The organism is Brevundimonas diminuta (assembly GCF_039673845.1).
Classification (GTDB): domain Bacteria; phylum Pseudomonadota; class Alphaproteobacteria; order Caulobacterales; family Caulobacteraceae; genus Brevundimonas; species Brevundimonas diminuta_E.
The window spans coordinates 1-54,286 of the sequence record NZ_JBDJMK010000015.1; the positions used below are offsets into that span (position 1 = coordinate 1).

Sequence of the window (54,286 nt, forward strand, 5' to 3'; positions counted from 1 at the left end):
CGCGATCAGGCCATAGGCGACGTGGCTGGCGTCAGAGCCGCCGTACTGTTCCGGCAGGGTGGCGCCGAGGAAGCCCATCTCGCCCATCTCGGTCATGATGGCGCGGTCGAACACCTCGTCGCGGAAGGCGGGGACGATGCGCGGCAGCAGGGCCTCACGCGCATAGGACCGGGCGGCGTCCTGAACCATCCGCTCCTCGTCCGTCAGACGCCCCGTCAGGTCGAACGGATCATCCCAGCGAAAAGTTTGGGCGGAAGGGGCGGCGGGGTTCGACATGATGAGCGTTCCTGATGGACTGGAAGATGCGGGAATGCGCTTGCCAAGGCTGCGCGTTTAGATGATATAAAACTATATCATTTGATCCAGCAATGCCCTTGTGCGGCGCATCATCGGGAGAAGGCATGGGCCGGGGCTCCACCCTCGTTGAAAAGATCATAGCCCGGGCGGCGGGTGTGGCCCGGGTTGCGCCCGGCCAACTGGTGACGGCTCAGGTCGATCTGGCCTTTGCGCACGACAGTTCGGGGCCGCGTCGCTGGGCCCCGATGCTGCGCGAACTGGGCGTGGGCCTGTGGGATCCGCAGAAGGTCGCCATCGTCTCTGACCACTATGTTCCGGCGGTGGACGCTGAATCCGCCCGCATCCTGAAGCTGGCGCGAGAGTTCGCCGCCGAACATCAGGTCGGCGCCTTCTTCGACATGGTGGGCATCTGCCATCTGGTCCTGCCCGAGCATGGCCTGATCCGGCCGGGCGCCTTCGTGGCGGGGGGCGACAGTCACTCGCCGACGGCGGGGGCCTTCGGCGCCTATGCAGCAGGCTATGGCGCCACCGACATGGCCGCCATCGTCGCCACCGGCGAAACCTGGCTGGCCGTGCCCGAGACGATCCGCGTCGAGTGGTCGGGCCGGTTCGGCGCGGGCGTTGCGGCCAAGGACATCATGCTGTTCCTGTGCCGCGAACTGGGCATGGACAACGCCTTCAAGGCCATTGAATACGGCGGCGACACGGTCGAGGGCCTGTCGATGGCCGAGCGCATGGTCCTGTGCAACATGGCCGCCGAACTGGGCTGCGAAGCCGGGGTCGTGGCGCCGGACCGGACCACCTTCGACTATCTGCGCGCGGCCGGGCGTCCGGTGGAGGATGAGGCGGCGGCTCTGGCGCTGGCGTCGGACCGTGATGCTGTCTACGCCGCCGTTCACCGCTTCGATGCGGCGACGCTGCAGCCGCAGATCGCCGCGCCGCATGATCCGTCACGCACTCAGGACGTGACCGAACACGCCGGGATCAAGGTGGATCAGTGCTATATCGGCGCCTGCGTCGGAGCCAAGATCGAAGACCTGCGCATGGCCGCCGCCGTGTTGAAGGGCCGCAGGGTGTCGCCGGACACCCGCTTGCTGATCGCCCCGGCGTCTCAGAAAACCACGACGACAGCGACGCAGGACGGCACCTTGCAGACGCTGATGGAGGCGGGAGCGGTCCTGCTGCCGTCCGGCTGCGGCGCCTGCGCCGGCTATGGCGCCGGGGTGCTGGCGGATGGCGAGGTCTGCATCTCTTCGACCAACCGCAACTTCAAGGGACGCATGGGATCCAAGGAGGCGCAGGTCTATCTCGGCTCGCCCTATTCCGTGGCCGCCGCTGCTGTTGCAGGCCGCATCGCCGATCCGCGTCAGTTTCTGGGAGAGACGGCATGAGCGGTCGGGCTTTCGTCTTCGGCGACAATATCGACACCGACGTCATGGCGCCGGGCACGCTGATGAAGCTGCCGCCCGAGGAACTGGCGCAACATTGTCTAGCGGCTGTCGATCCTGACTTCGCCCGCACGGTGGCCAAGGGCGACTTCGTCGTCGGCGGCCGCAGCTTCGGCATCGGCTCGTCGCGCGAACAGGCGGCGGTGTCCTTGAGCCTGCTGGGCGTGCGCGCCGTGATCGCGCGCTCTTTCGCCCGCATCTTCTGGCGCAATGCGATCAATCTGGGGGTGCCCTGCATCACCCTTGAGCAGGCGGGCGAAATTTCCGCAGGCGACCGATTGGAGGTCGATCTGGCGGCTGGGCGTCTGACGAATCTGACGACGAGGCAGGGCTATGATTTCACGCCCCTGCCGCCGCACCTTATGGCCATGATGGATGACGGGGGGCTGATGCCGCACCTGAAGAAGAAGCTGGCGGGCGCCGCATGAGCGAGCGTCTGAACCTGCGTCGTCGGCTCAAGCAGTCGCCCGCCCTGCTGGCGCCGGGCTGCTATGACGCCCTGTCCGGCCTGCTGATCCAGCAGGCGGGATTCGAGGCGGCCTATCTGTCGGGCGCCTCGGTCGCCTATACCCAGCTGGGGCGGCCCGATATCGGTCTGGTCAGTCTGGATCATGTCGTTGACGTGGCGGCGCGCATCACCGAGCGGATCGACATTCCTCTGATCGTCGATGCCGATACCGGCTTCGGCAACGCCCTGAACATGGGCCGGACGGTGCGGCTGTTCGAGCGTGCGGGCGCCCGCGCGATCCAGATCGAGGACCAGACCTTCCCCAAGCGGTGCGGCCATCTGCGCGGCAAGGGCGTGATTTCGGCGCCGGAGATGGCGGGCAAGGTCCGCGCCGCCGTCGACGCGCGCCACGACGACGACACCCTGATCATCGCCCGCACCGACGCCATCGCGGTCGAAGGCTTTGAAGCGGCGATGGATCGCGCCGAACTGTTCCTTGAGGCCGGGGCCGACGTCCTGTTCGTCGAGGCGCCGCGTGATCTGGATCAGATGCGGGCGGTGGCTGAACGCTTCGCCGCCCGTGTTCCCCTGCTGGCCAATATGGTCGAGGGCGGAGACACGCCGCTGAGTTCGGCCGACAGCCTGTCTGACCTTGGCTATCGTCTGGTCATCGCGCCGGGCGCGATGGTGCGGGCCGTCATTCCGGCCGTCGAAGCCTTCCTGTCGGTGCTGAAGCGCGATGGCGGCACGGCGGCGCACCGGGCGCACATGACCGACCTGATGGGGGTCAACGACCGCATCGGCCTGGATGAGATGATGGCGCTGGGACAGCGATACGAAGCGCAGGAAGAGGAGAAGGCATGACCGTCGCAGACCCCAACCTCTACGACTACTGGCCCTATCGGGACCGGCCGAAGATCGTCTGGCCCGGCGGCAAGAAGCTGGCCTTCTGGGTCGCTCCGAACATCGAGTTCTATGAGTTCGATCCCGCGAAGAACCCCGGCCGCGCAGGCTGGCCCAAGCCTGCGCCCGATGTCGTCGCCTATTCCCAGCGCGACTGGGGCAACCGCGTCGGCCACTGGCGGTTGATGGAGCTTTTGGACAAATACGGCCTGCGCGGCTCGGTGTCGCTGAACGTCGCCCTGTGCGACCACCATCCCGAGATCATCGAGGCCTGCGTCGAGCGGAACTGGGAGTTCTTCTCGCACGGCATCTACAACACCCGCTATTCCTACGGCATGGATGAGGCGCAGGAGCGCGCCATCATCGAGGACGCCATACGGACTGTCGAAAAGGCCAGCGGCCAACGTATCCGCGGCTATCTGGCTCCGGCTCTGACGCACACCGAACGGACGCTGGATCTGATCGCCGAGAACGACTTCTGGTACACCTGCGACCTGTTTCAGGACGACCAGCCGCAGCCGGTGAAGACAGCGTCGGGCAAGCTGATTTCGCTGCCCTATTCGCTGGAAGTGAACGACGTCATCACCTACGGCGCACTGGGGATGAGCCCGGTGCGCTACACCGACATCCTGAAGCGGCACTTCGACCAACTGCTGGAAGAGGGCGAGCAGAGCGGCACCGTCATGTGCATTCCGCTGCACGCCTATCTGGTCAGCCAGCCGCACCGCATTGGCCCGTTCGAAGAGGCGCTGAAACACGTGATGGGCCACGCCGACGACGTGTGGTTCGCCACCGGCGCTGAGATCGCGGGCTACTATCGTGACCACTGCTGGGACCAGACGCAGGCCGACATAGCGGCCAAGGGCTGCGCGACCGGAGGAAAGGGGTTCGGCCATGGCGCTGCCTGAGGACTATCTGACCTATCCGCACCGCTCCTACGGCATGGATCAGACGCTGTATCCGTGGCGTCCGGCGACCGAGCGGCCGAAGATCGCCTGGCCGGACGGCAAAACGGCCGCCGCCATGATCGTGGTCCCGCTGGAGTTCCACCGCCTGAACCCGCAAGGCAAGCCGTTCAAGCACCCCGGCGCCATGCAGACGACCTATCCGGATCTGCGCCATTTCACGACGCGCGATTATGGCAATCGGGTCGGGGTGTTCCGCATTCTGGACGCGCTGAAGGCGAGAGGGCTGAAGGCGGTGTTTCCGATCAATGCGGTCCTGCTGGAACGCGCCCGGCCGCTGGTTGAGGCCATCCTGACCGACGGGCATGAGATCGCCGCCTATGGCTGGGAGGCGGACTGCATCCACTGGAGCGGGCTTGAGCCGGGCGTCGAAGCGGAGTGGATTGGCCGCACGTGCGACGCCTTCGACAGGGCCGGGCTGAAGCCGCGCGCCTGGATGAGCCCGGCGCGGCAGCAGTCGTTCCAGACGCTGGAGCTGATCGCCGAAGCGGGCTTCGACATCTGTCTGGACTGGGAGCAGGACACGGTTCCCGTGCCGATGCAGACCGAAAAGGGCGTGGTCTGGGCGGCGCCTCTGTCGAATGAACTGGACGACCGCACCCTGTTGACCGTGCGCCTTCAGACCGAGGACGAATGGGCCGATCAGGTGCTGGAGGCGATCCGCCTGCACAAGGCCGAGGCCGACCGTTTCGGCGGCCAGGTCGTCGGCTTCACCCTGACACCCTACGTCAGCGGCCTGCCGTTCCGGATGAAGTCTGTCCGCCGCGTGCTGGACGGTCTGGCGCAGGATGACGCCGTATGGACCACCGGCGTCTCAGAGATTGTCGAGGCGGCGTGCGGCTGACGCCGCCGTCGTCCCGGCTCCAGACTCGGCCGTCGCCCCCATCCTTCGGCCGGGAAGCGTAAAAGCGTAAAAAAGAAGGGCGGCGGATTTCGGTCCGCCGCCCTTCGGTTCTTCAGGCTGCCGTCGGCTCAGCGCGCGGCCAGCCAGTCCAGCACCTCCTGCGCCGACACCACGTCGGCGTATTTCAGCTGAAGGTCGGTCAGATTGGCGTAGTGGTAGCTCTCGTGCTTGTCCGCCACGCACTCCTCGGCGACGATGGTGCGGAAGCCGTACGACAGGCTGTCCACCGCCGTGGCGCGCACGCAGCCCGAGGTCGAGCCCCCCGTCACCAGCACCGTATCCACCTTGTGCCAGCGCAGGTAGGAGTTCAGCGGCGTCTCGAAGAAGGCCGAGGGCATCCGCTTGGTGTAGATCAGGTCCACAGCCTCATCGATCTGGCAGCGCGGATCGAGGGCGTGGCGTTCGGACCCGTATTTGATGTTCTGCAGGCTGTCGGGCGTGTCGGTGCGCGTGCCCCAGACGCCCGCGTCCCCGGCGTCGGCCTTATAGGCCACATGGCTCCAGATCACCGGCATCCCCTTGGCGCGCGCGGCGGCCGAGATGCGGTTGGTGAAGCCGATCTGGTCGGGATGGGTCACATAGGCCGTCTTCGGAAACAGGTCGGGGCGGGTGTAGGACTGCTGGAAGTCGACGTTCACGACGGCCAGTTTCTCGCCGAAGCCGAAACGGGCGCGGGCGGGATTGGCCTTGACCGCCTCGAACAACTCGCGCGCGGTCTTGTTCTCGCAGATCATGGTCGGTTCGAAGACAAGGTCGCTCACGGTCGGTCTGTCCTTAATGGTATAAAGATAGGCCAACTATAGACGGTCCTGCGGCGGGCGCCAGCCGGTCCTGAGACGGCGCAGCGGAAATCAGGCGCCGTCCTGCCAGTTTCCTTCTTCGCGGCGGCTGAGCAGGTGATAGCGGAAGCGGTCGGCGTGATAATGAGCGTGAATATACTGGACCGGTTCGCCGTCGGCCCGGCGCATGATCCGCTCGATCCTGAGCAGGGGCGATCCGATCGCCACCTGGAGCGCCGAGGCCGCAGCGGTGTCCGCTCCGACTGACGAGATCCACAGTTCAGCCTCATGCGGCGTCGCCCCGGCCCGCTCCAGCAGGTCCAGCATGGACTGTTCAGCGAAGGCGGCGTCGTCGCATCCGCTGGCCACGAACTCTGGCAACCACGACACCAGATAGGAAAACGGCGTTTCGCCCAACCGACGCAGGCGGATGATGCGCCGCACAGGGGCGCCCGGGTTGACCGCCAGCGCGTGCGCGACGTCGCTATCGGCGGCGACGGACCGGCTTTCCAGCAACTCGACCTGGGTTTCGTGCCCCATGGTCTTGAGCGAATCCATCAGGGTCGAAAAGGACCCCGTCACAACCGGCAGTTCGACCTGCGGCGCCACCACCGTGCCGCGGCCCCGATGGCGCGTGACCAGGCCCGCATCGGCCAGTTCATTCATGGCGCGCTTGATCGTTATTCGCGACGCGCCCAGCAATTCTGCAATCTGATGCTCCCCGGGCAACAGGGAACCGGGCGGAAACATGCCGCGCCGGATGCGCTCGGCCAGCAGCAGCCGAACCTGATGATACAGGGGGATCGGCAGCCTGTCGTCCAGAAGCTCGGGACGCAGATCCAGGGCGTCGTCTGTGGGCGGGGATGATGTCATGCCGTCTTGTGTGGCTTGCGGCGGCGACGGAGACAAGCCGGTGTGGCCAAGCCGCTAAGGTCTGATAATAAGCACAAGTTCGCTAATTGACGACGCAGGCCCTGACGCCAGCGTGTGGAGGATGAGCTTGGCCAGACAGGGCGCCGGGGCAGGGACCGATATCGGTCGGCGCAGCCTCAAGGCGGACGGCGGTTCCAGCAGCCTGCCGATCTACCACCAGCTGACCACCATTCTGCGTCAGCAGATCAAGGACAGCGCCTTTGCGCCCGAGCAGCCGCTGCCGTCCGAAATGCAGCTGGCGGCGGCCTATGACGTGTCGCGCGTGACGGTGCGGCGCGCGCTGGATCTGCTGGAACGCGAAGGCTGGATTCGACGCAAGCATGGCGTCGGCACCTTCGTCGCCCCGCGCGCGGATGAGGCGCAGCGAGAGGAAAGCCGGGTGTCGGGTCTGGTCGAGAACCTCATCACCCTGGGGCTTGAGACGACGGCGCGGCTGCTGGCCTATGAACCCGAGGCGCCGACGCCGGCCGCCGTGCTTCAGGCGCTGGACCTTCCCGCCGACGAGCGGGCGCTGCGGATCGAGCGCCTGCGTTTCTTCAAGGACAAGCCCCTGTCGGTGACGACGGTGTGGCTGCCGAGCTCGGTCGCCCACCTGACGCCCCGGAGCGTCATCGACGACCGGCCGATCATGCGCATTCTGGAAGGCGGGGGGATACGCGCCCAGCGCGCCGAACAGACCATCAGCGCCATTCCCGCCGACGACGCGGCGGCCAATAAGCTGAATGTGGCCATCGGGGCGCCGCTGCTGCGTCTGCGCCGGACGGTGTTCGACGGGGACGGCCGCCCGTTCGAGCACCAGGTCGGCCTCTATAATCCCGATCAGTATGAGTACCACATGCTGCTGACGCGCGATAACAGCTCAGCCCGTCCGCAGTGGCGCCACATCGGCTGAGATAAAGCGCGGCGGGACAGGCCCGCCGCAACTCCGTCGGGATCAGACGCCGAACTTGCGCAGCGGCACGTCGGCCAGAGGAATGGTCGTCGTCTTCTCTTCGGTGAAGAAGGCCATGGAGGCGGCGGCGCCGTCGCGACCCAGACCTGAATCCTTCACGCCGCCGAACGGCGCGCGCAGTTCACGCACCATCGGGGTGTTGACCCACATCAGACCTGTGCGAACCGCCTGACTGACCCGCAGCGCCTTGTCGATGTTCTGCGTCCAGCAATAGCCGACCAGGCCGAACTGGCTTTCATTGGCCATGCGGACGGCGTCCTCCATGTCGCTGAATTTCACGAAGGCGGCGAAGGGGCCGAAGATTTCCTCCTGACAGACGCGGTCGCTGTTGCTGGGCGCCAGGACGGCGGTCGGCTCGATGAAGTAGCCCGGCCGGTCCAGCGCCTTGCCCCCGGTCAGCAGGGTCGCGCCCTGACTTTTGGCGATGTCGACATAGGACAGGATGTGCTGACGGTGACGGGCCGAGGCGATGGGGCCGATCTCGGTGGCGTCGTCCAGCGGGTCGCCGACGCGGATCTTTCGCGCCCGCTCGACGAAGCGATCGACGAACTCGTCGAAGATGGAATCCTGCACCAGGATGCGCGACCCGGCCAGGCACTGTTGCCCGTTGTTCGAGAAGATGGAGATCAGGGCGCCGTCCAGGGCTCGCTCCTGATCGGCGTCGGCGAAGATGATGTTGGCCGACTTGCCGCCCAGCTCCATCGCCGCCGGTTTCAGTCGCCGACCGGCCGCCTGCATGATGTGGCGGCCCGTCTCTGTCCCGCCGGTGAAGGCGATCAGATCGACCTCGGGGTGATCCACCAGGGCGGCGCCCGTCACCGCCCCGCGCCCGTTCACCAGGTTCACCACGCCCGGCGGCGTGATGGTATTGATGATCTCGACCATGCGCGCCAGCGACAGCGGCGTCTGTTCCGACGGCTTCAGCACGCAGGTGTTGCCGAAGGCGATGGCCGAGGCGACCTTCATCGACGCCAACGCCAGCGGTGAATTCCACGGCGCGATCAGGGCGGCCACGCCGACGGGGTGGCGCGTGACGAAGGTCAGGTGATCCTTGATCTGCTGCCAGACCTGACCGGGCTGCTGGCTGATGGCCTCGGCGAAAAAGCGGAAATTGTGAGCGGCGCGGACGACCTGGCGACTGAGCACGTCGCGGCGGACGATCCCGGCGTTCAGCGTTTCTAGTGTCGCCAGTTCCATGGCGTGGGCGTCGATGGCATCTGCGATCCGATACAGCACCGCCTGGCGTGCATCGACCGACATTTCACGCCACGACGGATCATCGAAAGCCCGTCGGGCGGAGCGGACCGCACGATCGACTTCCGCGGCGTCGGCTTCCTGTAGTTCAGAGATGATCTCGCCGTTGCCGGGGTAGAAGGCGGGCAGGCGGTAGCCGCCGCGCTCGCCGATCCATGCGCCGTCGATGAAGCTTGTGACCAAGTCTGGGGCTAGGTCGAGCGGAAGTGCAGGGGCGGGCATGGCGGTCATCCTGATACTGTGGTGACTTGTGTTGTTTTCAAGCTAATACGTGATGGGGGCGGGCTGCAAGGCCGCGTCGGTCTACGCGTCCGTCCACATGTCATTGCCTAGTTGCAGCGCTTCTTGATTTCGTGGCTTGGGCCGTTTTGACCTCGACATGTGGCTTCCCTCTTGCCGGAATGGCGAACAAATGTATTAAGTCAAATACAAGTAAGGTTGAGGTCGCCAATATGCAGCAATGGGACGCCCAAGTGGTCATCGTCGGCGCCGGTCCGGTTGGATTGAGCGCGGCTATGCGGCTGGAGGCCTTCGGGATTTCGGCCGTTGTGCTTGAGGCTGAAACAGAGCTGCCTGAAGACCTGCGGGCCTCGACTTTTCATCCGCCGACGTTGGACATGTTGGCTCAGTACGGCCTCGCCGATCCGCTGATTGAGCAGGGGTTGAAGTGCGAGCAGTGGCAGGTTCGTCAGCACGAAACGGGCGAGCGAGCTGTTTTCGATCTGTCCTTGTTGCAGGGGGAGACCCAACACCCTTTTCGTCTGCAATGTGAACAGTTCCGCCTGTGCCGCATCCTGGCCGACCATCTGGTCGATGCGCGTCATGTCGAGATCCGGATGGGCGCGTCGGTTAGCGCCATCGACCAGGATGAAAGCGGCGTCTCCGTAACCTATGAGCAGAATGGTCAGACCTATGCCCTGCGCTGTCGCTACCTCATCGGAGCTGACGGCGCACGTAGCGCGGTGCGGAGCCTGCTGGGCTGGGAATTTGACGGCAAGACATACCCTGAGACGACGATCCTGGCGATCACGGGCTTCCCCTTTGAGGACCACCTGGAGGGCCTGTCAAACGTCAATTACTGTTGGACGAATGGCGGCACCTTCTCCTTGCTCAAGCTGAAGGATTTCTGGCGCTGTAGCCTTTATCCGCGCGGCGAAGAGTCCATTGAGGAAGCGCTGGCGCCCGACAGCATCGAGGCCAAGCTGCAGGGCATCGTCGCTCGTGACCAGCGCTATGACGTGCTGGAAATCCGCCCCTATCGCGTACACATGCGTATTGCGCCGGACTACCGCAGCGGACGTGTCGTTCTCGCGGGCGACGCCGCTCATATCAACAGTCCGTCGGGCGGTATGGGCATGAACGGAGGCATTCATGACGCCTTCAACCTGACCGAGAAGCTCAAGGCGGTTCTGAATGGTGCGGACGAAGCGCTGTTGGACCTCTACACTCGGCAGCGCCGTCCTATTGCGGAGCAGGAAATCCTGGCTCAGGCGGATCGTAATCGAGGGCGCATGCAGGAGCGAGATCCCGAGCGTCGACGGGTCATGATGGCGGACATGCAGGCTATGCTGGCCGACCCGGTACGTCACAAGGACTATGTGATGCGCTCATCCATGATCGATGGCCTGCGCAAAGCCGCGCATTTGACCTGACAAGAAGGCTTCTGGCCATTTAAGGGGGATGGTCGGGGCGGCGGGCCGGGGAGATGGCGTCCCGGCCCGTCTTTTGAATCAGGCCTCTATCTGCCCCTTCAAGACATCAACCTCTTCTTGAAGCACATAGAATATGCGGTCGGTCAGGGCGGCGTGGCGGGCGCGACGGGCATCAATCTGCGTTTGCGTCAGCGTATGATGGTCTACTGCGTCCGGCGCCAGAACGCCTTGATCCGCCAGCAAGCCTTCGAGCGTGGCGACACGATCGCTCAAACCGGCGACCTCGGTGACCAGAGCGGTGATGATGGCGGTCAGGCGATCGTTGGCCGTGTCTGCGAAGAAAGTCGGCCGGGGCGGTTTGGGTGTGGACATTGAAAGCTCCTCGAAGTGGAAATGAAAGAGATGTCAGGCGTGCTTCATGCGGTCGCGGACCGTAGGGAAGCGGCTCCACAGTCGGTCTCGCCATGAGGCGTCAGGCGCTAGCCAGGCGGCGATTGACGAGGGGGCTTCCAGGCCAAGCGCCGCGGTTACGGACCATGCGGTCGCCAGGTTTGACGACAGGATGGGCGTGGCTGTCTCGCGGCTGGCGACCGCAAGGGCGGCCAGGCTGGGCGCACCGGTCCCCATGGCGACTATGGCGTCGACATCGCGAGCATCGATGCACTGACGCAGACCATTCAGTAGGGACGCAGCCGTCTGACCGTAAATCGGATGGGTAGCGTTCGGCGCTAGGGGAGACTGGATGACGGCGGCGATCTGATAGCCAGCATTGCGCCAATGAACTTCGGCAGCATGGGTCAGCGGCGCTGGATAGGGGCTGAGCAGGGTGATGCGTTGTGCGCCTAATGAATCCAGAGCGTCTTTCAGGGCATCTGCGGCGCAGATGACAGGGCAGGACGTGGCCGAACGCTGAAGCGGTGCTGGACGACGCCGTGAAGGGCCAAGCAGATAGGTAGAGCCTGTGCAGGCGAAGGCGATGGCGTCCAGCGGCGCTTCCCCGAAAGGCGCCAGCCATTCCTCCAGGCGCATTTCATAATTGACCAAACGATCGTTCATCCCGGTATGGGGAGCATACATGCGCGCGGTCAGCAGATTGATATCCGACGGCAGCAGGACGGACAGCTCCGGCTCCGCAGTGGGGTTTTCCGCAGGTGTCAGCAGGGCGACGACGCCGCCTGCTCCAAGATCGGGGCGATCTTTCCGGGCGCGTTCGGCATGGGCGTAAGGCGGTGTTGGGGCCATGGTCCGATCCAGCAAGAGAGCTTCCGCTCAAGAGGTATTTGAGATAATACATCCTGACGGACTGAACGCCAGTCGAACATGGAGAGAGCGCATGATCATCGACCGTACGGCCACCCATGAGCTTCTGGCTCGGCCGCTTCATGACGAGGCGGCGCGCACCCAGTACATCGTTCAGTTGAAGAACCGCCTGCGCCGTTATGAGGACGCGAATAAAACCGCTCTCGATGCTCGTGCAGGTCCGGCCTGGGCCACGACGACTGGGCGGCGCCCTGAAACGGTCGAGGAAATCACCGCCGCCATGATCGGCGACCCCTTCTATCAGATTTGGAGCGCTTTCAGTCGCAGTGCTCAGGACGTAATGTGGAACTCGGTGGGCGAAACCATCCATCGTGAGCTTCCACGCATGAAGGATGTGGCCGCGCGTCTGGCCAACGCGCCAGCGGGCGGCAGTTGCGAAACGCGTCCTGATTTCAAGGCTCCCGCTGACGCCTATGCAGGGCATATTCACGGTCAGCCTGGCGGCTACATGCTGGGCGAGAGCTCTGCGGACGATTTTGTCGCTGGCGCTTATTATGAGAGCGGAGGCAACGCCTATTCGTTGGGCGTCGGCATCGGTACTCGAGATTCCAAATCTGCGGCCGTTATTGAATTTCTGGCGGATCGATATCCGGGTTTCAAGCCGCGTCGCATCCTTGATCTGGCCTGTGCCTCTGGGGGCGCCACCGTCGGCTATGCGGCGGCCTTTCCGGAAGCTGAGGTCTATGGCGTGGATGTCGCTCCAGGCCTATTGCGCTACGCCCATATCCGAGCCGAGGCGATGGGGTTCAAGGCGCACTTCCGCCAGATGGACGCGGGCGACATGCCGTTCGGAGACGAAAGCTTCGACCTGGTCGTGTCGCATAACATGATGCATGAGGTGTCGCGCGCTTCATTGGGCCGCATCTTTAGTGAAGCGCGCCGCGTGCTGCGTCCTGGCGGGGTGGTGGTGCATCAGGACGTGCCGATGAAAGGCGCTGACTTCAGCGCCTTCGAAAAGTTCATCTTCGCCTGGCAAACGAAGAATAACGATGAACCCTTCTGGGACGAATTCCTCACCACCCAGGCGCCTGAAGTCATGCTGGAGGCGGGTTTCGCCTCTGATGAGGTGCTGGAGACGACCGTGAGGATGCGAGACGGCCCGCGCGCCTGGTATGTGGTGCTGGGTGAGAAGCCGGATGCCGAGGGGCGCCGAGGGACAGCCTCCACCATTTGATCGAAACGCTGCTCAGATATCAGCCCCGGGTGCGCCGCCGCCCGGGGCGCTTTTCTGTCTGGGGGCTGTGGGCATGAAAAAGGCCTGCGGCGTAAACCGCAGGCCCTGTTTACATAATCGCCAGGGCGATCAGAAGTTGGCTTCGTATGTCAGGCCGATCTGGCGCCCGCGCGGCAGGGAGCCGACGAAGCCCCGCTTGCTGGTGCTGAAGTCCGAGTAGCGGATGATGCCGACCGGATCGATGTTGTCGAATATGTTACGCCCAAACAGGATCACTCGGTGCATGCCGCGCTCCCATCCCAACTGGACATTCGCGGTATCACGCCCATCGACCCAGGCCAGGTTGGCGACCTGATCATATTTCTTCGAGCGGAAGGAATAGGAGCCGTCGATGAAGAAGCGGTTCTCGCCGACGTGCCAGGCGTAGTTGCTGCCCAGCGAGTATTGAATCTTGGGCGCGTTCGGGATGGCCTTGCCGCGCACATCGCCGTCGCCTCCGCTCAGGGTGGCGAAGTCCGGGTCAGTGGCGTTGGTGTATTCAGAGTCCGCATAGGCGAATGTGCCGCGCACGGACCAGTCGGAGGTGATCTTGGTCTGGGCCTCGACCTCGACGCCCTTGACCTCGACCTCGCCCACATTGCGAATGAAGGAAACGGTTTCGGTCGAGGACAGATTTGCGACCTGAGTCATCTGCTGGTTCGACCAGTCGATATAGTAACCGGCGACATTCAGGCGGACGCGGCGGTTGAACAGGTCGCTCTTGAAGCCGAGTTCATAGTTCCAGGCGGTTTCCTCACCGTAAGAGCGATCCGCGGGGGCCAGGCGCACATCGGTGTTGAAGCCGCCCGGTTTGTTGCCGCGCGCCACCAGGCCGTAGAACATCAGGTCGTCGTTTGCCTTGTACGACAGGGTGAAGCGCGGATTGGTCGAGCGATAGGTCGCCTCATAATCGAAGTTGGAGTCGCCGCCGGTCAGATGCAGCTTCTCTTCGGCGACGCGTACTTCGGCTGTGCCCGACAGCTTTTCGGTGAAGTCGAAACCGACCAGGCCGAACGCAGCAAGGTTTTCGGTCTGGATCGTGCCGTTGTCCTGCAGGGCGCGCGAGACATAGCGATAACGTCCATCCCGACGATCGCTGTTGAAGTAATAGGCCCCTGCCATCCAGTGCAGGCGTTCTCCGCGTGGTGAAGCGATGCGGAGCTCCTGACTGAAGCCCTTGATGTTCACCCGGTCGTCAACATGCAGCGAGCCGCCCAGCAGGCGCTGGGGCAGGTAGTCCAGATCGGCCTTACGGTGCTCTTCAGAGTCGTTGTAGGCGCTGATCGAGGTCAGGGTGTAGCCGCCGCGCTCATACTCTGCGGTCAGGCTCACGCGGCCGGTCTTGCGTTCGACGCCGCCGCCGCCGATCTCGTCCAGGTTCAGGCCGATCATGTCCGGCGTGATGTTGATGGCGCCGCAGTAATACTGGGTGCGGGTATCGAGATAACAGTTGTTGGCGCTGGATCGCTGAATCGCCATCGGCTCATGGCCGTCGTCGTTGTGGGCGTATGAACCGCGCAGGATGAAGCTCAGATCCGACGTCGGCGTGTACATCAGCGCCAGGGTGCCGCCGACAGTCTTTTCCTGACCTATGGTCTTGCCGTCGCTGGGCGTGCCGGGCGCATTGTTCCGGTACTCGCCGCCATAGGTGTAGTAGTTGACCGAGGCCTGTGCTGACAGAACGTCCTTCACCAGCGGGCCGCTCAGGCCCATCAGGAAGTTGTACTCATCATGCTCGGCCGCCGTGGCGCGGATCAGGCCCTCGACCTCTTGTGACGGCTTGCGCGTGGTGTAGCTGATGGCGCCTGAGAAGGTCTGGCGGCCGTACAGGGCCGACTGCGGGCCCTTGATCACTTCAACCTGGTCGACGAAGGCCATTTCAGTCGCGAACAGGCTGTCCGGGATATAGACGCCATCGATAAAGGAAGCGGCGTTTGGCGAGCCAAAGACGTTGGCTTGGCCGCGGATGACCGGGCGTTCGAAACGGCGACCCTGATCCTTTTCGATGTTCAGGCCGGGCGCGATTGAGGACAGGTCCGTGACTTCGCGTATACCGCGGCGCTGCATCTCTTCGGCGTTCAGAGCGGTGATGGCCAGCGGCACTTCCTGCAGGCGTTCGCTGGTTTTGCGTGCAGTGACGATGACTTCATCGACCTGAACGACGTCCTGAGCGGCGGCTGTGCCTGCTAAAACGGTAAAGCCAGCCGCTATGGCGGACATAGCCAAGGCTTGGGTACGATATCCCATTGTCACTCCCCTTCACGCTCTTATGTTCGAGCATGTATCTTTATAAATACGAGTGATAGTCGTCACAACAAGGCCATTCTGTCAATCGAGCAGTTTTTCGGCGGAGAATGTATGATGCCGAAGCGGGAAATGTATTGAAGTTGATGCGTCCTGCGCCGGCCGCGCTTTGGTGGCGGTGCTTTTTAGACGAGCCATCCCTCTCTCCCCGGCCGTGGATGGGGGGCGCTGAAAGCGTTCAGTGCTGGGTCATTAAATCCAGGCTGGCGAGCGCCGCCACTCGCCTGGTTTCAGAGCTCATTGATCCAGAAGATCATGATTGTGGCGATGATGATTGCGGCGATGAAGGCGCCCCTGTCGCGCCCTGTCCTAGAGACCTGCGGTAAGGCCGACCTCAAGCGGGCGCGCGGTTTTGGAAACCTGAGGATAGTCGCCGACGACCATTTCGTTTGCGACGCCGTGGCGCCTAACCAAGTGTATGCCCGTGAGCGACTGTCGACGGCGGAGCGGTCTATTCGGTTTATGGAGCACACCGGTCTCCGCCCCTCGAAAGATCGCCGCAAGGCCTATCCGGGCGGTTCAATGCGTAAAAAATGCCCGGCAAGGATCACGCCACCAGCTGGGTTGTTGCGGCAACGGGCCGGATCAGATGCTTTTTCTGGTTACGCAGACTGGTTACGCAGACTGGCGTCGGTTTTACGGCTGGAGGCTTCGGGAACTGGTGCCGTGGCGCCTGCCGGGCGGCGGGCATTCCCGATCGGTCGGCGCATGTGCTGAGAAAGTCGGCGGCGACCCGCCTAGCCGACGCGGGCTGCACGGAAGCTCAGATCAAAGGTGTGACGGGTCGCCAGACCTCGAAAGAGGTCGAGCGATACACCAAGGCCCGGGATCAGCGTCTGCTGGCGGAATCCGCCACCGCTCCAGGCATTCATCACGACGCATTCACCGCTGGCGTTGCGAGAGCTTCGTGGCGCTCAACTCGTAGTCCTGCGGAAGAGGGATGGCGTGTATCGCGCCGACCATGTCGGCACGGCGGACGATGTTCATCCATAGCCAAAGGCGATCCACGATCGCGCGGAAGTCGGGATTGGCAGGGCGCAGGTTGCTGGGGCCGACATCTCGTCTGAGCCAAGGGTATGTTGCAGCCGTATGAAGGGTATGCCCAACCCATCATAGTCATGAAGTTGATATTGACTATTATGTTCTGACCGTTTGAGTGCGTCCGTAAGATGCTGCGGTTGATGGGCGTAGGCCTGCTGGCAGGCCGTTTGCATGAGTCGATGTTTCGTCATGTTCTGCTGGCCGAGAAATAAAGCCGAATGTCGCTTGGATGCGTCTAGGCGCAGCCTGACTTTATGCTCGAGCGTCCGGCGCTGAGGCAGCGTGTCCAGATCGTGTTTATTCGAGTCAATTGTCCATATGCTTCGCCAGCGCGGGCATACGATGAGCCCGCCGCGCATGGCGGTTCTTCGCGCGCTGGTTGAGGCCGGTGTCCCGGTTGATGCTGAGCAGTTGTTCGAAAGCGCCAACCGTTTTCATGGTGTTTCCCGCGCGACTGTTTCGCGGACGCTGAGCTTTCTGCGTTCGGTTGGCTTGGCGGAACTCATGGGGTGCGATGCAGGTCGTGCCACCTATGGGATTGTCGTCGACGCCTATCAGGCGAAGCAGACCGAACCGCTCGGCTATCTGGAAGCTCGCTTTATTGCGCCGTCGGGCGAAGGGACGCCGTCCATTGAACCTTATGCGGCTATGTTGAGTGCTCGCGGGTATATGATGAATCCGGAGAGAGTGGCGATACTTCGCGCCTTTGTTCGTGCGGATGGTCCTGTGCATGCGGAGCAGTTGCTGGCGGAGACTCGTCGCCATTTCATGGTCTCTCGGGCGACTGTATCGCGCACGCTCAAGCTGCTGCATGAAGTGGGGATCGCCAAGCTCGCGGCGCGGGACAGAAAGCGTTGCTACTATAGCCTCGCTGGGGGCGCGCTGGGCATCGTTTTGGTGGATGAGGTGAACGGATCTGTTCGGCGCATTGAGGCGACGGGAGCTTTGAACGCGCTCCATCTGGTCTTGGCTCAGGAGGGATTTGCTCTGAGTGCGGGGATTGAAGTGCGCGTAAGGCCTTTACAGAGCGCTTGAGAGCCCTGGCTGGGTTAGCCGGCGGCTTTTTCCGATAATTGAGCGTGTGCTTGGCAGTTATTTGACAGGGCGCAGATCGTAATTGTTGGCGCCGAAAGCACGTTGTGAGGTCTGCAGGGACATCTTGGCCCAAATGTGAATGGTTCGCATTGACAATCTTAGATCTGCGATCCATTCGCATTCTTAATGCGACGCTCCGCCGCATGCGGCGTTTGCGCGCGTCTGAAATCAGGATCCATAATTGTGACGACCTCGAACCTATCGGCCGCCCGACGAGCCACGAGCGTTTCCAGCCTGGCGTTCGCCATGATCGGGGGGCTGGGCGTCGCGTCGGCTCAGGCGGCCGCCGCCTCGGGCGATGTGTCTGACCAGAACCGAACGGGGCAGGGCGCAACGTCGGTGCAGGACGTCGTCGTTACCGGCTTGCGTCGTCAGGAGCCGAAACAGACGGCGCCGCTGCGCGATACGCCGCGTTCGATCACGGTCATCCCCGAAGAGATCATCCAGGCGACGGGTTCGGATACGCTGGTCGATGCGCTGCGCACGGTGCCGGGCATCACCTTCGGGGCGGGCGAGGGCGGCAATCCGCTGGGCGACCGTCCGTTCCTGCGCGGCGCGGACACGCAGTCGTCCACCTTCGTCGATGGCGCGCGGGACATCGGCGCCCAGTCGCGCGAGGTGTTCAACATCGAGAGCATCGATGTGATCAAGGGCGCTTCGGGCGCCTATACGGGCCGGGGCGGGGCCGGAGGCGGCATCTACATCAACAACAAGACGGCGCGTCTGGGCAGTTTCATCGCCGGATCGGCCGGGCTCGGAACCGATTCTTATGGTCGCGCGACCCTGGACGCCAACTATCAGCTGTCCGAGACGGCGGCGGTGCGCCTGAACGCCATGGTGCATGACGCCGATGTCGCCGGTCGGGATGCGATCTACAACTCGCGCTGGGGCGTGGCGCCGACTTTGAGCCTGGGGCTGGGATCGCCGACGCGCGCCTATCTGAGCTATTATCACCTTGAGGCCGACGATCTGCCGGACTCGGGGATTCCCTACAACAACGCCGCCATCCGGCCCGGTTCGGTCAAGCCGGGAATGACGCCCACGCCGCCCGGCGACGGCAGTCCGTTCCGCGTTGATCGCAACACCTACTACGGCCTGGCCAACCGGGATTTCCGCAAGGAGAACGTCGACACCGGCACGATCCGGATCGAGCATGACCTCAGCCCGATCCTGCATCTGCGCAATACGACGCGGTATGGTGAAACCGGAATGGAATATGTCTGGACCCAGCCGGACGATTCCCATGGCAACGCGGCCTATGGCTATGTCTGGCGGCGCACGAACTCGCGGATTTCGGAGGCGACCAGCCTCATCAACCAGACCGATCTGTATGGAACGCTTCAGACCGGCGCCCTGCACCACAGCTTCGCCGTTGGGCTTGAGCTCTCGCGAGAGGAAAGCGAGACGGATTCCTACACCGTGACCAGCAATGGGGCGACGGTTGCATCCTATGAGTTCTGCGCCCTGCCGAACGCGGTGGACACCTACAACTGCACCAGCCTGAACAATCCCAACCCTCATGATCCCTGGGTCGGGACGATCACGCGCAACAACAATCCGGCAAACGCCAAGACGACGTCCAAGGCGCTCTATCTGTTCGACACCATTACGCTGAACCCTCAGTGGCAGATCAATCTGGGCCTGCGGTATGAACTGTATGACGCTGAAAACGTCACATCGCGCAATGCGACGACGCAGTTGCGCTCGACCTTCAAGCGCAGCGACGACCTGTTCAACTATCAGCTGGGCGTCGTCTACAAGCCGGTTGCGAACGCCTCGATCTACGCCAGCTACGCCACGTCCTATATTCCCGTGGGGGCGGCCATGGGCCAGGGCTCGGAATCCAACGGCCTGAGCAATCTTGATAACGCCGCCTTCGTGCCTGAAAAGAACGTGGCCTATGAGGTCGGCGGCAAGATGGACCTGATGGACGGCGCCCTGTCGCTGTCGGGCGCCCTGTTCCGCATGGAAACCGATAACGCCCGTATCATCCTGGCGGACGGAAAAGCCTATCAGGTCGGCGAGAAGGTCATCCAGGGCCTGGAACTGGGCGCGACCGGACAGGTCACGCCGCAGTGGTCGATCTTTGCAGGCTATACCTATATGGACTCTGAACTGGTCAAGGCGGGCGGCGCCGGCGCCAACTTCGGTCTGAATGACGGAATCCGCTTCCCCAATACGCCTGAGCACAGCGCTTCGGTGACGACGAACTATCAGGTGACGTCCAAGCTGAATCTGGGTCTTGGCGTCTATTACATGGGCAAGGTCTATGGGAACGCCTCAACCCTGACCGCGAACAGCGTCAAATGGGTTCCCGATTACACGCGCGTCGACGCCAATGCGACCTATGTGATCAATGATGCGCTGAACCTGCGCCTGAACGTGCAGAACCTGACGGATGAGTACTATTTCAGCCAGGCCTATCCGACGCACTTTGCGACGGTGGCGCCGGGCCGTTCGGCGACGCTGACGCTGAACTTCCGCTACTAGGGGCCATCCGGCTTCATGAGACGCCCCTCCGTTTGCAGCGGAGGGGCGTCTTTCGTTCAGAGACGACGATTATGAACCAGCCCGCTGCGCGCGACATAGATCATGCCCTGACCCTTCCGAATGATCAGGCCCTGTCGCAGTTTCAGGCCTGGGCGATGGCCGGGGTTCCTGAAGCGCAGCTTGTGCTGGGCCAGATGCTGCTGGATGGACGCGGCGCCGCAGCGGATGCACAGGCGGGCTTCAGATGGTTTCTGAAGGCGGCGCGCGCCGGTCATCCGATGGCGATGAACATGGTCGGCCGCTGCTATGAAAACGGCTGGGGCGTGAGCGCCGATCCTGCGATCGCGACGACATGGTTTCGCGGTGCGGCGGACAAGGGGCTGGACTGGGGAATGTACAACTATGCGACATCCCTCGCGCTGGGGCGTGGCGTCGCCGAGGATCGCCAGGCGGCGCTGGGCTGGCTGAGGCGTGCGACCGCGCTGGGGCACGCCAAGTCGATGAATCTTCTGGGCGGTTTTTATGAGGACGGCTGGGGCGTCGAGGCCGACCTCGCGCAGGCGCGCGCCCTATATCAGCAGGCAGCCGAGGGCGGCGATTTCCGGGGGTGGTTCAACCTGGGGCGCTTTCAGCGCGCTGAGGGAGATGCACAAGGCGCTGAAGTCAGCTTCCGCCGTGCGCGTCAGGACGCCACGCCAGCGTTTCGCGCGTCGATGGATGACTATCTGAGCGGTGTCGGGGCGGGGCTGCGCGACGGAACCTGACGTATACATTGCGGTCAGATTACAAAACGACCGGGGCCGTTGCCGGACCACTGAGGGCTGCTAGGAATTCAGGCGTCCGCGTTTGGGGGCGGACGATTCAGCCTTCTTGGCCTTTGTCATGCCTGCGTTCCTTCCTGTTCTGCAACTCGCTGATGAGCGCCGTCTGGCAGGCGTCATGATCAATGGCGCGTCTTGTGTGCGCATCTTGTCCGTCGCGTCCGTCGTCGGGGTTTTGATGCGGCGCTTTCCGACGTGATTTCCTCTGCCGAGGTTGTGGCCCTCATTGAAGGCGCAGGTCATGTCGTCGGTCCCGAGCATGAGGTCGTCCTGAAGGTCCTGCGCGAGGCCGATCGCCCGCTGGATGCGCAGGCGGTCTGGCTCAGGAGCAACGGCGGCGCGCGGCGTTTCGCCCGTTCGACCATTGCGCGCACCCTGCGGCTGCTGGAGGACATCGGCGCGGTCACGGCGCACAGGCGTGGTGCCCGGGACGTGTTCAGCCTTGCCGCCGAAGCGCCGCCTGCTGCGCCGCCGTCGCGCCGTCGTCTTGCTTCACAGGATGAGCGCGAAGCCTTCGCCGCGCTTGAGGCCTTCGCCGCCCGGCAGGGCAGGGTGGTGAACGAGACGCGCGCCGCCGTCTTCGACGTGCTGGCCGCCGCCGGTCAGGCCATGGACACGGACGCCGTCTGGAACGCCGTGTCGGAAAGAGGCGTCGGCGCCTCCTATTCGACCGTGACGCGCAGTCTGCGGCTGCTGGAGGAGCTCGGCGCCGTCGAGGTCAGCGCGCGACAGGGATCGCGTCGCCTGTTCCGGTTGCGCACCGTGCCGCGCGTCGTCTCCCTGGTCATGCCGCATGAGGCGCAGGTCTGCGAGGTTCCCGCCGACGCCCTGCTGGCGACCATCGAGCGTTTTCTGGCGGACAGGAATCTCGAACTGGCGGCGGGCATCTGTTTCAACGTTCGGCCCGCGGGCGGCGTCTGAAGAGGCGCGTCTGCGGGCGCGACGGACAGCCTGTGACAAATGTCGTTTTGATACTGAGAGTCTTTCTTATTAGCAGGCTCCACCTCGACGGCGTTATGCGATCCATTCTCAAGATCAATGCGGCGCGGTCTTTCAGGAACCGGAGCCTTCCCTTGTCCAGCCTTCTTCCGCCCATGTCCGCCGCCCTGTTGCTGGCGGTTCCGGGCGCCGCCCTCGCCCAGTCGCAGACGCCCTCATCGACGGCCGTGACGGAGGTGGACGAGGTCGAGGTGATTGGCCGCCGCGCCGGCGAACCCACCGGCCCGCAGTTCACGGCGCCGCTGCTGGATACGCCCAAGAGCGTCACCGTCATCAGCCGCGAACTGATCGAACAGCGCGGCGCCGCCTCGCTGGCCGATGTGCTGCGCACGACGCCGGGCATTTCGCTGGGCTTGGGCGAGGGCGGCACCCCGGTCGGCGACCGGCCGTTCATTCGCGGCTATGAGGCCAGCACCGATATCTTCATCGACGGCGTGCGCGATCTGGGCCGCTTCGCGCATGAAGCCTTCAACATCGAGCAGGTCGAAATCATCAAGGGACCGGGCTCGGCCTACAGCGGGCGCGGATCGACCGGCGGCAGCATCAACATGGTCAGCAAGCGTCCGCGCCCCGACAACTTCCTGTCAGGCTCGATCGGCGCGGGCACGGATCAGTACATGCGCGGCACGCTCGACATGAACCGGATGATTACGGACAGGTTCGCCGTGCGGCTGAACCTGATGAGCCACCATGCGGACACGCCTGGCCGCGATCACGTCAACGCCGAGCGTTATGGACTGGCGCCGTCGCTGGCCTATCGCCTGTCGGACAGCACCAGCATCCATCTGGGCTATTACATGCTGCGCGCCGACGATGTGCCGGATCTGGGCCACCCGTTCGCCATCGACGGCAGCGGCCAGCCGGTGAAGGTGCGCCGTGATAACTTCTATGGCGTGGTCGGCCGCGACGCCCGGCGCAACAACGCCGACATCGGCACCCTGACGCTGGAGCATGAGTTCCCCAACGGCTTCCAGCTGACCAATGTCTCCCGGCTGGCGGAATCCACCAGCCAGTACATCATGAGCCGTCCCACCATCCATGTGGCGTCGGGCATGGTGAACCGCGACGTGCGGACCGGCAATCGCCGCAGCGAGACCTGGGCCAACCAGACGGCGCTGCGCGGCGCCTTCAACGTTGCGGGCGTGCGCAACCAGTTCGTCGCGGGGCTGGACTTTGCGCAGGAGAAGCTGCTGACCGGCGACGTTCCGGCCAGCGCCCTGTTCGCCGTGGGGCGCACCGACCTGACCAAGCCGAACGCCAGCGATCCCGCCTATCGCGGCCCGACCCTGGCCGACTTCAGCGACGACTATGACGCCCTGAGCAACCGAACGCGGACCCAGGCGGCCTATGTGTTCAACACGATGGATCTGACCGACAAATGGTCGCTGAATCTGGGCCTGCGCTACGACGACTATGACGTGACCGATGGCTCGGTCTCCAACCGCTCCAAATTCTGGAACTATCAGGCGGGCCTCGTCTACAAGCCGCGCGAGAACGGCAGCATCTATCTGTCCTACGGCACCTCATCGAACCCGTCGGGCGAAACGGCAGGCCAGTCGGGCGGGGCGGACGGTTCGGCGGGCGGCGGCCTGGGCGGTTCGCGCCCGAACCTCGACCCGGAAGAGAACCGCAGCTTTGAACTGGGCACCAAGTGGGAGGTGCTGAACAACCGCCTGTCGCTGACCGCCGCCGTGTTCGAGGCGGAAAAGACGAACCAGCGCGCCACCGACCCCACGACCGGCGAAGTGGCCCTGATCGGCACAACCGCACGCGCGGTCTGGAACTGGGCTTCTCGGGCAATGTGACCGAGGCGTGGGCGATCTACGGCGGCTACACCTATCTCGATCCCAAGATGCTGGACGACGGGGCGGGCTCCAACGACGGCAAGCGGTTGAAGTTCATCGCCCAGAACAGCTTCAGCATCTGGAGCACTTATGAGATCCGCCGGTTCACCGTCGGGGGCGGGGCCACCTATATGTCGGATCGCTGGATGGATGACGCCAACTCTCTGGGCGTGCCTTCCTACTGGCGTTACGACCTGATGGGCAGCTATGCGATCGACGACAACGTCAACGTCCGGGTGAACATCCAGAACCTGACCGACGAGACCATCTATGAAGGCTCGCACGTCGGCCTGTTCGCCAATGTCGGGCCGGGGCGCTCCGGCTTTGTGACGCTGAACTTCAACTTCTGATCCCGTGACGCCCCCGGCCTTGCATCAAGGCCGGGGGTTTTCCTTTGAGCGGGCGGCACAGTCGTGCGAATGGATCGCAAGCTGGCGATGCCCAGCCATTTCCTTCCCTGCAGGAGAAGACAGCCATGCTGGCGCACATCCCCAATGTCCTGAGCCGGGAGCAGGTCCAGCAGTTCCGCGCCCTGATGGACGCCGCCGACTGGACGGACGGCAACCAGACCTCGGGCGCCCAGTCCGCCCTGGCCAAGAACAACACCCAACTGCCCGAAGGCTCGCCGCTGGCCAAGCAGTTGGGCGCCATCATTCTGGACGCCCTGGGCGCTTCGCCCGCCTTCGTCTCGGCGGCCCTGCCGCTCAAGGTCTTTCCGCCCCTGTTCAACCGCTATGAGGGCGAGCAGTCGTTCGGCCTGCATATCGACAACTCGATCCGCATCCTGCGCGGGACCGATTTCCGGATCCGCAGCGACCTGTCGTCCACCCTCTTCCTGTCCGATCCGGATGAGTATGACGGCGGCGAACTGGTCATTCAGGACACCTATGGCGAGCAGCGGATCAAACTGCCTGCCGGGGACCTGATCCTCTATCCGGCCTCCAGCGAGCATCTGGTCACGCCGGTCACGCGCGGCGCGCGGGTGGCCTCCTTCTTCTGGACGCAGAGCATGGTGCGCGACGATGGCGAGCGCGCGACCCTCTACAGCCTGGACACGGCCATTCAGGGGCTGGTTCCCGTGCTGGGCAACGACGACCCCAAGGTCATCAAGCTGACCGGCGTTTATCACAACCTGCTGCGGCGCTGGGCCGAGTGCTGAGTACGGGTATGGAGGCGGCGGCCGCAATGCTTGTTTGATAATCATTATCACTTGCGTTAGGAGGTCTGCACTCGCTGTTTCCGGACCCTCGCCATGCCGTCGCCCCTCCCGCTGTCCGAAGATGAGATCGGAGAGACGGACCGACGGCTGAAGGGTCTTGTGCGTCGCCGAGTCGGCCACCGCGAGGATTCAGAGGATATCGCCCAGGACAGCTGGCTGCGGCTGGCGTCTTCGGTGCGGGGCGAGGGGGCGCCGATCGTAAACGGTCCGGCCTATCTGTTTCGCATCGCCCGCAATCTGATCGTCGACCACCGACGGCGCGAGGCGGCCCGGCCGCCGGTCGATGGCGACGACGCCCTGTTGATGGCGGCCGATCCCAGGCCCGATCCCGAGCGCGCTTTGATCACCCGCAGCGAACTGGCGCGGATGGACCGCATCATCGCCGCCATGCCCGCCCGGCCGCGTGAAGTCTTTCGCCTGTCGCGGATCGAGGGGCTGTCCTTCGCCGAGATCGGCCGCCGGATGGGGCTGTCGCGCCAGACAGTGCATGAGCATATGGGCCGCGCCCTGCTGGCCATTCAGTTGGCGGCGGATACGGATTTCGACGCAGAGACCTGACAAAGGACGCGGTCTTTCGTCCCCCTTTGCAAGGGGGCGCCTGCACCGGCGCGCGAACCGCACGAGACGGATGTGAACCCAAGGCGAAGTCAGGCCCAGGCCGATCCGGCGACGGAGGCGGCGATCACATGGTTCGTGCGCCTGCACGACGACCCGGCCGACACCAGCCTGCGCGCCGATTTCGAGGCGTGGCGCGCGGCGGACCCGGCCCATGGCCGCGCCTATGACCGGCTGCAGCGCCTGTGGGGCGCCGCGGCGCATCTGCCCGCCCTGGCGACGGGCGGGGCGGCGAAAGGGCTGGGGCCGCTTCCGGATCGCCGGACCTTGCTGCGCGGGGCGGCCGGGCTGGGCGGAACGGCGGCCGTGGCCCTGATCGGCGGGCGTCTGGCCCTTGGGCCTCATCCTTTCGCGACCTATGCGACGCGGCCGGGCGAGACGCTGCGCGTGACGCTGGCGGACGGCTCGCGCGTCGAGCTTTCGACCCGGACAGCCGTGGACGTGGACTTCAGCGCCAGACGGCGGCGCCTGCGGCTGCTGGGCGGCGAGGCGTGGTTTCAGCCGTCGTCGGCGGACCTTCGTCCTTTCGTCGTGGAGGCGGCGGGCGGCCGGATCGAGGCCCCTGAGGGCGCCTTTGCAGCCGTGGTCGAGCCCGGCGTCGCCCGCGTCGGCGCGACGGCCGGGGCGGTGCGCGTCGCGCTGGGGCAGGCGAGCGCGGGACTGCAGGCCGGACAGGGTCTGTCCTACGGTCGGGCCGGGCTGTCGCCGGTTCGCGGACTGTCGCAGGACAGTCTGGCGTGGCGCGACGGGCGTCTGGTCTTCATTGATGCGCCGCTGCGGCATGTGGCGGCCGTGCTGGACCGCTGGACCGGCGGGCGCACCGTGATCCTGGATGAGGCGCTGGCGGCGCGGCGCGTGACCCTGATCACCCGCACGACCGAGGCCGCGCAGGGGCTGGAGCGTCTGGCGCAGGCGACGCCCATGCGCATCCGGCGCGGCGGCGATCTGTTCGCCGTTCTGACGCCAAATTGAAAATAAATCTCATTCTTACCTGACGAGGGGGCGATCCTGTCGTCTTTCTCACCGAGGGCGGGCGCCGACAGCCTGCCGGTTTATCCCGTGTGAGGGGCGTATGAAGACGAGATTGGGCGGCGGCCGGGCCTTGATGATGGCCGCCTTGATGGGCTCTACCGCACTGGCCGCCATGGCCGCCTCCGCCGATCCGGCGCGGGCGCAGGCGCAGGAAGCGGCCTTCGATATCGGGCCCCAGCCGTTGGGCGCCGCGCTGGCGGCCTACAGCCGGGCGACCGGGGTGAATGTGGTCTATGGCGGAACCATGCCGGGCGCCCGTTCGCCGGGCGCGGTCGGGCGGATGTCGTCGTCCGAGGGCCTGTCGCGCATACTGGCGGGCAGCGGCCTGACCTATCGCTTCACCGGCGCGCAGACCGTGCAGCTGGAGCCTGCGCCCCAACGTGCGGCGGGCGAGGGCGTGATCCAGCTGGGCGCCGTGCGGGTTGAGGGCGACAGTGGAAACGGCGGCGTGGTCGCTGGAAACGGGCGCGCAGCGGGCTGGGACGGCTCGGGCGGATCGGTCTATGTGACGCCGGGTTCGGTCAGCGTCATCACGCGGGACAAGCTGGAAGCCTATCCGGCGCAGGCCCCCGCCGACATGCTGCGCGGTGCGACGGGCATCATCTCGGGCGAGGCGCGCAGCAGCGGCGGCCTGGACGTCAACATCCGGGGGATGCAGGGGCAGGGCCGGGTGCCGGTGACGGTCGACGGCGCGATCAACGGAACGACCGTCTATCGCGGCTATCAGGGCACCAGCAACCGCAGCTTCATCGACCCTGATTTCATCAGCCACGTCGCCATCGAGAAGGGCCCGTCGATGGGCAACGCCATCGCAGGCGGGATCGGTGGCTCGGCGTCGACGACATCGTGCCTGCGGACGATGTCATGGCCGTGCGGGTGATGGCGTCGCTGAGCGGCAACAACACGACGCCGGGGTCGAACATGACCCGCAATATTCTGGAGCCGCTCAGCTTCTACGGCGACCCGCTGGCTGCGACGCGGCGGCGTGACCGGCCCGGCTTCTTCACGCCGGGCGGCGGCTCGACCAGTCTGGTGTTCGGGCGCCGGGGTGAGCGGATCGACCTGGTGGCGGGCTATTCCTATCGCAACACGGGCAACTATTTCGCGGGCGCGGGCGGCAAATATGCGCCCAAGCCGACGGGCGCGCCGTCGCCCTTCTGCGCCGCGGGCTCGAACGAGGCGGTGCTGCAGCAGCTGTGCGATCGCGCCGTCGCCTTCTATGGCGAGCACGGCCACACGCCGTTCGTCGCCGGCGAACAGGTCTACAACACCTCGAACGAGAGTGAATCGGTCTTGCTGAAGGCGGTGATCCGCCCGGCCGACGACCATCTGCTTGAGCTGGGCTATGGCGGCTATTGGAGCACCTTCGGAGAGAACTATCCCGGCACCCTGGTCAGCCCCACGGGCGCGGTGTTCCAGAACAGCGCCTTTTCAGAAACCTCTCTGGATCGCGTCACGGGCCGCTATCGCTGGAATCCCGCGAACGACCTCATTGATCTGAAGATCAACGGCTGGCTTTCCAAACTCGAGGAGAGCGCGCCGTCCTTCTATAACTCCGACCCGTCGCGTCGCTATGTAGACAGCTGGGGCGCAGACGCGGGCAACGCCTCAAGGCTGTCGACGCCCGCTGGCCTGTTCTCGGCCGATTACGGCGCCTCCTTCCTTCATGAAAAGGCCGGGCCGGTCGGCGACTGGTCGGCCGTCGTCTCCAACCCGCCGGGGCGTGAGGGTTCGCGCAGCGAATACAGCCTGTTCGCCGATACGGCGCTGGAGCCGACCGGCTGGCTGCGCCTGACCGCGGGCGCGCGCTACCAGAACTACACCCTGACGGACCGGCAGACGCGCCTGAACCAGACCGTTCAGCAGCGGCTTGAGCGCAGCGAGGACGCCTTCAACTGGTCGCTGGGCGCGACGGTGACGCCGATGGACGGGATGCAACTGTTCGCCACCTACAAGAAGGCGTCGCGCCTGCCGTCGCTGCTGGAGGCGACCACCAACTTCTTCATGGTGGCCAATCCGGACCTTCACAAGGAAACCGCCAGCAACTGGGAGGTCGGCGCCAACTACATCCGCTACGGCCTGCTGGCGGACGAGGACGAACTGGGCCTGAAGCTGGTCTGGTTCGACAATGAGATCGACGGCTACATCTCGCGCCGCTACCTGCTGCAGGAAGCCGCCATGCAGATGTACAATATCGACCGGGCGCAGTTCAGCGGTCTGGAAGGCAACATCAGCTATCGCAACGGCGGTTTGAGCGTGGACGCCGGGGCCACCTATTACGACAGCATCCGCTTCTGCCGTCCGGGCGAGAACTGCATCGCCAGTTCGCTGGCCTCGGATTACGCCACCAACTATATCCCGCCGACGTGGTCGGCCAATCTCTCGATCAGCCAGAAGTTCCTGAACGATCGCGCCACCCTGGGCGCCCGCCTGACCTATATGGGCGAGCGCGCCATCGAGGCTGAAAAGCCCTCGACCGGCTTCCTGCCCCTGATCAGCGCCGTCGAATGGCATCCCTATACGCTGGTGGATCTGACCGGCAGCGTGAAGGTGAACGACAGCCTGTCGCTGAACTGGAGCGTCGATAACCTGACCGACCGCTATTATACTGAGCCGATGAGCCTGGGCTTCATCCCGGCGCCGGGGCGGACCTTCCGCATCGGTCTGAGCCAGACGCTGGGCTCAGGCGGCGGGCTCTGGCTGGGCGACTGGTTCAGCGGCGCGCACGAGGCGGGCGCCGTCGACTGGACCGGCCCCTATGTCGGCATGGATTTCGGCTATGGCTCAGGCAACACCCAGGGCGATGTGACCGACAGCGCCGGAAAGGCGGCCGACGTCGAAAACGGCAGCCGCATCGATGAGAGCCTGCGCAACTTCGTCGGCGGCGCGCGCGCGGGCTATAATTATCAGTTCGCCAACAACATCGTCATCGGCGTCGGAAGCGATGTCACGACCGGCGATCTGGCGGCCTGGTCGGGCGTGCTCGTGTCGTCCACCTCGGGCGAAAGCAACAGCATCAAATCGCTGCGTGCGGCCAATATCCTGGAGTCGGACACGCGCTACAAATGGGACCGGCTCGTCACCCTGCAGGGCAAGCTGGGCTATGCGCTGGGACGGACCCTGGTGTACGGCACGGCAGGCGTCGGCTGGATGCGCGAAACGCAGTCGCGCAGCCAATACCGCTCCACCCCGCCGACAAGCCGGGCCGATTTCGGCATCAGCCCCTATGCGCCGGGCAATATCCCGCTCGAACACTATTTCACCGAGCAGGCTCGCCATATCCGCACCGGCGCCGTTCTGGGCGCGGGCGTCGAGCGCGCCATCGACGAGCGCTGGTCGCTGCGCGCCGAATACAACTACGCCCACTTCGGCCATGAGACGTTCGAGCATGAAGACGCCCGCGCGGGCGTGGGGCTGGCCTATAACTTCTCGGGCTTCGTGCGCGACCCGGTCACCGGCGAACGGGTGCGCGTCACCTCGTCGGGGCCGGGCACCGTCAACATCGTCGAAGGCCGCAAGGTCCGCTCGGACGCCGACCTGCACATGGTCCGCATCGGCCTCAGCTATCGTTTCTGAACCGCGGCGGAGCACAGGAGAGAAAGAACGGACCAGGTTTCCGATCTGCCGCGCGCCAAGCGGCTGAAAACCATGACACATGCCGTCCATGATCGACTGGACCAGTCGATCATGGAGGCTTCATCCTTCGATAGTCTGGAAGGCTATGCGCGTTTCGTGGGCGTGCAGTGGGTCTTCCACCGCGATATCGACGCGCTTTACGGGGATGCCGCGCTGGAGGCCCTGTTTCCGGGGCTGTCGGACGATCACGGCTAACCTGCCGGAAGGTCCCGCTGCGTTCTGAAGGGCCTTCACGGGCGCTCTGGACGCCATCGCGCTGACGCCCGAGGAAGACACGCGCGTCATTAAGGGCGCCGACGCAGCCTTTGCTCGGGCGCGGGCCAGTTGGCTCGCGTGAGCGATTGGCATTTGATCTCCTGCTCTACACCGCTCAATGGTCAGGCGACGTGCGCAACATGGGGCAGCAACACGTCCAGGGCTCCGCGATTCTAGTCTGGCAGGAGAAGACCAAGGCCTTTCTCGAATTGCCGATTCATCTACGTCTCAAGTCGTCGCTCGACACCGTTCCAGCGGGGCAAATGTTGTTCCTGATCACGCAGTCGCATGTTGGCTTTACGGCGGGGGTATTCGGCAACTGATTCCGGCGTGCGTGCAGACAGGTGGCATTTCTGATCGGTCGGCGCATGGGCTGAGAAAATCGGCAGCGACGCGGCTGGCCGATGCGGGCTGCACCGAGGTGCAGATCAAGGCTGTGACCGGCCACCAGACTTCAAAAGAGGTGGAGCGCTATACGAAGGCGCGGGATCAGCGGCTTCTGGCGCAGGACGCCTTCGCCACGATCGGCGGCACGCAACGCGAACAAACTTTGGCTAACCCAACAGGCAAGTTAGCCAAATCGAACGGTAACTAACTGAAAATAAGAGAAATTACGATGGTGGTGGCGGACAGAGAGGGATTCGAACCCTCGATAGAGTTGCCCCTATACACGCGTTCCAGGCGTGCGCCTTCAACCACTCGGCCACCTGTCCATTCCACCTGAGCCCGGATGCGTCCGGGGCGGAGCCGTCGGGAGCGGACCGACGGGAGGGGCTGATTAGAGCATGACGCCCCCATGGGCAAGCGCCCTTGAAGCCTCCATATAGGCGAAGACGCTGTTTTCGCGGAGTTCGCGCCATGTTGTTGAAGAAGAATGATGAACTGCCCACGTCCGAGACGGCTCTGCCGGGGCGGGCCGAGGCGCTGGCGACCGATGAGACGCACTTTGTGCTGGGCCATGCGCTGAAGGGGCCGCATCCCGCGGGGATGCAGACGGCCGTGTTCGGCATGGGCTGTTTCTGGGGCGTGGAGCGGGTGTTCTGGCAGTTGCCGGGCGTCTGGGTGACGTCGGCGGGCTATGCGGGCGGGATCACGCCCAATCCGACCTATGAGGAGGTCTGCTCGGGCCGCACCGGCCATACTGAGGTGGTGCAGGTGGTGTTTGATCCGACGGTGATCGCTTACGACGACCTGCTGAAGGCCTTCTGGGAGAACCACGACCCGACGCAGGGCATGCGTCAGGGCAACGATCAGGGCACGCAGTATCGCTCGGCCGTCTATACGCAGAATGATGAGCAGCAGGCGCAGGCGCTGGCGTCGCGCGACGCCTATCAGGCGGCGCTGAGCGCGGCGGGGCGCGGGGCCATTACGACCGAGATCGAACCGGCGGGGCCCTATTATTTCGCCGAGGATTACCATCAGGGCTATCTGGCCAAGAATCCGGCGGGCTATTGCGGCATCGGCGGGACGGGCGTGGTCTGCCCGATCGGTCTGGGCGTCGGGGCATGAGCGGGGGCGCCTGATGGATCGTGCGGGCGTAGGCAAGGTCTGCCTGGCTCTGCCGGGAACGACGATGGATCATCCGTTCGGGCCGTTTCATGACGCCTATAAGATCGGGGGCAAGATGTTCGCCCTGATCGGGGCCGAGGGCGGGCTGTCGTTCAAGGTATCCGACATCGCCTATGCGGTGCTGACCGAAGAGGGGCGGGCGGCGCCGGCGCCCTATCTGGCGCGGGCGAAGTGGGTGCATCTGGCCGATCCGGGCGACTGGCCGGATGAGGAACTGGCGGACCATCTGAAGTCGGCCCACGCCCTGATCGCCGCCAGGCTGACGAAGAAGGCGCGGGCCGAACTGGGGCTTGTCATCCCCATCTGAGGGGGAGGGGGATCGACGGCGAAGCCGACGAGACGCAAGAGGTGGAGGGGTTCTGCTGTTGCAAAACCCCTCCACCACTTCGTGGTCCCCCTCCCCACAAAGTGGGGAGGAGAGGGAGGCGCTATTTCGCCTTCTGTTCGGCGATCCAGCGATCCATGCGGGCGTCCAGCAGGGCCAGCGGCAGGGCGCCGTCGACCAGCAGGGCGTCGTGGAAGGTCCGCACGTCGAAGCGGTCGCCCAGTTCGCGCTCGGCCTTCTGGCGGATTTCGCGCAGGCGAATCTCGCCGATCTTATAGGCCGTGGCCTGACCGGGGTCGCCGATGTAGCGCTGTAGTTCGGTCTCGATGTTGTGCGGCGACAGGGCGGAGTTGTCGCGGAAGCAGGCGCGGGCCTGTTCCTCGCTCCAGCCCAGCCAGTGCAGGCCGGTGTCGGCCACCAGACGACAGGCGCGCCACATCTCGTAACTCAGGCGGCCGAACCGCTCATAGGGCGTGCGGTAGATGCCCATTTCCTCGCCCAGAAACTCTGAATACAGGCCCCAGCCTTCGCTGAAGGCGGTGACCGAGGCGTCGCGGCGGTAATAGGGCTGGTCGGCGGCTTCCTGTTGCAGGGCGATCTGCAGGTGGTGGCCCGGCACCGCCTCATGCACCGTCAGGGCGGGCAGTTCATACAGGGGCCGCTGGTCCAGCTTGCCCGTGTTGACGATATAGCCCCCGGCCACGCCCGTCGCCATCGAGCCTGAGTTGTAGCGGCCGGTGGTGTAGGTTTCCTCCATCTCGATCGGCACCGGGCGCACGCCATAGGTCAGGCGCGGCAGGGTGGCGAACAGCGACGGCAGGCGATCGTCCGAGCGTTTGGCGATTTCGGACGCCTTCTCCAGCAGTTCCTCGCGCGTCTTGGCGTAGAATTGCGGGTCGGTGCGCAGGAAGGTCAGGAAGCCGGCGAAGTCGCCGGTCCAGCCGGCGGCGCGCATTTCCGTCTCCATGCGGGCGCGGATGCGGGCGACTTCTTCAACGCCGATCTGATGCACCTGATCGGGCGTCAGGTCGGTGGTGGTGTGGCTGCGGACCAGGAAGGCGTACAGGTCGCGGCCGCCGGGGCGGTGGACCAGGCCCGGCTCCTGCGGGGCTTTCGGCGCGTATTCGTCGCGCAGCAGGTCGCGCCAGGCGGTGCGGCGGGCGGTGATCGGCCCCTCGACGATGGCGCGGGCGCGGGCGCGGAACTGTTCCTGCTGGGCGGCGGGGATGGTGGCGGGCAGGGCGTTGAACGGACGCAGCAGGACATCGCCCGCCTCGCCGGGTTTCAGGTCGCGCTCGGCCTGGGCCAGGGCGCTGTCGACGACCGAACGGGCCTGGATCAGGCCGGTCTCAAGCCCGCGCCGGGTGTTGGCGATCCCGGCGTCGTAATAGGCGGGCGCGGCCTCAAGACGCTTCAGCCAGGCCTCGGCGTCGGCGGCCGTGGCGATGCGGGTGGCGGGCGCCACATAGGCCAGCATCTGGCCGGGGCCGCCTTCGGAATCAAAGGCCAGACGCGACGGGTCCAGCTCGATCCGCTCCAGCTCGCGGCCGATCAGATAGCCGACGAAGGCGTGGTTCAGGCGGTGGCCTTCATCCAGCGCGGCCGGGTCGATGGCGTCCAGCCGGGCCTTCAGGGCGTTCAGCGGCGCACGACGGGCCAGTTCGCCTGCGCGGCTGGCGTCGGGCAGGCGCGACAGGGCGGCGCGGTCGCCGTCCATGCCCGAGCCGATGGGGTCCGCCTGACGCAGATAGGCTTCATAGTCGACCAGCAGGGCGTCCAGCGCGGCGGCGGACGGCGACTGGGCCTGAACGACGGCGGCCTGCGCGGGCGGCGCGCCTGCGGCCGCAAGGCCCGACAAGCCGAGACCGGCGGCGAAAAGAAGATGACGCATGGCAGAAGCCCTCCCGAATACAGCGGGGGAGGGGAGCGGACGGGGCCGCTGCGGTCAAGCCTTCAACGGCACAGGTCGAGGAAACGCGCGGCGCGTTTTTCCGAGCCGGGCTGGGCGGCCATGGTCAGGCGCTGGTCGCCCTGCAGCACCGCCAGCCAACCGAGGCTGCGGAAGCGTTGGAACACCGGGTCGGCGCTGGGCGCGGTGGCGACCAGATAGGCGCCGTCGTGCATGTCGGCCTCTTCGACGCGGGCCGGATAGGTTTCGACGGTGCCGCCCGATTCCACGGTGATGGCGCGGGCGGGCGTCCGGTCGGCGATCAGGGACAGGGCGACCTTGCCCGACCCCTTGGTGCACATGAGGCTGAGAGGCACGTCGTCCGACTCGGCCATGCCGTAGGACAGGCGCGGCTCGTCCGGGTCATCGTTCAGGAACCAGTCGTAGCCGGCGACGGGGCGCGGCGATGCGGCGCCGCTCGCCGTCAGGGCGGCGTGCGGGGCGTTTGTCGGGGCGCAGGCGCTGAGGGCGACCATGCAGGCGACGGCCGCAGCAGAGGCCGCCAGCGCGGCGGGCCGGGGAAAGGGGCGCATGGGGGTTCTCATCCGGTGCACAGTTCGGCGAAACGGCGCAGCTTGGGCAGATTCGCCCGATCAATCTCGACCGACGGCGTCTGGTCGCCGATGGCCAGCGTCAGCCGTCCCGTGGCCAGAAAGGCGGCGAAGACCGGGTGGTCGGCGCGCAGGGCCGTCTCCAGCCGCCCGCGCCTCGCGCGCGTCTCCACCTCGGCCGAGGCGGCGCCGGAACGGACGGCGGCGAAGCCGTCGGCGCCCGGCGATTCATGCAGGGTCAGGCGGGCGATGCTGGACCCCGGCGTGCACTCCAGCGTGGTGCGCAGGCGCGGCGTGTCGGGAATCTCATTGGCCAGCACCAGAGGGCCGTCGCCGCTGTAGAGGGTCCAGGTCCAGCCTTCGGACGGGCGCCGGGGCGCGGCCGGACCGGGTGTAGACTGTGCGCCCTGCGGTCGTTCGACCGGAGCCTGCGCCCCGTCCTGAGGCGCCGCCTGAACGACCAGGGCGAACATCGCGGCCTGGGCCAGGCCAAGCATTGAGGTCATGTTTCAGCCCCCGCTGATGAAGACGGTCGGACTGTGATCAGGCCCGCCCCGAAGCGCAATAGCCAAGAAAGCCCTGAATCAGCCGCTGCTCGTCGCGGGTGGCGGTCAGGCGGCGCTCGCCCGCCTCGGTCAGGACCGGCATCCGGCCGTCGCGGGCCAGACCGGTCAGGGCGGCGTCGTCCAGCGACAGACGGGCCTCAAAGGCTTCGCCGCCCGACAGGGGATCGACGGGATCGGGGGCCAGCGACGCCTGTTGCAGGGTCGCGCTGCGCGGCTGGATATCGCCATAGACGACAGCGGCGCCTTCGCCCGGCATGCAGGTCAGCATCAGGGCCAGATGGTCCGAATCCGGCGCGCCATAGGCAAGCTTGGCCAGCGGGCCTTCGCGCAGAACGTGCCAGCCCGCAGCCTGCGCCTCGGCCGGTTGCGGGGCGCGCGTCATGGCCTGACCCGCGACGGCGGCCAGGGCCAGGACGGCCAGAACAGGAAAGGCGGCGTTCCGCATGAAAGACAACTCGCGTTCGACGGATCAAACGCGGGTCGCCTGTTAACGGTTCACGGCTCAGCTGGACGGCGCGCGATTCCGTGATGCGGCGATACCGGAATCACACGGTTTGTTGAACGCGGGTCAGAAGGGGCTGAAGCGCTCGACCAGCGATTGACCGGCGGGGGCGGCCTGCATCCGGCTGATGTCGCCGCGCCCGCCATAGCTGATGCGCGCCTCGGCGATCTGGCTGTGGCGGATGGTGTTGGCGCTGGAGATGTCTTCGGGCCGCACGATGCCCGCCACGGTCAGCTCGCGCACCTCGCGGTTGGTGCGCACTTCCTGCCGCCCCTGGATGACCATGTTGCCGTTGGGCATGACGGCGGTGACGACGGCGGCGACGGTGACGTTCACCCGCTCCGAGCGGTTCACGCTGCCCGAGCCGTTAGCGTTCACGGCCCCTTCCATGCCGACCATCTTGGACGGGTCGAAGCCGCCGGGGAAGGCGCGGCCCAGGCTGTTCTCCAGCCCGAAGAAGTTGTTCACCCCGGTCGAGGCGCTGTTGGTGCGGTTGCGCTGGGTGGTGTTCTGGGTCTGGGCGCGGTCGTTGATGTCGATGGAGACGGTCAGGATGTCGCCGACGCGGCGCGCCCGCTGGTCGCCGAAGAAGCTGCGCGCGCCGGTGCGCCACAGGCTGTTGGCGCTGGCTGCGGTCGGTTCGGGCAGATAGGCCTGCTCGATCGGGGTCAGGGCGGCCGGATAGCCGATGGGCGCCAGCTGCGGCCCTTTCACCGCCTCGATGGCGGTGGAGCAGGCGGTCAGGCCGAAGGCGGTCAGCGAGAGGGCGGCGACGAGGGGCAGGGTGCGCATGATGGTTTCCTCGCTCAACGGGCGGCGAACTGTTGCGGGTTCTGGCGGGCGATGCGGGCGGCGGGACCGGCGACGGCCCGGCCGGGGGCTACGGCCACGGCGTCGATGGTGCGGTTGGACTGGACGTTCAGGATCGGCACGGCCTCGCCCGCCGAGGCGTTGCGGGTCGCCTTGCCGGTGACGGTCAGCTCGACCCCGTCGTTGATATAGGCGACCTCGACCATGTCGTTGCGGGCGATGACCTGAGGCGAGGCCAGGTCGCGCTGGGCCACCGGCGATCCGGCGCGCAGGGCGCGCTTGGCCTGAAGTCCGATGACGGCCTCGGCGTCCTGGGGGGCGCCTGCGGGGGCCAGATGCGACTGGACCCGCGACCAGATGACGTCCTCGGGCTGGACCACTTCGCCGGCGGCCAGACTGCGGGCGTAGGTCAGGACCTCAACGCCCGCGGCTGCGCTGGCGCCGACGCTGGCGGCGGCGGGGCGGGCCGAGGCCTCGGCCGGAAGGGCGGCGCCGCCCTCGCGCACGACGATGCGACGCAGGCCCGCCGGATTGCTCCACTCCAGCCCGGCGCGGCGCGCGGCCAGCTGAACCTGAGACGCCTCCAGCACGGCGGTCGCCCCGACGCGGCGGCCGACCACGACGTTGGCCGCAGCCCCCGCGTCATCGAACAGTTCGCCCAGGGTGATGCGGCCGTCATCGTCGACCGGATCGGGCAGCAGATTGACCGGCCCCGCGACCGCAGGGGCGGCGAAGGCGGCGACGGCGGCGGCGAGGATCAGTGCGCGCTTCATGGCTTAAGGCCTTTCCCTAGCTCTTCAACTGGGTCGAGACGGACAGCATTTCGTCGGCGGTGGTGATGACCTTGGAGTTCATCTCATAGGCGCGCTGGGCCACGATCAGGGCGGTGATCTCGCTGACCGCGTCCACGTTCGACGCCTCCGTATAGTGTTGCAGCAGGGTGCCGTAGCCGACCTCGCCCGGCGCCCCGACCGTGGCCGGACCCGAGGCCGCCGTCTCCAGCAGCAGATTGTCGCCGATGGCTTCCAGCCCTGCCTCATTGAAGAAGGTGGCCAGTTCCAGCTGGCCCACGACCTGCGGTTCGGGCTGCCCCTCGGTCTTCACCTGAACCTGACCGGACTTGGAGATGGTGACGTCGACCATGTCCTGCGGAATGGCGATGGCGGGTTCGACCGCATAGCCGTCGTCCGTCACCAGCTGGCCTTCGCCGTTGACGGTGAAGTTGCCCGCGCGGGTATAGGCCAACTCGCCCGAGGGCAGGGTGATCTGGAAGTAGCCTTTGCCCTGAATGGCCAGGTCGTAGATGTTGCCGGTGCGGTTGGGGCTGCCCTGGTCGGTGATGCGATAGACGCTGCCCGCCTTGACGCCCGAGCCGATCTGGATGCCGGTCGGCACGACGGTGCCCTGCGTCGAGGACTGTGCGCCCATGCGTTCGACGTTCTGGTACAGCAGGTCCTGGAACTCGGCCCGCTGACGCTTGAAGCCGACCGTGTTCATGTTGGCGATGTTGTTGGAGATGACCTCCACGTTCAACTGCTGGGCGGCCATGCCGGTGGCGGCGGTGCGAAGCGCGCGCATGTCTCAGCTCTCCCTTACGAAACCCGGCCCAGCCGCTCGACGGAGCGGCGTGACAGGTCGTTGGCGTTTTCGATCATCTTGGTGACGCGCTCATAGGCGCGGCTGATCTCGATGAGGTTGGTGATTTCCACGAGGGTGTTGACGTTCGACCCTTCCAGCATCCCCTGACGGATCTGGGCGTCGGTCGCGTCCAGCGGCTGGGCGTTGGAGGCGTTGCGGTAAAGGCCGTCGCCGGACTTCTGCAGCGCCGACAGGGCGTCGAAGCGCACCACGGTCAGGCGGCCGACCGGCTGGCCTTCCTGGCTGATGGTGCCGTCGTGGGCGACGCTGGCAGGGCCGCGCTGCGGGTCCAGAACGATCTCGGCGCCGTCGGCCAGCACCGGCAGGCCCTGCTTGGTCGTCAGGCGGCCTTCGGGATCGGTGACGAAGGCGCCGTCGCGGGTATAGGCGGGGCCGCCCGGCGTCTGCACGGTGAAGAAGGCGCCTTCGCCCTCGATGGCGAAATCCAGGTCGCGGCCGGTCTGCTTCAGCGAGCCTTGTCCGAAATCGCGGCCCACGCCCTTGTCCAGCACGAAGCTGGCCGAGGGACGGATGTTGTCGTTGCGGGCGCGCTGGCCGACCTCGGTCCCGACCATCAGCTGCTCGACCTTGAAGCCGGTGGTGTCGGCGTTGGCGACGTTATTGGCCACGATGTCCAGCTCGCGGCGAAGCGTCATCTGGCGCGACAGTCCGATATAGGCGGCGTTTTCCACGGGCAGGCTCCTTTCGCCGTCTTGCGTCGCAACGGCCGTGCCAACAGGGTTAACGCCCGTGGAATGGGGGTTTGAACGGTTTTCGACGGTTCGGCGCCCGGCAGGATTTGCCGATCGTAAACGCCTCATTAACCAAAACTGGCCCACACCCGGCAGGGTAAGGATCGGGGCGGCCTGCGGATGCTGAAACTCAAGCTGGGCAAGAAGAAGAGCGAAGCGCCCACGGGCGACGACGCGAACCTGCCCGCCGCGAGCGAGGCTGCTCCCGGCGCCGAGGGCGAAGGCGACGCCGCCGAGGCTCCGGCCAAAAAGAAGATCCCTCTGCTGTTCATCATCATCCCGGCGGCGCTGGTCGTGCTGGGCGGGGGCGGGGCGACCGCCTTCCTGATGATGAAGCCCAAGCCCGCCGAGGCGTCGGGCGGCCACGCGGCCCCGGCCAAGGACGAGAAGAAGGCCAAGAAGGAAGGCGGCGGTCACGGCGGCGGCAAGGAGGGCGAGGCGGCCCCCGGCGCGGGCAAGATCGCGGCCGGTCCGGACGGCGTGACCTTCTACACCCTGCCCGACATGATCGTGAACATTCAGTCGGCGGACGGGCGCCCGACCTATCTGAAGCTGCGCCTGACGCTGGAGATGAAGGACGCTTCGGTGGCCTCGCACCTTGAGGCCGAGGCGCCGCGGATGCAGGACATGTTCCAGAGCTTCCTGCGCGAACTGCGGCCCGAGGATCTGGCCGGTTCGGCCGGGTCGTATCAGCTGCGCGCCGAAATCCTGCGCCGGGTCAATCTGATCGCGGCGCCGGGCAAGGTGGACGCCGTGCTGATCGAAGAAATGCTGGTGCAGTAGTCATGACTGACGCGCTGGCGCCCGAGAACGAACTGGACCCCTTCGGCGGCGACGCCGATCTGGGGGCTGATCTGGGCGCGGCCCTGTCCGAACGGGTGCTGAATCAGGACGAGATCGACAGCCTGCTGGGCTTCGACATGGGCGGCGGCGCCGATGATGAGCGCAGCGGCATCCGCGCCATCATCAACTCGGCCCTGGTGTCCTATGAGCGTCTGCCGATGCTCGAGATCGTCTTCGACCGCCTTGTGCGGCTGATGACGACGTCCTTGCGCAACTTCACCTCCGACAACGTCGAGGTCAGCCTCGACACCATCAGCTCGATCCGTTTCGGCGACTATCTGAACTCCATCCCCCTGCCGGCCATTCTGGCGGTGTTCCGGGCCGAGGAGCTGGACAACTACGGCCTGCTGACGGTTGATTCCAACCTGATCTATTCGATCGTCGACGTGCTGCTGGGCGGACGTCGCGGCACGGCGGCCCTGCGGATCGAGGGGCGGCCCTACACCACCATCGAGCGGGTGCTGGTGCAGCGCATGGTCGAGGTCATCCTGAACGATGCGCGTCAGGCGTTCGAGCCGCTGACCCCCGTCCACTTCAATCTGGACCGGCTGGAGACGAACCCGCGCTTCGCCGCCATCGCGCGCCCGGCCAATGCCGCCATTCTGGTCAAGCTGCGCATCGACATGGAAGATCGCGGCGGTCGGGTCGAACTGCTGCTGCCCTATTCGACGCTGGAGCCGATCCGCAAGATGCTGCTGCAGCAGTTCATGGGCGAGAAGTTCGGCCGCGACAACATCTGGGAAGGCCACCTGGCCACCGAACTCTGGACCACGGAAACCGAGGTGCGCTGCGTGCTGGACGAGCAGCAGATGCCCCTGTCCAGGGTGCTGGACCTGAAGGTCGGCGACACCCTGATGCTGAACGTCACGCCTGAATCCGACGTCTCGGTGCGGGCGGGCTCCATCGCCCTGACGACCGGCAAGATGGGCCGCAAGGGCCAGCACATCGCCGTCCGCGTCGAAGGCCCCATCAGCACCGACGCCGCCGCCCGCCTCGCCAGGGAGAACAGCTGACATGACCGGCATCATCCTCGACTCCATCCTCATGCTGCTGCTGGTCGCGGCCATCGGCTACGGCATCAAGCTGGAGCGCAAGCTGAAGACGCTGCGTGAGGGCCAGCTGGCCTTCGCCGCCGCCGTGACCGAGCTGAACAGCGCCGCCGGACGCGCCGAACAGGCGCTGGCCACCCTGCGCGCCTCGGGGCAGGAGACGGACCTGCTGCACGACCGCATCATCAAGGCCCGTGCGGTGAAACAGGAGCTGGAGGTGCTGATCGCCCGCGCTCCCGCCCGCCCGGCCGACAGCCGCATCGAAACGCGCGAAGACGAGCGCCGCGCCGCCGCCCGCGCCCCGGTCGAGACGGACATGGCGGTCGAGCCTGAACCCGTCCGCACCTCTTCGGTCGCCCCCCTGCTGGACGATGAAGCCCGCGCGCGTCGCATGGCTTCGCTGATGGAGCGCATCGAAGGCGCCCGCGCGGTCATGAAGGCGCCGTCGCCCAAGCCTGCGCCCGCGCCGGAACGCGCTTCGCCGGTGATGCAGGCTCTGGCCGCTAACCATGCTGCGCAACAGAGCCTAAACCGCGCCCGCCGTAGTCTGGACGACGACCTGTTCGCTGCTTGATGTTTTTAAGCGCCCCTATGCCTGACGCGCGGCGTCAGGCGACTTGAGGGGGCGAAGTGTTTTCCTGCCCGGCGCCTGGCGCCAAACCGTTCGCTGAGTTTGACCGATGAGCAAGCTGCCCCGCCTTCTGCCCCTGATCGCCATCGCCATCGGCGGCGTCGTGGCCGTGCGCGCTGCGGGCGTGGCGCCGGACCTTTTTCAGGGCGCGACCGCATGGGCGCAGGAAGCCGCCGTCAAGGAAGGCGAGGGGGCCAAGCCTGAGCCCAGACCCGCCGCCGTCTGCGCCCTGACGCCGGAACAACTGGCCCAGCAGGCGGGCATTTCTCCGGCTGAACTGCGCATCATCCAGTCCCTGTCCAAGCGCCGCGACGCGCTGGACGCCCGCGACGCCGACTTCGCCACCACCCTGCCGCTGATGGTCGCCGCCGAGCAGAAGCTGGACGCCAAGCTGCAGGCGCTGGAGGCGCTGAAGGGCGAAATCGGCGCCCTGGTCGGTCAGGTCGACGAGAAGGAAAAGGCCGAGGCCGATCGTCTGGTCGCCGTCTATTCCGCCATGCGGCCCAAGGAGGCGGCGGCCGTTTTCGCCACTCTGGACGACAGCGTGCGCCTGCCGGTCGCCTCGGCCATGCGCCCCCGCACGCTGGCCGCCATCATGGCCCAGATGCAGCCCGCCGCCGCCCGCGAACTGACCGAAAAACTGGCCAAACGCTTCCAGGCCCAGCAATACGCCGCCCGCGCCGCCGCCGTGGCCTCGCCTTCGGCCGAGGCGGCGCCCGCGCCGACGCCCGCCGCCCAACCGGCCGCCGCTCCTGCGCCCGCCCCGGCCCGCGCCGCCCAGGCGACGGCTCCGCGCCGCGCCCCGACCCCCGCCGCGCGCCCTGCGGCCCAGCCCGCCGCCAAGGCGCCGACGGCGACTGCTGAAAGCGGCCCGCGCCCCTATGCGGCGGCGACGACGGGCGCTGCGGCTGCGCCGCGCCAGTCGGTGCAATAGGCGACGGTTGTCGCATCGGCCTTGCGCGGCTATTCAGCCCGCTTCGATTTTTCGCGAGACCTTCTTATGTCCGACGCCCTGCCTGACCGCCTTTCGGTCGATCCCGACAGCCCCTTCCACGACGCCGAACTGCTGGCGCGCGGCGTGGGCATCCGCTTCAAGGGCGAGGAAAAGACCAACGTCGAGGAATATTGCGTCTCGGAAGGCTGGGTCCGTCTGGCCGTCGGCAACCGCGTCGACCGTCGCGGCAAGGCCCTGACCGTCAAGCTGCAAGGCCTGGTCGAGCCCTTCATCAAGGGCGAGTGATTTCCGCCTGGCGGCGAAGCTGAGGCTTTCGGTCGCAGTCTTCGCCCGCTAGGGTCCGCGCCTGTCATTGAGTCTGGGAGGCGCTCTTGTCGTTCAATATCCGTCTGATGGCCGCCAGCGCTGTGGCGCTCGGCCTTGTCGCTACGCCGGTCATGGCGCAGGACGCCCGCACCATCCGTGCCGCCGAACAGGTGCGCGATCAGGCGCTTAAGGGCAATATCGCCCTCGACTACGTCACCCAGATCACCACCCGCTTCGGCCCGCGTCCGGCGGGTTCGCGCGCCGAGCAGGAGGCCGCCGCCTGGGCCGCGGACTATATGCGCGCCCACGGGTTCCAGAACGTCCGCATCGAGCAGTTCCCCCTGATCGGCTGGGAGCGGGGCGAGGAAAGCGCCGAGATTCTGGGCGCCCGTCCGCAGAAGCTGGTCGTGGCGGCGCTGGGCCACTCCATCCCCACGCCCGCTCAGGGCATTGAGGCCGAAATCGTCTTCTTCGACGGTCTGGACGCCCTGCTGGCCGCGCCCGCCGGGTCGCTGAACGGCAAGATCGCCCTGGTCGACGGCGGCCAGATGGTGCGGATGCAGGACGGCTCGGGTTATGGCCCGCTGTCGCGTCTGCGCGGCATGGGGCCGGTCGAGGCCGCCAAGCGCGGCGCCGTGGCCTTCGTCATGCGCTCGGCCGGGTCGGACGAACACCGGATGCCGCACACCGGCACCACCCGCTATGTCGAGGGCAAGGTGCCGCTGCCCGCCTTTGCGCTCAGCGCGCCGGACGCCGATCAGGTGGCCCGTCTGGTCGGCATGGGCGAGACGGTGCGCCTGCGCCTGAAGTCCACCGCCCACACCTATGAGACGACCAGCCAGAACGTCATCGGCGATGTCGTCGGCGCCTCGCGCCCGAACGAGATCATCGTGCTGGGCTCGCACATGGACAGCTGGGATCTGGGCACCGGCGCCATCGACGACGCGGCGGGCGGCGCCATCACCCTGGCGGCGGCCAAGCTGATCGCCGAACAGGGCCGCCCGGCCCGCACCGTGCGCGTGGTCCTTTATGGCTCTGAAGAGGTCGCACAGCCGACCGACCACGGCAACGGCGGCGGCGCCTATGTGCGCGGCGTCGGCGCGGCGGTCGAACAGCATATCATCGCCGGCGAGAGCGACTTCGGCGCCGACCGCATCTATGCGCTGGGCCTGCCGCCCGGATCGCAGGGGACGGACTTCGCCCGCATCGCCGAGCGCGTCCTGCGTCCGCTGGGCGTCCTGCCGGGCGAGCCGGAACTGTATGGCGGCGTCGACATCGGCCCGCTGGCCAAGGTCGGGGTGCCTGTGTTCGGCCTGCGTCAGGACGGCACGCGCTATTTCGACCTGCACCACACCGCTGACGATACGCTGGACAAGATCGACCCGGCTCAGATGACCCAGAATGTCGCCGCCTGGGCGGCTCTGGTGCGCCTGATCGCCGATTCAGATGTAGACTTCCGGGCCGCCCGTGCGGCACAGGAGGCGAAGCGCTGAGGTGCGCGCTGCGAGCGTGGCGGAACTGGTAGACGCAAGCGACTTAAAATCGCTCGACTTCGGTCGTGCGGGTTCGATTCCCGCCGCTCGCACCATCATCGGCCGGTTCTGATCCGGTCATCCCCCGAGGGCTGTCGGCCCTTGAGGCGGCTTCAGCGCCTGCGTTTCCGAACGCAGGCGTTTTGTCGTTTCGGGCCATGCGTCGTCGGGCGTTGAGGGCGGTTCGCGCATGGCGCGATATGTGATGACGATGAATGCAGTTTTTAGCGCCTGCCCATTTCTTTGTCTGAAATGAGAAAGCCTTGCCTATGCAGTATAGGTCAGTTTCAGACGGTCTTCAGTTCATTTTGTTTTTGTGTCAGTTCGTCGTTGGCAGTCTTCGGTTGAATCTCTGAAGGTTGGCGAGATTCGGCCTGATTTCTGTCAAGTCTGTCGCGGTGCACAAAAACTTTATCTCAGCCTTGCCGTTGATGTATTAGGCTGCGTCTTCGTGGCTTGAGGGGTTGAGCCGCTGGCGCGTTCGACGCGCCGTTCATTGCGCCGGGCGTTTCTGTCGGGCGCGTACGCAACCGTGACATCCCGTCTGCCTGCGCCCTGCGGCGCGGCGGCGTCTTTGCGGCTGCGCGGATGGCGGGCCGGGGGCTCGCCTGATGGCAAGAAGAGACAGGAGCGCAGGCGCGCGTGGACGACGTACAACTTCAACAATTGGGCGGGCCGCTGACGATCGGCCTGCTGGTGCTGTTTTTCGGCCTGACCATGCTGATCTCGCTGCGGATCAGTCGACGCAAGGAAAACGCCGACGCCTATATGACCGCCGGGAACGGCATCGGTCTGGGCGTCTCGGCCGCCTCGATGACGGCGACCTGGATCTGGGCGGCGTCGATGTATGCGTCCGCCACCTCGGGCTATGTCTACGGCATATCGGGGCCGATCCACTATGGGCTGTGGGGGGCGCTGATGATCCTGTTCATCTACCCCTACGGCCGCCGCATCCGCGCCGTGGCGCCGCGCGCCCATACGCTGGCCGAGGTCATGTACGCCCGGCACGGCCGCTCCAGCCAGCTGATGCTGGCGGGCTCCAATGTTCTGGGCAGCGTCATCAGCCTGACGTCCAACTTCATCGCCGGGGGCGCCCTGATCTCCATGCTGTCGCCGTTCAGCTTCAGCCAGGGCATCGTCGTCATCGCGGGCGGGGTGCTGCTGTATACGCTGTGGTCGGGGTTCCGGGCCTCGGTGCTGACCGACTTCATCCAGGTGTGCGCCATGCTGGGCGCCGTGGTGGTGGTCATTCCGGCCATCTTCTTCGCCATGGGCGGACCCAGCGTCTTTGTCGAGGGCGCGTCCAATCTGACGCCGCAGCAGACCAGCTTCTTCTCGTCCGACGCCTTTCTGAATCAGGGAGCGCCCTATATCGCCGCCGTCCTGGCCTACGCCATCGGCAACCAGACCATCGCCCAGCGCCTGTTCGCCGTGCGTGAGGATCTGATCAAGCCGACCTTCATCACCGCCACGGTCGGCTATGGCGCCACCATCATCGGCATCGGCATGCTGGGCGTCGTGGCCCTGTACGCCGGGATCAATCCGATGGAGGGCGACCTCAACAACCTGATCCCGCAACTGGCCGGAACCTATTTCGGGCCGGTGCTGCTGAGCGTCTTCTTCATCATGATCATCGGCTCGCTGGCCTCGACGGCGGATTCCGACCTGTCGGCCCTGTCGTCGATCATGATGGCCGACATCTATGGCCGGGCGCGCGGCAAGAAGGCCGATCCGCGTCTGATGCTGACTGTCGGCCGCGCGACCATGGTCATCGCCACCGGCGCGGCCCTCTATTTCGCCGGGGCGCGGATGAACATCCTGGACCTGCTGGTGCTGGTCGGCGCCATCTGGGGTGCGCTGGTCTTCCCCGTCATCGCCAGCTTCTATTGGGAGAAGGTGACCAACAAGGCCTTCACCGTCTCGGTGCTGGCGGCGCTGGTCTTCTTCTTCCCGGTGCGGTTCGGCTGGATCCCGATGGACGGGGCGGTCGGCTATGTCTTCGACGTCATCGCCGTGGTCGGGGTGGGCGTGGTCGCCGGCCTGATGACCTTCGGCTTCTTCGGCGCGCGCGTGGCGCGGATCGTCGGCGTGATCGCGGCCCTGGCCGTCGCGCCCTTCGGCATCGGCTTCCTGCATGACTACGCCGTGCTCAGCGGTTCACTGATCGCCTATGCCGTCAGCACCGTGGTCTGCACCGCCATGTCCATGTCCAATCAGGACGGCTTCGACTTCTCGCGCATCGCCCGCATGACCGGCGACTTCGATGTGGAGGAGGACGCCGCGCCCGCGCCTGCGCGAACCGCCGCGCCGGCCGACCAACCCCTTCCGCAATCCCGATAACCAAGGAGAGATCGCCATGACCGCGTTCTGGCTGACCGCCTATGTCCTGATGTGGCCCGTCATCGTGGCCGCAGTGCTGGCCTTCATCGCCCGCGCCTTCTTCCGCGAGTGGCTGGACGCGCACCGGCGCGGCGAGCCGATGATCTGAGGACGCACCATATTTTTCATGGTCAAGCTGTCTTGGCCGCGTCACACGCCCGGCGTAGGTGTTTGACGACCTTCTGCTTTGATTGGTGTTCGTGATGATCCGCAGCCGTCTTCTCGCCTCCGCCCTCGGCCTTACGCTGGGCCTCGTCGCGATCGCCAGCGGCGCACAGGCGAGCGAGGCGGCGGCGCCCGTCGCGGCCCCCGCAACGCCGCAGGCCGACAGGGCGGCGCCGGCCCTGATCGTCACCATCGTGGTGGATCAGCTCAGCGCCAATCTGTTCAACCAGTACCGCAGCCAGTTCACCGGCGGGATGAAGACCCTGGCCGATCAGGGCATGGTGTCGATCAACGGTTATCAGACCCACGGCGTGACCGTGACCTGCGCGGGCCACTCGACCGTCCTGACCGGCGCCCACCCGGCCCGCAGCGGCATCCCCGCCAACGACTGGATCGACACCACGACCGGCAAGACCACCTATTGTCTGGCCGCCCCGCAGAACACGCTGGCGCACGGCAAGAACACCGACAACGGCCCGGTCGGCCCCGGCAATCTGGCCGTGTCGACGCTGGGCGACTGGCTGAAGTCGGTCAGCCCCGACAGCCGCGTCTATGGCGTGTCGGGCAAGGATCGCGGCGCCATCAACCTGGCCGGACACAAGGCGGACGGCGCCTATTGGCTGACCGACGGTTTCGGCTTCACCACCTATGTCGAGCCGGGCCAGTCGGCGCAGGCGCGTCTGGCGCCCGTGGCGGCGGCGAATGCGCGCCTGATCGACCGCTTCAGCCGCGGCATGCCCAGCTGGACCTATACGAACGGGGGCTGCCGCCGTCTGGAAGGCCGTTGGACCATCGGCGGCCAGACCTTCGATTCAAAGCTGCCGCCTGTGGGCGATCGCTTCGACAACTCGCCGGTGCTGGATGAGCTGACGCTGGAGGGCGCGGTCGAATTGCTGGAGACGCAGCAGCTGGGCCGTCGCGGCGTCACCGACATGCTGGGCGTCAGCCTGTCGGGCACCGACCGCATCGGCCACGCCTTCGGCACCCAGGGGCCCGAGATGTGCGAACAGATGCTGCGTCTGGACGCGGCGCTGGGCGCCTTCCTGGACCGGCTGTCGACCATTCCGGGCGGCGTGATCGTGGCGCTGACGGCCGACCATGGCGGCTCCGACTTCCCCGAGCGTTCGGCGCTTGAGGGTTATCCCGCCGCCGGTCGCGTGGACGCCGCCCTGCAACCGCGCGTCAACGCCGCGCTGAAGGCCCGCTTTGGTCTGGACGCCGATCCGGTGGTGTCCTCGGCGGGGGGCTTCGTCATCGTCGACAAGGACCGCAAGTCGCTGGCCGAGCCGCTGCGTTCGCAGGTTCTGGCCGCCGCGATCGAACTGCTGAACGCCGAGCCGCAGGTGGCGCTGGCGGTGTCGCGCGACGAACTTCTGGCCGAACCTCTGCCCGCCTCGGACCACCCGGAGGAGCTGACGGTGCGCGAGCGCCTGCGCCTGTCCGCGGTCGGCGGCCGCGCGCCGGACATCATGCGCGCCTGGCAGCCGGGCCTGACGGGGCAGGGCCGCATCGGCGGCGCCATCTCCAGCCACGGTTCGCCCTGGGATTACGACCGCCGCGTGCCGATCATCTTCTGGTGGCCGGGCGCGCAAGGCCAAGAGCGCTTCCTGCCGATGCGCACCATCGACATCGCCCCCACGCTGGCCAATCTGATCGGCGTCCAGCCGGACGGCCCCATCGACGGCCGCTGCATGGACCTGCCCCAGTTCGCCAAGGGGCGTTGCGAGACGCGTTAAGCTTAGCGTTTGATGGGAGCGATTCCGTCTGGCCCGACGCGCACAGTCGCGGGCTGGTGAGGCTGGATGCTCCCGTCTTCAACCGAGCGGGTCAGCAGGTCGAGAAAACGCTCCGGCTGGTTTAACGGCAGGCGAGTCAGGTCACGGGCGCTGTAAAGCCACCACTGGCTGTTAAGCAGTCTTTGGATGATTTCTGGGCTGTGACGCCAACCGATGACGGTCGCGGGATTGCCACCTACGATGGCGTAAGGCGGCACATCCTTGGTCACGACGCTGCTGGCGGCGACGATGCAACCTGCGCCCAGGGTTACGCCCATGCTCAGCGTGACATCACGGCCGATCCAGACATCGTGTCCGATGATAGGGTAGGACTTCACGCCGATTGGCGAGAATTCGAAGGCTCTCAATGCGCCATCGTCCACGTGCCCGCGAACGATATCGTTATGGGGCCGAAAGGCGATGATGGAGGTTGTCACCCAGTCGATCGGATGGGTGGAATCCAGAACGGTCAAGCCTGTCGATATTGAACAGTAGCGCCCCACCCGCATGGCTTCATGCAGTGCGGAATAGGAATAGCTGTGCATTCCCATGGCGCACAGCCCTGACGAGGCGTCCCCGCCGATGGAGGGCGTATAGGGGCCTTTATAGAAGACGCAGGGCCCCTCAATCTCGAACGTGTTGGAAACGCGGATGTCGGAGCCGGCGCGCGCCCAACCATAGGTCTCTGACGGGGGCGGCGTATTCTGGCACAGCATCACCCCTGCGTTGTAGAGATGGTTCAGGCCTTCTGGGGTTACGCGCATGGAACTCTTTACTCAGTCTGTGTCTGCGCATTCTTACAAGCCTGGAAAGGCTTCGCCATCTGCACATCCTGCTATTTTGAACGGAAGCAACGTATTTCAACCGCATAAACTCGTGTTTCGACGCGGTGCGACGGCCTTACGCCTTCTGCGTTTCCTTGGCACAAGGTCCTGAGAAACGCCTCTGAGGGGAGGCGTCAGGCCGTCAGAGCCGCAAGAGGAAACCCGTTCATGCAAAGAGCCCGCCGCGCGCGCATTGTCGCGACACTCGGACCCGCCAGCCGCGCGCCGGGCACGGTCAAGGCGCTGGCGCAGGCCGGGGTGGATGTCTTTCGCCTGAACTTCAGCCATGGCTCGCACGACGACCACGCCGCCGCCCTGAAGGCCGTACGCGGGGCCGAGATGGCGCTGAAGCGGCCGCTGGGCGTGCTGGCCGATCTGCAGGGGCCCAAGCTGCGGCTGGGCCGCTTCGCCGATGTCGAGATCGAGGTGAAGCCGGGTCACCGGATGCGCTTCGACCTGAACCCGGCGCTGGGCGACGCGACGCGGGTGCAGATGCCGCATCCGGAAATCTTCAAGGCCCTGCGCCCGGGAATGCTGCTGCTGTTGGATGACGGTCGGGTGCGGCTGCGCGTGGGCGAGCGCACCGACGAATGGTGCGACGTCACTGTCGAGAGCGGCTCGAAACTGTCGGACCGCAAGGGGGTGGCGGTGCCCGAAGCCGTCATTCCGGTGTCGGCCCTGACGCCCAAGGACCGCGAGGATCTGGCCTTTGCCCTTCGCCTCGGCGTCGACTGGGTGGCCCTCAGCTTCGTGCAGAAGGCCGAGGACATGGCCGAGCTGAAGCGCATCGTGAACGGTCAGGCCGCCTGTCTGGCCAAGATCGAAAAGCCGCAGGCTCTGAACGACCTTGAGAGCATCCTCGATTACTGCGACGGCGTCATGGTCGCGCGCGGCGATCTGGGGGTCGAGATGGACCCGGAGGAAGTGCCGGTCGCCCAGAAGAAGATCCTGCGCGCCGCCCGCCAGCGCGGCGTGCCCGCCATCGTCGCCACCCAGATGCTGGAATCCATGACCAGCGCCCCGGCCCCGACCCGCGCCGAGGCGTCCGACGTGGCCAACGCCGTCTATGAGGGCGCCGACGCCCTGATGCTGTCGGCCGAGACGGCGGCGGGCGCCTATCCGCTGGAAGCCGTCACCATCATGAACCGCATCATGGAGCGGGTGGAGCGCGACCCCCTGTGGCCCGGTCTGATGGACGCCGAACACGCGGGCATGGACATCGACGACGTGGATGCTCTGGTCGCGGCGGCGCGCAAGGCGGCCGAGGCGTCCTCGACCGCCTGTATGGTGGTGTTCACGACGCTGGGCGGCACGGCGCGGCGCATGTCGCGCGAGCGGCCGTTGCAGCCGGTTCTGGCCCTGACGCCAAAGCCCGAGACGGCGCGGCGTCTGGCTCTGGTCTGGGGGCTGGAGCCGCGTCTGGGCGACCAGCCGACCTCGCTGGAAAGTCTGACCGATGATGCGGTCGAGGCGGCCATGCTCTATGGTCTGGCCGAGCCGGGCCAGCGCGTGCTGATCCTGGCCGGAACGCCCTTCGGCGCGCCGGGCGCGGCGAATCTGTTGCGTCTGGCCCATGCTCCGGCCCATGCTGAGGGCCGCAACAAAACCGGGGCGAAGCGCGCCCGCAGGACCTGACAGGACCGAATGATCAAATACATCGGCTCAAAGCGTGCGCTTCTGGGCCATGTCATGGGCGCGGTGCAGGCGACGCGGCCGCAGGGCGGGACGGTCTGCGACCTGTTCTCGGGCACCGCGCGCGTGGGCCATGCGCTGAAGCGCGCGGGCTATCGCGTCTGGTCCAATGATCACAACGCCTATGCCCATGCGCTGGCGGCGGCCTACGTCCAGGCCGACCGCGAGGTCTGGGCGGACAAGGCCGAGGCGGTGCTGGCCGAACTGCGCGCCCTGACGCCCGCGCCGGGCTGGTTCACCCGCACCTATTGCGAGGAAGCCCGCTTCTTCCACCCCGACAACGGCGCCCGCATCGACGCCATGCGCGAACGCATCGAGGTCATGGGGCTGGAGCCTGAACTGAAGGCTGTCGTTCTGGTCGCCCTGATGGAGGCGGCCGACAGGGTGGACTCCACGGCGGGCCTGCAGATGGCCTTCATGAAGCAGTGGGCGCCGCGGGCGCTGAAGCCGCTGGAGCTGCGTTTGCCGGACCTGCTGCCCGGCGTGGCGGCGGGGCCGTGCCTCGCCACGCGCGGCGACGCCGTCGAGATCGCGGCCGAGGTTGAGGCCGACCTCGTCTATCTGGACCCGCCCTATAATCAGCACTCCTACCTCGGCAACTATCACTGCTGGGAAAGTCTGGTGCTGTGGGACAAGCCGGAGACCTATGGCGTGGCGCGCAAGCGGGTGGATGTGAAGACCCGCAAGTCCGCCTTCAACAGCCGCCCCGGCATCGGCCCGGCCCTGCAGACCGTCATCGAGCGGCTGAAGGCCCCGAACCTGATCGTCAGCTTCAATGACGAAGGCTATCTGAGCCGCGAAGACCTGACGGCCATGCTGGCGGCGCGCGGCCATGTGCAGGTGGTCGAGATCCCGCACCCCCGCTACGTCGGCGCCCGCATCGGCATCCACAATCTGAAGGGGCAGAAGGTCGGTTCGGTCGGACGGCTCAGGAACGTGGAATATCTTTTCGTGGTTACGGAACAGCCCGTCGAACTGCCGGTCGCCGCCTGACGGGAACGAAAATCATGCGTTCGCCGTTTCATCGGTATGCGTACGCTTTCCAGTGTCCCTGATCCCGCCGCCCGTTTCGGAGCCCGTGATCACGCTTCCCCCGCAGAAGCGTTGCGTCCCGCCCGCCCGGCGGCGCGCGACGACCGCAACCCCTCCCGACTGGGGCGCGGAAAGGGTCTGGACGGCTGGACCATCCTGCTGATCGCCGCCATCGTCGCCGGCCTTGTCGGCATGCTGGTCGGGGGCGTGCTCTCGGTCTGAACCTGAAGGTCAGGCGGCGTCCAGCAGCGCCTTGATCGGCGCCCAGCTGCGCCGATGCGCAGGGCAGGGTCCCAGCGTCTGCAACGCCTTCTGATGAACCGGCGCATTATAGCCCTTGTGGCCCGCAAAGCCGTAGCCCGGATAGACAGAGTCCATCTCGATCATCACCCGGTCCCGCGCTGTCTTGGCCAGGATCGACGCCGCCGCGATCGACAGCGACCGGCTGTCGCCCTTGACCACGGGCGTCACGGCGCAGGGCAGCTTGAAGCGATAATTGCCGTCCACCAGCGCATGCACCGGCGGATGGCCCAGCGCCTCGACCGCCCGGCGCATGGCCAGACCGGTGGCGTGCAGGATGTTCAGTTCGTCGATCTCCTCGACCGAGGCGAAGCCGACGCCCCAGGCCAAAGCCCGCGCCTTGATGATCGGCTCCAGCGCCGCGCGGCGCTTTTCCGTCAACGCTTTGGAGTCGTCGATGCCCGGCGGCAGATCATCCGCATTCAGGATCACCGCCCCCGCCGACACCGGCCCCGCCCAAGGCCCGCGCCCGGCCTCATCCACGCCGCAGATCAGACCGCCCCAGGTCGCGCCCGCCTCAAGCTCCAGCATCAGGGTGGGGAAGGGGCGGTCGGGTTGGGCGGAGGTTTTTAGCGCAGGCATCGCGCGTCAGTGCCACGAACCGAGGCATGGGGGAAGGCGACCGTCTGGTTCAGTTGTGGTGCGAGAACCGGCCGTGTCGAATGTCAGCTAAGGGGGGAAGGCGGACATTGCGTTCGCACCCAACCGGGTGCAGGAATCGAGCATGCAAGTTCAACCCGAAGAATACGAGGCATTGAGGGGCTGGCTCTCGCATATGGTGCGATTGATGGTGCCTGACGTGGTGCCGGGTTCCGACATCGATCCGATTGTCGTGCTCGACCGCTTTGCAGAAACCTCCCCCGCGAAAGCGCGAGAGGGCCTGTCTATGGCGATAGGCGACATTGTGGAGATGACCAGCAACTGGCCCCTCGATAAAATCCTAGAAGTTGATCGCCAACTTTCGGAAGCTGAACTACCTTCGCTTTCCGCTGTTTGTGCGAAGTTCAGCAAGGCCGTTGCAAAGATTGTCCGCAAGGGCGTCATCGCAAACGACGCTGAGTTCTATCTGGTGCGCAACGCGGCTGAAATGACCGGTGATCATCAGCAGGTTCTCTTGAACTTGGTTGCGGCCTACGAAGGCAAGGCGGTCGGCTAACGTCCGCAATGGGTGGATAGAGGACTCTATTCGCTTTCTCGTCTGATGAGCTCAGCGTTCAAGGTCGGGCTTCCATCCGCTCCGTTCGGGATAATCTCCCCGGTTACGAAGACGCGACCGCTGACGAACCCGTCGATCTGATAGGCGGGGTTCGCAGGTAGCTCGCTGATGATACGGTGATACTCCTCTTCCACCGCATCAGTGGCGTTACGGTATCCAATCTCCCCGGCGCAGCCCGTCTGCTTCAGCTTTGCTCCGCACTCTATGCAGATGCTGCCGTTGTAAGCATCCAGCGTCGCGACACCTTCGACCCGGTCGCCGACCTGCAAGGTCCGACATTGCCCCTCCGCCAGTGTAATCGTGCGAGGCCCGCAACCCGCCAGCATGAACGCGGCAAACAGGATCGTTGCTCTAATCATTCGGACGACGGTCGCACTGGCGGCCAGTGTCTGCAACGGGTCGTGAAGCGAAGTTCGCTTAAAGGGGGGAAGCTGTAGCCTCCGTGTTGTTATGGAAGCTAGTCTAAGTCGTTACGTTGGAGGATGGCCGACGCTGATCGATCTAAGT

The 54,286-nt window shown here is 65.8% G+C and carries 56 protein-coding genes and 2 tRNA genes; 39 read left to right on the plus strand and 19 right to left on the minus strand.

Annotated features, from left to right (window positions below; all coding sequences use genetic code 11):
• Window positions 1–276 (minus strand): acyl-CoA dehydrogenase family protein (locus ABE454_RS15360; protein ID WP_346532980.1); only part of this gene is annotated, 276 nt, incomplete at its 3' end.
• Window positions 277–401: 125 nt separating this feature from the next.
• Here ABE454_RS15360 and ABE454_RS15365 point away from each other — a divergent pair.
• From ABE454_RS15365 to ABE454_RS15385, 5 genes are read left to right on the plus strand one after another with little or no spacing between them, the layout of a single operon-like run.
• Entirely contained in the window at window positions 402–1,688 is a 1,287-nt protein-coding gene (locus ABE454_RS15365; RefSeq protein WP_346532981.1) for an aconitase/3-isopropylmalate dehydratase large subunit family protein, read from the plus strand.
• Window positions 1,685–2,173 (plus strand): 3-isopropylmalate dehydratase, encoded by a 489-nt coding sequence (locus ABE454_RS15370; protein WP_346532982.1) that lies wholly within the window; start codon window positions 1,685–1,687, stop codon window positions 2,171–2,173. Before ABE454_RS15365 ends, ABE454_RS15370 begins: the two co-directional genes overlap by 4 nt.
• On the plus strand, window positions 2,170–3,057 hold the full coding sequence (locus ABE454_RS15375; RefSeq protein WP_346532983.1) for an isocitrate lyase/PEP mutase family protein: 888 nt from the start codon (window positions 2,170–2,172) through the stop codon (window positions 3,055–3,057). Before ABE454_RS15370 ends, ABE454_RS15375 begins: the two co-directional genes overlap by 4 nt.
• A complete protein-coding gene (locus ABE454_RS15380; protein ID WP_346532984.1) occupies window positions 3,054–4,004 on the plus strand; it encodes a polysaccharide deacetylase family protein in 951 nt (316 codons plus the stop codon). Before ABE454_RS15375 ends, ABE454_RS15380 begins: the two co-directional genes overlap by 4 nt.
• Window positions 3,991–4,905, plus strand: a complete 915-nt coding sequence (locus ABE454_RS15385; RefSeq protein WP_346532985.1) for a polysaccharide deacetylase family protein — start codon at window positions 3,991–3,993, stop codon at window positions 4,903–4,905. The genes ABE454_RS15380 and ABE454_RS15385 overlap by 14 nt, the downstream gene beginning before the upstream one ends.
• Window positions 4,906–5,033: 128 nt before the next feature.
• On the opposite strand, the gene ABE454_RS15390 is transcribed toward ABE454_RS15385, so the two are convergent.
• The gene (locus tag ABE454_RS15390) at window positions 5,034–5,726 is read right to left on the minus strand and encodes an isochorismatase family protein (protein ID WP_253111486.1); all 693 of its coding nucleotides are present in this window, start codon (window positions 5,724–5,726) and stop codon (window positions 5,034–5,036) included.
• Window positions 5,727–5,816: 90 nt separating this feature from the next.
• Window positions 5,817–6,617: a GntR family transcriptional regulator gene (locus ABE454_RS15395; protein WP_346532986.1), complete on the minus strand. Its 801-nt coding sequence runs from the start codon at window positions 6,615–6,617 to the stop codon at window positions 5,817–5,819.
• 127 nt (window positions 6,618–6,744) lie between these two features.
• Between ABE454_RS15395 and ABE454_RS15400 the strand changes: the two genes are divergently transcribed.
• On the plus strand, window positions 6,745–7,569 hold the full coding sequence (locus ABE454_RS15400) for a GntR family transcriptional regulator (protein ID WP_051040129.1): 825 nt from the start codon (window positions 6,745–6,747) through the stop codon (window positions 7,567–7,569).
• Window positions 7,570–7,611: 42 nt separating this feature from the next.
• On the opposite strand, the gene ABE454_RS15405 is transcribed toward ABE454_RS15400, so the two are convergent.
• Window positions 7,612–9,066, minus strand: coding sequence for an aldehyde dehydrogenase (locus ABE454_RS15405; RefSeq protein WP_346532987.1), 1,455 nt, complete (start codon window positions 9,064–9,066; stop codon window positions 7,612–7,614).
• 269 nt (window positions 9,067–9,335) lie between these two features.
• On the opposite strand from ABE454_RS15405, the gene ABE454_RS15410 reads away from it, so the two are divergent.
• On the plus strand, window positions 9,336–10,535 hold the full coding sequence (locus ABE454_RS15410) for an FAD-dependent oxidoreductase (RefSeq protein ID WP_346532988.1): 1,200 nt from the start codon (window positions 9,336–9,338) through the stop codon (window positions 10,533–10,535).
• 78 nt (window positions 10,536–10,613) lie between these two features.
• Here ABE454_RS15410 and ABE454_RS15415 read toward each other — a convergent pair whose 3' ends face one another.
• Complete coding sequence (locus tag ABE454_RS15415) at window positions 10,614–10,907, minus strand: hypothetical protein (RefSeq protein WP_346532989.1); 294 nt, start codon at window positions 10,905–10,907, stop codon at window positions 10,614–10,616.
• A gap of 33 nt (window positions 10,908–10,940) precedes the next feature.
• On the minus strand, window positions 10,941–11,777 hold the full coding sequence (locus tag ABE454_RS15420; RefSeq protein ID WP_346532990.1) for a maleate cis-trans isomerase family protein: 837 nt from the start codon (window positions 11,775–11,777) through the stop codon (window positions 10,941–10,943).
• A gap of 91 nt (window positions 11,778–11,868) precedes the next feature.
• Between ABE454_RS15420 and ABE454_RS15425 the strand changes: the two genes are divergently transcribed.
• Window positions 11,869–13,029 carry a class I SAM-dependent methyltransferase gene (locus ABE454_RS15425; RefSeq protein ID WP_346532991.1) on the plus strand — a complete coding sequence of 387 codons (1,161 nt, stop codon included), beginning with the start codon at window positions 11,869–11,871 and terminating at the stop codon, window positions 13,027–13,029.
• A gap of 129 nt (window positions 13,030–13,158) precedes the next feature.
• On the opposite strand, the gene ABE454_RS15430 is transcribed toward ABE454_RS15425, so the two are convergent.
• Entirely contained in the window at window positions 13,159–15,315 is a 2,157-nt protein-coding gene (locus ABE454_RS15430; protein WP_346532992.1) for a TonB-dependent receptor, read from the minus strand.
• A 297-nt stretch (window positions 15,316–15,612) separates the two neighbouring features.
• On the opposite strand from ABE454_RS15430, the gene ABE454_RS15435 reads away from it, so the two are divergent.
• The 15 genes from ABE454_RS15435 (at window position 15,613) to ABE454_RS15505 (ending at window position 31,014) form a co-directional block, all read left to right on the plus strand.
• The gene (locus ABE454_RS15435; RefSeq protein ID WP_346532993.1) at window positions 15,613–16,089 is read left to right on the plus strand and encodes a hypothetical protein; all 477 of its coding nucleotides are present in this window, start codon (window positions 15,613–15,615) and stop codon (window positions 16,087–16,089) included.
• A 681-nt stretch (window positions 16,090–16,770) separates the two neighbouring features.
• The gene (locus ABE454_RS15440; protein ID WP_346532994.1) at window positions 16,771–17,448 is read left to right on the plus strand and encodes a transcriptional repressor; all 678 of its coding nucleotides are present in this window, start codon (window positions 16,771–16,773) and stop codon (window positions 17,446–17,448) included.
• A 306-nt stretch (window positions 17,449–17,754) separates the two neighbouring features.
• Window positions 17,755–19,998 (plus strand): TonB-dependent receptor, encoded by a 2,244-nt coding sequence (locus ABE454_RS15445; RefSeq protein WP_346532995.1) that lies wholly within the window; start codon window positions 17,755–17,757, stop codon window positions 19,996–19,998.
• Between the two features lie 71 nt (window positions 19,999–20,069).
• Window positions 20,070–20,762 (plus strand): tetratricopeptide repeat protein, encoded by a 693-nt coding sequence (locus ABE454_RS15450; protein WP_346532996.1) that lies wholly within the window; start codon window positions 20,070–20,072, stop codon window positions 20,760–20,762.
• A gap of 252 nt (window positions 20,763–21,014) precedes the next feature.
• Window positions 21,015–21,740, plus strand: a complete 726-nt coding sequence (locus ABE454_RS15455) for a transcriptional repressor (protein WP_346532997.1) — start codon at window positions 21,015–21,017, stop codon at window positions 21,738–21,740.
• 152 nt (window positions 21,741–21,892) lie between these two features.
• Window positions 21,893–23,623: a TonB-dependent receptor gene (locus ABE454_RS15460; RefSeq protein WP_346532998.1), complete on the plus strand. Its 1,731-nt coding sequence runs from the start codon at window positions 21,893–21,895 to the stop codon at window positions 23,621–23,623.
• Window positions 23,620–24,012: a TonB-dependent receptor domain-containing protein gene (locus ABE454_RS15465; RefSeq protein WP_346532999.1), complete on the plus strand. Its 393-nt coding sequence runs from the start codon at window positions 23,620–23,622 to the stop codon at window positions 24,010–24,012. Before ABE454_RS15460 ends, ABE454_RS15465 begins: the two co-directional genes overlap by 4 nt.
• Window positions 24,013–24,137: 125 nt before the next feature.
• Window positions 24,138–24,821 (plus strand): Fe2+-dependent dioxygenase, encoded by a 684-nt coding sequence (locus ABE454_RS15470; protein WP_346533000.1) that lies wholly within the window; start codon window positions 24,138–24,140, stop codon window positions 24,819–24,821.
• A gap of 93 nt (window positions 24,822–24,914) precedes the next feature.
• Complete coding sequence (locus tag ABE454_RS15475) at window positions 24,915–25,439, plus strand: RNA polymerase sigma factor (RefSeq protein WP_346533001.1); 525 nt, start codon at window positions 24,915–24,917, stop codon at window positions 25,437–25,439.
• 72 nt (window positions 25,440–25,511) lie between these two features.
• Entirely contained in the window at window positions 25,512–26,468 is a 957-nt protein-coding gene (locus ABE454_RS15480) for a FecR family protein (RefSeq protein ID WP_346533002.1), read from the plus strand.
• A 100-nt stretch (window positions 26,469–26,568) separates the two neighbouring features.
• Window positions 26,569–27,408: an STN domain-containing protein gene (locus tag ABE454_RS15485; protein ID WP_346533003.1), complete on the plus strand. Its 840-nt coding sequence runs from the start codon at window positions 26,569–26,571 to the stop codon at window positions 27,406–27,408.
• Window positions 27,375–30,104 (plus strand): TonB-dependent receptor domain-containing protein, encoded by a 2,730-nt coding sequence (locus ABE454_RS15490; RefSeq protein WP_346533004.1) that lies wholly within the window; start codon window positions 27,375–27,377, stop codon window positions 30,102–30,104. The genes ABE454_RS15485 and ABE454_RS15490 overlap by 34 nt, the downstream gene beginning before the upstream one ends.
• 72 nt (window positions 30,105–30,176) lie before the next feature.
• Complete coding sequence (locus ABE454_RS15495) at window positions 30,177–30,359, plus strand: hypothetical protein (RefSeq protein WP_346533005.1); 183 nt, start codon at window positions 30,177–30,179, stop codon at window positions 30,357–30,359.
• 146 nt (window positions 30,360–30,505) lie between these two features.
• Entirely contained in the window at window positions 30,506–30,742 is a 237-nt protein-coding gene (locus ABE454_RS15500) for a hypothetical protein (RefSeq protein ID WP_346533006.1), read from the plus strand.
• A gap of 11 nt (window positions 30,743–30,753) precedes the next feature.
• Window positions 30,754–31,014: a tyrosine-type recombinase/integrase gene (locus ABE454_RS15505; RefSeq protein ID WP_346533007.1), complete on the plus strand. Its 261-nt coding sequence runs from the start codon at window positions 30,754–30,756 to the stop codon at window positions 31,012–31,014.
• Between the two features lie 28 nt (window positions 31,015–31,042).
• On the opposite strand, the gene ABE454_RS15510 is transcribed toward ABE454_RS15505, so the two are convergent.
• Window positions 31,043–31,132: transfer RNA gene (locus ABE454_RS15510), tRNA-Ser, on the minus strand.
• Window positions 31,133–31,277: 145 nt separating this feature from the next.
• On the opposite strand from ABE454_RS15510, the gene msrA reads away from it, so the two are divergent.
• Entirely contained in the window at window positions 31,278–31,928 is a 651-nt protein-coding gene (gene msrA, locus ABE454_RS15515; RefSeq protein ID WP_346533008.1) for a peptide-methionine (S)-S-oxide reductase MsrA, read from the plus strand.
• 13 nt (window positions 31,929–31,941) lie between these two features.
• A complete protein-coding gene (locus ABE454_RS15520; protein ID WP_346533009.1) occupies window positions 31,942–32,295 on the plus strand; it encodes an MmcQ/YjbR family DNA-binding protein in 354 nt (117 codons plus the stop codon).
• Between the two features lie 121 nt (window positions 32,296–32,416).
• On the opposite strand, the gene ABE454_RS15525 is transcribed toward ABE454_RS15520, so the two are convergent.
• From ABE454_RS15525 to flgF, 8 genes are all read right to left on the minus strand, one after another.
• Window positions 32,417–34,204, minus strand: coding sequence for a DUF885 domain-containing protein (locus ABE454_RS15525; protein ID WP_346533010.1), 1,788 nt, complete (start codon window positions 34,202–34,204; stop codon window positions 32,417–32,419).
• A gap of 62 nt (window positions 34,205–34,266) precedes the next feature.
• A complete protein-coding gene (locus ABE454_RS15530; RefSeq protein WP_346533011.1) occupies window positions 34,267–34,794 on the minus strand; it encodes a hypothetical protein in 528 nt (175 codons plus the stop codon).
• An 8-nt stretch (window positions 34,795–34,802) separates the two neighbouring features.
• Window positions 34,803–35,318, minus strand: coding sequence for a hypothetical protein (locus tag ABE454_RS15535; protein WP_346533012.1), 516 nt, complete (start codon window positions 35,316–35,318; stop codon window positions 34,803–34,805).
• Between the two features lie 37 nt (window positions 35,319–35,355).
• Window positions 35,356–35,823: a hypothetical protein gene (locus tag ABE454_RS15540; protein WP_346533013.1), complete on the minus strand. Its 468-nt coding sequence runs from the start codon at window positions 35,821–35,823 to the stop codon at window positions 35,356–35,358.
• 123 nt (window positions 35,824–35,946) lie between these two features.
• Window positions 35,947–36,672, minus strand: coding sequence for a flagellar basal body L-ring protein FlgH (gene flgH / locus ABE454_RS15545; RefSeq protein WP_346533014.1), 726 nt, complete (start codon window positions 36,670–36,672; stop codon window positions 35,947–35,949).
• A gap of 14 nt (window positions 36,673–36,686) precedes the next feature.
• Window positions 36,687–37,463: a flagellar basal body P-ring formation chaperone FlgA gene (flgA, locus tag ABE454_RS15550; RefSeq protein ID WP_346533015.1), complete on the minus strand. Its 777-nt coding sequence runs from the start codon at window positions 37,461–37,463 to the stop codon at window positions 36,687–36,689.
• 16 nt (window positions 37,464–37,479) lie between these two features.
• Window positions 37,480–38,268 (minus strand): flagellar basal-body rod protein FlgG, encoded by a 789-nt coding sequence (flgG, locus tag ABE454_RS15555; protein WP_346533016.1) that lies wholly within the window; start codon window positions 38,266–38,268, stop codon window positions 37,480–37,482.
• A 14-nt stretch (window positions 38,269–38,282) separates the two neighbouring features.
• The gene (gene flgF, locus ABE454_RS15560; protein WP_346533017.1) at window positions 38,283–39,020 is read right to left on the minus strand and encodes a flagellar basal-body rod protein FlgF; all 738 of its coding nucleotides are present in this window, start codon (window positions 39,018–39,020) and stop codon (window positions 38,283–38,285) included.
• Window positions 39,021–39,200: 180 nt separating this feature from the next.
• Here flgF and ABE454_RS15565 point away from each other — a divergent pair, with 180 nt between their 5' ends.
• From ABE454_RS15565 to ABE454_RS15610, 10 genes are all read left to right on the plus strand, one after another.
• The gene (locus ABE454_RS15565) at window positions 39,201–39,863 is read left to right on the plus strand and encodes a flagellar basal body-associated FliL family protein (protein WP_346533018.1); all 663 of its coding nucleotides are present in this window, start codon (window positions 39,201–39,203) and stop codon (window positions 39,861–39,863) included.
• 2 nt (window positions 39,864–39,865) lie between these two features.
• Window positions 39,866–40,936: a flagellar motor switch protein FliM gene (gene fliM / locus ABE454_RS15570; protein ID WP_346533019.1), complete on the plus strand. Its 1,071-nt coding sequence runs from the start codon at window positions 39,866–39,868 to the stop codon at window positions 40,934–40,936.
• Between the two features lies 1 nt (window position 40,937).
• The gene (locus ABE454_RS15575) at window positions 40,938–41,546 is read left to right on the plus strand and encodes a DUF6468 domain-containing protein (protein WP_346533020.1); all 609 of its coding nucleotides are present in this window, start codon (window positions 40,938–40,940) and stop codon (window positions 41,544–41,546) included.
• Between the two features lie 106 nt (window positions 41,547–41,652).
• Window positions 41,653–42,537: a MotE family protein gene (locus ABE454_RS15580; protein ID WP_346533021.1), complete on the plus strand. Its 885-nt coding sequence runs from the start codon at window positions 41,653–41,655 to the stop codon at window positions 42,535–42,537.
• Window positions 42,538–42,603: 66 nt separating this feature from the next.
• Window positions 42,604–42,843 carry a DUF3297 family protein gene (locus ABE454_RS15585; RefSeq protein ID WP_346533022.1) on the plus strand — a complete coding sequence of 80 codons (240 nt, stop codon included), beginning with the start codon at window positions 42,604–42,606 and terminating at the stop codon, window positions 42,841–42,843.
• 86 nt (window positions 42,844–42,929) lie between these two features.
• Entirely contained in the window at window positions 42,930–44,357 is a 1,428-nt protein-coding gene (locus tag ABE454_RS15590) for a M20/M25/M40 family metallo-hydrolase (protein ID WP_346533023.1), read from the plus strand.
• Window positions 44,358–44,367: 10 nt separating this feature from the next.
• Window positions 44,368–44,452: transfer RNA gene (locus ABE454_RS15595), tRNA-Leu, on the plus strand.
• A gap of 586 nt (window positions 44,453–45,038) precedes the next feature.
• Window positions 45,039–46,736, plus strand: coding sequence for a sodium:solute symporter family protein (locus tag ABE454_RS15600; RefSeq protein WP_346533024.1), 1,698 nt, complete (start codon window positions 45,039–45,041; stop codon window positions 46,734–46,736).
• 16 nt (window positions 46,737–46,752) lie between these two features.
• Window positions 46,753–46,884, plus strand: coding sequence for a putative transporter small subunit (locus ABE454_RS15605; protein WP_346533025.1), 132 nt, complete (start codon window positions 46,753–46,755; stop codon window positions 46,882–46,884).
• Window positions 46,885–46,978: 94 nt separating this feature from the next.
• Complete coding sequence (locus ABE454_RS15610) at window positions 46,979–48,676, plus strand: alkaline phosphatase family protein (RefSeq protein WP_346533026.1); 1,698 nt, start codon at window positions 46,979–46,981, stop codon at window positions 48,674–48,676.
• 2 nt (window positions 48,677–48,678) lie between these two features.
• Here the strand turns inward: ABE454_RS15610 and ABE454_RS15615 are convergent, their stop codons facing one another.
• Window positions 48,679–49,479 carry a CatB-related O-acetyltransferase gene (locus tag ABE454_RS15615; RefSeq protein ID WP_346533027.1) on the minus strand — a complete coding sequence of 267 codons (801 nt, stop codon included), beginning with the start codon at window positions 49,477–49,479 and terminating at the stop codon, window positions 48,679–48,681.
• Between the two features lie 228 nt (window positions 49,480–49,707).
• Between ABE454_RS15615 and pyk the strand changes: the two genes are divergently transcribed.
• From pyk to ABE454_RS15630, 3 genes are all read left to right on the plus strand, one after another.
• Entirely contained in the window at window positions 49,708–51,174 is a 1,467-nt protein-coding gene (pyk, locus tag ABE454_RS15620; protein ID WP_346533028.1) for a pyruvate kinase, read from the plus strand.
• A 9-nt stretch (window positions 51,175–51,183) separates the two neighbouring features.
• Window positions 51,184–52,224, plus strand: coding sequence for a DNA adenine methylase (locus tag ABE454_RS15625; RefSeq protein WP_346533029.1), 1,041 nt, complete (start codon window positions 51,184–51,186; stop codon window positions 52,222–52,224).
• A 111-nt stretch (window positions 52,225–52,335) separates the two neighbouring features.
• On the plus strand, window positions 52,336–52,485 hold the full coding sequence (locus tag ABE454_RS15630) for a hypothetical protein (RefSeq protein WP_346533030.1): 150 nt from the start codon (window positions 52,336–52,338) through the stop codon (window positions 52,483–52,485).
• A 9-nt stretch (window positions 52,486–52,494) separates the two neighbouring features.
• Here ABE454_RS15630 and ABE454_RS15635 read toward each other — a convergent pair whose 3' ends face one another.
• A complete protein-coding gene (locus tag ABE454_RS15635; protein ID WP_430826546.1) occupies window positions 52,495–53,145 on the minus strand; it encodes a ribonuclease HII in 651 nt (216 codons plus the stop codon).
• 142 nt (window positions 53,146–53,287) lie between these two features.
• Between ABE454_RS15635 and ABE454_RS15640 the strand changes: the two genes are divergently transcribed.
• Window positions 53,288–53,719 (plus strand): hypothetical protein, encoded by a 432-nt coding sequence (locus tag ABE454_RS15640; protein ID WP_346533031.1) that lies wholly within the window; start codon window positions 53,288–53,290, stop codon window positions 53,717–53,719.
• 26 nt (window positions 53,720–53,745) lie between these two features.
• Here ABE454_RS15640 and ABE454_RS15645 read toward each other — a convergent pair whose 3' ends face one another.
• The gene (locus tag ABE454_RS15645; protein WP_346533032.1) at window positions 53,746–54,174 is read right to left on the minus strand and encodes a hypothetical protein; all 429 of its coding nucleotides are present in this window, start codon (window positions 54,172–54,174) and stop codon (window positions 53,746–53,748) included.
• Window positions 54,175–54,286 lie beyond the last annotated feature (112 nt).

Excerpts from the sequence above, each read along its gene's own strand:
- ABE454_RS15365 (WP_346532981.1), top strand. The coding sequence starts at position 402 with ATGGGCCGGGGCTCCACCCTCGTTGAAAAGATCATAGCCCGGGCGGCG.
- ABE454_RS15370 (WP_346532982.1), top strand. The coding sequence starts at position 1,685 with ATGAGCGGTCGGGCTTTCGTCTTCGGCGACAATATCGACACCGACGTC.
- ABE454_RS15375 (WP_346532983.1), top strand. The coding sequence starts at position 2,170 with ATGAGCGAGCGTCTGAACCTGCGTCGTCGGCTCAAGCAGTCGCCCGCC.
- ABE454_RS15380 (WP_346532984.1), top strand. The coding sequence starts at position 3,054 with ATGACCGTCGCAGACCCCAACCTCTACGACTACTGGCCCTATCGGGAC.
- ABE454_RS15385 (WP_346532985.1), top strand. The coding sequence starts at position 3,991 with ATGGCGCTGCCTGAGGACTATCTGACCTATCCGCACCGCTCCTACGGC.
- ABE454_RS15395 (WP_346532986.1), bottom strand. The coding sequence starts at position 6,617 with ATGACATCATCCCCGCCCACAGACGACGCCCTGGATCTGCGTCCCGAG.
- ABE454_RS15410 (WP_346532988.1), top strand. The coding sequence starts at position 9,336 with ATGCAGCAATGGGACGCCCAAGTGGTCATCGTCGGCGCCGGTCCGGTT.
- ABE454_RS15415 (WP_346532989.1), bottom strand. The coding sequence starts at position 10,907 with ATGTCCACACCCAAACCGCCCCGGCCGACTTTCTTCGCAGACACGGCC.
- ABE454_RS15420 (WP_346532990.1), bottom strand. The coding sequence starts at position 11,777 with ATGGCCCCAACACCGCCTTACGCCCATGCCGAACGCGCCCGGAAAGAT.
- ABE454_RS15425 (WP_346532991.1), top strand. The coding sequence starts at position 11,869 with ATGATCATCGACCGTACGGCCACCCATGAGCTTCTGGCTCGGCCGCTT.
- ABE454_RS15430 (WP_346532992.1), bottom strand. The coding sequence starts at position 15,315 with ATGGGATATCGTACCCAAGCCTTGGCTATGTCCGCCATAGCGGCTGGC.
- ABE454_RS15440 (WP_346532994.1), top strand. The coding sequence starts at position 16,771 with ATGGCGGTTCTTCGCGCGCTGGTTGAGGCCGGTGTCCCGGTTGATGCT.
- ABE454_RS15445 (WP_346532995.1), top strand. The coding sequence starts at position 17,755 with ATGATCGGGGGGCTGGGCGTCGCGTCGGCTCAGGCGGCCGCCGCCTCG.
- ABE454_RS15450 (WP_346532996.1), top strand. The coding sequence starts at position 20,070 with ATGAACCAGCCCGCTGCGCGCGACATAGATCATGCCCTGACCCTTCCG.
- ABE454_RS15470 (WP_346533000.1), top strand. The coding sequence starts at position 24,138 with ATGCTGGCGCACATCCCCAATGTCCTGAGCCGGGAGCAGGTCCAGCAG.
- ABE454_RS15475 (WP_346533001.1), top strand. The coding sequence starts at position 24,915 with ATGCCGTCGCCCCTCCCGCTGTCCGAAGATGAGATCGGAGAGACGGAC.
- ABE454_RS15485 (WP_346533003.1), top strand. The coding sequence starts at position 26,569 with ATGAAGACGAGATTGGGCGGCGGCCGGGCCTTGATGATGGCCGCCTTG.
- ABE454_RS15495 (WP_346533005.1), top strand. The coding sequence starts at position 30,177 with ATGACACATGCCGTCCATGATCGACTGGACCAGTCGATCATGGAGGCT.
- msrA (WP_346533008.1), top strand. The coding sequence starts at position 31,278 with ATGTTGTTGAAGAAGAATGATGAACTGCCCACGTCCGAGACGGCTCTG.
- ABE454_RS15520 (WP_346533009.1), top strand. The coding sequence starts at position 31,942 with ATGGATCGTGCGGGCGTAGGCAAGGTCTGCCTGGCTCTGCCGGGAACG.
- ABE454_RS15525 (WP_346533010.1), bottom strand. The coding sequence starts at position 34,204 with ATGCGTCATCTTCTTTTCGCCGCCGGTCTCGGCTTGTCGGGCCTTGCG.
- ABE454_RS15530 (WP_346533011.1), bottom strand. The coding sequence starts at position 34,794 with ATGCGCCCCTTTCCCCGGCCCGCCGCGCTGGCGGCCTCTGCTGCGGCC.
- ABE454_RS15535 (WP_346533012.1), bottom strand. The coding sequence starts at position 35,318 with ATGACCTCAATGCTTGGCCTGGCCCAGGCCGCGATGTTCGCCCTGGTC.
- ABE454_RS15540 (WP_346533013.1), bottom strand. The coding sequence starts at position 35,823 with ATGCGGAACGCCGCCTTTCCTGTTCTGGCCGTCCTGGCCCTGGCCGCC.
- flgH (WP_346533014.1), bottom strand. The coding sequence starts at position 36,672 with ATGCGCACCCTGCCCCTCGTCGCCGCCCTCTCGCTGACCGCCTTCGGC.
- flgA (WP_346533015.1), bottom strand. The coding sequence starts at position 37,463 with ATGAAGCGCGCACTGATCCTCGCCGCCGCCGTCGCCGCCTTCGCCGCC.
- flgG (WP_346533016.1), bottom strand. The coding sequence starts at position 38,268 with ATGCGCGCGCTTCGCACCGCCGCCACCGGCATGGCCGCCCAGCAGTTG.
- ABE454_RS15565 (WP_346533018.1), top strand. The coding sequence starts at position 39,201 with ATGCTGAAACTCAAGCTGGGCAAGAAGAAGAGCGAAGCGCCCACGGGC.
- fliM (WP_346533019.1), top strand. The coding sequence starts at position 39,866 with ATGACTGACGCGCTGGCGCCCGAGAACGAACTGGACCCCTTCGGCGGC.
- ABE454_RS15575 (WP_346533020.1), top strand. The coding sequence starts at position 40,938 with ATGACCGGCATCATCCTCGACTCCATCCTCATGCTGCTGCTGGTCGCG.
- ABE454_RS15580 (WP_346533021.1), top strand. The coding sequence starts at position 41,653 with ATGAGCAAGCTGCCCCGCCTTCTGCCCCTGATCGCCATCGCCATCGGC.
- ABE454_RS15585 (WP_346533022.1), top strand. The coding sequence starts at position 42,604 with ATGTCCGACGCCCTGCCTGACCGCCTTTCGGTCGATCCCGACAGCCCC.
- ABE454_RS15605 (WP_346533025.1), top strand. The coding sequence starts at position 46,753 with ATGACCGCGTTCTGGCTGACCGCCTATGTCCTGATGTGGCCCGTCATC.
- ABE454_RS15610 (WP_346533026.1), top strand. The coding sequence starts at position 46,979 with ATGATCCGCAGCCGTCTTCTCGCCTCCGCCCTCGGCCTTACGCTGGGC.
- ABE454_RS15615 (WP_346533027.1), bottom strand. The coding sequence starts at position 49,479 with ATGCGCGTAACCCCAGAAGGCCTGAACCATCTCTACAACGCAGGGGTG.
- pyk (WP_346533028.1), top strand. The coding sequence starts at position 49,708 with ATGCAAAGAGCCCGCCGCGCGCGCATTGTCGCGACACTCGGACCCGCC.
- ABE454_RS15625 (WP_346533029.1), top strand. The coding sequence starts at position 51,184 with ATGATCAAATACATCGGCTCAAAGCGTGCGCTTCTGGGCCATGTCATG.
- ABE454_RS15635 (WP_430826546.1), bottom strand. The coding sequence starts at position 53,145 with ATGCCTGCGCTAAAAACCTCCGCCCAACCCGACCGCCCCTTCCCCACC.
- ABE454_RS15640 (WP_346533031.1), top strand. The coding sequence starts at position 53,288 with ATGCAAGTTCAACCCGAAGAATACGAGGCATTGAGGGGCTGGCTCTCG.